Origin of the sequence: Corynebacterium sp. HMSC14B06, assembly GCF_001807075.1 — a bacterium.
Taxonomy (GTDB): Bacteria; Actinomycetota; Actinomycetes; order Mycobacteriales; family Mycobacteriaceae; genus Corynebacterium; species Corynebacterium jeikeium_D.
In genome coordinates this window covers 57,672-103,297 of sequence record NZ_KV787370.1, presented here as the reverse complement: position 1 = coordinate 103,297, position 45,626 = coordinate 57,672, and the positions used below count along the sequence as shown (strand labels likewise).

General features: G+C 57.0%; 39 protein-coding genes and 3 tRNA genes (2 of these 42 cut by a window edge). 25 read left to right on the top strand and 17 right to left on the bottom strand.

From position 1 onward, the window contains the following. The 3 genes from HMPREF3130_RS05075 to HMPREF3130_RS05065 form a co-directional block, all read left to right on the top strand. Positions 1-29 (top strand) — tRNA-Val (locus HMPREF3130_RS05075) (it extends 66 nt beyond the left edge of the window). A gap of 66 nt (positions 30-95) precedes the next feature. Next, positions 96-170 (top strand) — tRNA-Val (locus HMPREF3130_RS05070). A gap of 27 nt (positions 171-197) precedes the next feature. Beyond that, a tRNA-Gly gene (locus HMPREF3130_RS05065) sits at positions 198-270 on the top strand. Positions 271-604: 334 nt separating this feature from the next. Here HMPREF3130_RS05065 and HMPREF3130_RS05060 read toward each other — a convergent pair. Continuing rightward, positions 605-1,102, bottom strand: a complete 498-nt coding sequence (locus HMPREF3130_RS05060; protein ID WP_005509579.1) for a ferritin — start codon at positions 1,100-1,102, stop codon at positions 605-607. A 103-nt stretch (positions 1,103-1,205) separates the two neighbouring features. On the opposite strand from HMPREF3130_RS05060, the gene HMPREF3130_RS05055 reads away from it, so the two are divergent. The 3 genes from HMPREF3130_RS05055 to msrB are packed head-to-tail and all read left to right on the top strand — an operon-like array spanning position 1,206 to position 3,836. Further along, on the top strand, positions 1,206-2,018 hold the full coding sequence (locus tag HMPREF3130_RS05055; RefSeq protein WP_070429452.1) for a dihydrofolate reductase family protein: 813 nt from the start codon (positions 1,206-1,208) through the stop codon (positions 2,016-2,018). An 11-nt stretch (positions 2,019-2,029) separates the two neighbouring features. Continuing rightward, positions 2,030-3,418: a glycosyltransferase family 87 protein gene (locus HMPREF3130_RS05050; protein ID WP_246815112.1), complete on the top strand. Its 1,389-nt coding sequence runs from the start codon at positions 2,030-2,032 to the stop codon at positions 3,416-3,418. Continuing rightward, positions 3,411-3,836 (top strand): peptide-methionine (R)-S-oxide reductase MsrB, encoded by a 426-nt coding sequence (gene msrB / locus HMPREF3130_RS05045; RefSeq protein WP_070429450.1) that lies wholly within the window; start codon positions 3,411-3,413, stop codon positions 3,834-3,836. The genes HMPREF3130_RS05050 and msrB overlap by 8 nt, the downstream gene beginning before the upstream one ends. A 91-nt stretch (positions 3,837-3,927) precedes the next feature. Here the strand turns inward: msrB and hemQ are convergent, their stop codons facing one another. The 3 genes from hemQ to hemE form a co-directional block, all read right to left on the bottom strand. After that, complete coding sequence (gene hemQ, locus HMPREF3130_RS05040) at positions 3,928-4,626, bottom strand: hydrogen peroxide-dependent heme synthase (RefSeq protein WP_070429449.1); 699 nt, start codon at positions 4,624-4,626, stop codon at positions 3,928-3,930. A gap of 84 nt (positions 4,627-4,710) precedes the next feature. Continuing rightward, the gene (gene hemG / locus HMPREF3130_RS05035) at positions 4,711-6,189 is read right to left on the bottom strand and encodes a protoporphyrinogen oxidase (RefSeq protein ID WP_083276338.1); all 1,479 of its coding nucleotides are present in this window, start codon (positions 6,187-6,189) and stop codon (positions 4,711-4,713) included. 105 nt (positions 6,190-6,294) lie between these two features. After that, positions 6,295-7,404, bottom strand: a complete 1,110-nt coding sequence (hemE, locus tag HMPREF3130_RS05030; RefSeq protein WP_016422662.1) for a uroporphyrinogen decarboxylase — start codon at positions 7,402-7,404, stop codon at positions 6,295-6,297. A gap of 134 nt (positions 7,405-7,538) precedes the next feature. Between hemE and HMPREF3130_RS05025 the strand changes: the two genes are divergently transcribed. After that, the gene (locus HMPREF3130_RS05025; RefSeq protein WP_042388665.1) at positions 7,539-8,129 is read left to right on the top strand and encodes a DUF3000 domain-containing protein; all 591 of its coding nucleotides are present in this window, start codon (positions 7,539-7,541) and stop codon (positions 8,127-8,129) included. A 40-nt stretch (positions 8,130-8,169) separates the two neighbouring features. After that, positions 8,170-9,471, top strand: coding sequence for an HRDC domain-containing protein (locus HMPREF3130_RS05020; protein ID WP_070429448.1), 1,302 nt, complete (start codon positions 8,170-8,172; stop codon positions 9,469-9,471). On the opposite strand, the gene HMPREF3130_RS05015 is transcribed toward HMPREF3130_RS05020, so the two are convergent. The 3 genes from HMPREF3130_RS05015 to dut form a co-directional block, all read right to left on the bottom strand. Beyond that, complete coding sequence (locus HMPREF3130_RS05015) at positions 9,472-10,737, bottom strand: class I SAM-dependent RNA methyltransferase (protein WP_016422659.1); 1,266 nt, start codon at positions 10,735-10,737, stop codon at positions 9,472-9,474. A 134-nt stretch (positions 10,738-10,871) separates the two neighbouring features. Next, positions 10,872-11,651 (bottom strand): DUF3710 domain-containing protein, encoded by a 780-nt coding sequence (locus tag HMPREF3130_RS05010; RefSeq protein WP_049173039.1) that lies wholly within the window; start codon positions 11,649-11,651, stop codon positions 10,872-10,874. Between the two features lie 118 nt (positions 11,652-11,769). Further along, the gene (gene dut, locus HMPREF3130_RS05005; protein WP_016422657.1) at positions 11,770-12,222 is read right to left on the bottom strand and encodes a dUTP diphosphatase; all 453 of its coding nucleotides are present in this window, start codon (positions 12,220-12,222) and stop codon (positions 11,770-11,772) included. 166 nt (positions 12,223-12,388) lie between these two features. Between dut and HMPREF3130_RS05000 the strand changes: the two genes are divergently transcribed. Beyond that, positions 12,389-12,865, top strand: coding sequence for a DUF3093 domain-containing protein (locus HMPREF3130_RS05000; RefSeq protein WP_049173043.1), 477 nt, complete (start codon positions 12,389-12,391; stop codon positions 12,863-12,865). Positions 12,866-12,974: 109 nt separating this feature from the next. On the opposite strand, the gene HMPREF3130_RS04995 is transcribed toward HMPREF3130_RS05000, so the two are convergent. After that, positions 12,975-13,271: a DUF4193 family protein gene (locus HMPREF3130_RS04995; protein WP_016422655.1), complete on the bottom strand. Its 297-nt coding sequence runs from the start codon at positions 13,269-13,271 to the stop codon at positions 12,975-12,977. A 203-nt stretch (positions 13,272-13,474) separates the two neighbouring features. On the opposite strand from HMPREF3130_RS04995, the gene HMPREF3130_RS11080 reads away from it, so the two are divergent. Next, positions 13,475-14,083: a LytR C-terminal domain-containing protein gene (locus HMPREF3130_RS11080; protein WP_160310003.1), complete on the top strand. Its 609-nt coding sequence runs from the start codon at positions 13,475-13,477 to the stop codon at positions 14,081-14,083. 9 nt (positions 14,084-14,092) lie between these two features. On the opposite strand, the gene HMPREF3130_RS04985 is transcribed toward HMPREF3130_RS11080, so the two are convergent. Beyond that, positions 14,093-14,986, bottom strand: a complete 894-nt coding sequence (locus tag HMPREF3130_RS04985; protein WP_246815111.1) for an inositol monophosphatase family protein — start codon at positions 14,984-14,986, stop codon at positions 14,093-14,095. A gap of 118 nt (positions 14,987-15,104) precedes the next feature. Between HMPREF3130_RS04985 and ppgK the strand changes: the two genes are divergently transcribed. Further along, complete coding sequence (gene ppgK / locus HMPREF3130_RS04980; protein WP_069358722.1) at positions 15,105-15,860, top strand: polyphosphate--glucose phosphotransferase; 756 nt, start codon at positions 15,105-15,107, stop codon at positions 15,858-15,860. A gap of 395 nt (positions 15,861-16,255) precedes the next feature. Next, positions 16,256-17,812 carry an RNA polymerase sigma factor gene (locus tag HMPREF3130_RS04975; protein WP_049193023.1) on the top strand — a complete coding sequence of 519 codons (1,557 nt, stop codon included), beginning with the start codon at positions 16,256-16,258 and terminating at the stop codon, positions 17,810-17,812. Between the two features lie 318 nt (positions 17,813-18,130). Here HMPREF3130_RS04975 and HMPREF3130_RS04970 read toward each other — a convergent pair whose 3' ends face one another. From HMPREF3130_RS04970 to HMPREF3130_RS04955, 4 genes are all read right to left on the bottom strand, one after another. Next, complete coding sequence (locus HMPREF3130_RS04970; RefSeq protein WP_049170921.1) at positions 18,131-19,738, bottom strand: SLC13 family permease; 1,608 nt, start codon at positions 19,736-19,738, stop codon at positions 18,131-18,133. A gap of 282 nt (positions 19,739-20,020) precedes the next feature. Then, positions 20,021-20,461: a hypothetical protein gene (locus HMPREF3130_RS04965; protein ID WP_070429445.1), complete on the bottom strand. Its 441-nt coding sequence runs from the start codon at positions 20,459-20,461 to the stop codon at positions 20,021-20,023. Between the two features lie 39 nt (positions 20,462-20,500). Further along, a complete protein-coding gene (locus HMPREF3130_RS04960; protein WP_048733265.1) occupies positions 20,501-22,246 on the bottom strand; it encodes a DEAD/DEAH box helicase in 1,746 nt (581 codons plus the stop codon). Further along, the gene (locus tag HMPREF3130_RS04955; RefSeq protein ID WP_005509477.1) at positions 22,243-22,491 is read right to left on the bottom strand and encodes a DUF3039 domain-containing protein; all 249 of its coding nucleotides are present in this window, start codon (positions 22,489-22,491) and stop codon (positions 22,243-22,245) included. The genes HMPREF3130_RS04960 and HMPREF3130_RS04955 overlap by 4 nt, the downstream gene beginning before the upstream one ends. 174 nt (positions 22,492-22,665) lie before the next feature. On the opposite strand from HMPREF3130_RS04955, the gene HMPREF3130_RS04950 reads away from it, so the two are divergent. The 6 genes from HMPREF3130_RS04950 (at position 22,666) to galE (ending at position 28,335) form a co-directional block, all read left to right on the top strand. Then, complete coding sequence (locus HMPREF3130_RS04950) at positions 22,666-23,205, top strand: DUF3099 domain-containing protein (protein ID WP_070429444.1); 540 nt, start codon at positions 22,666-22,668, stop codon at positions 23,203-23,205. 39 nt (positions 23,206-23,244) lie between these two features. Then, on the top strand, positions 23,245-24,810 hold the full coding sequence (locus HMPREF3130_RS04945) for a DUF7782 domain-containing protein (RefSeq protein ID WP_070429443.1): 1,566 nt from the start codon (positions 23,245-23,247) through the stop codon (positions 24,808-24,810). Next, positions 24,811-25,245, top strand: a complete 435-nt coding sequence (gene dtd, locus HMPREF3130_RS04940) for a D-aminoacyl-tRNA deacylase (protein WP_070429442.1) — start codon at positions 24,811-24,813, stop codon at positions 25,243-25,245. Between the two features lie 136 nt (positions 25,246-25,381). Then, a complete protein-coding gene (locus HMPREF3130_RS04935) occupies positions 25,382-26,371 on the top strand; it encodes a sigma-70 family RNA polymerase sigma factor (protein WP_016422644.1) in 990 nt (329 codons plus the stop codon). Between the two features lie 303 nt (positions 26,372-26,674). Then, positions 26,675-27,355 (top strand): iron-dependent transcriptional repressor DtxR, encoded by a 681-nt coding sequence (locus tag HMPREF3130_RS04930; RefSeq protein ID WP_016422643.1) that lies wholly within the window; start codon positions 26,675-26,677, stop codon positions 27,353-27,355. Next, positions 27,352-28,335, top strand: coding sequence for a UDP-glucose 4-epimerase GalE (gene galE, locus HMPREF3130_RS04925; protein WP_069358725.1), 984 nt, complete (start codon positions 27,352-27,354; stop codon positions 28,333-28,335). Before HMPREF3130_RS04930 ends, galE begins: the two co-directional genes overlap by 4 nt. A gap of 26 nt (positions 28,336-28,361) precedes the next feature. On the opposite strand, the gene HMPREF3130_RS04920 is transcribed toward galE, so the two are convergent. Further along, on the bottom strand, positions 28,362-29,474 hold the full coding sequence (locus HMPREF3130_RS04920) for a DUF4192 domain-containing protein (RefSeq protein WP_246815110.1): 1,113 nt from the start codon (positions 29,472-29,474) through the stop codon (positions 28,362-28,364). Between the two features lie 229 nt (positions 29,475-29,703). Between HMPREF3130_RS04920 and HMPREF3130_RS04915 the strand changes: the two genes are divergently transcribed. Continuing rightward, positions 29,704-30,906, top strand: coding sequence for a PAC2 family protein (locus tag HMPREF3130_RS04915; RefSeq protein ID WP_070429440.1), 1,203 nt, complete (start codon positions 29,704-29,706; stop codon positions 30,904-30,906). Positions 30,907-30,948: 42 nt separating this feature from the next. Next, positions 30,949-33,468: a DEAD/DEAH box helicase gene (locus tag HMPREF3130_RS04910; RefSeq protein WP_105563753.1), complete on the top strand. Its 2,520-nt coding sequence runs from the start codon at positions 30,949-30,951 to the stop codon at positions 33,466-33,468. Between the two features lie 78 nt (positions 33,469-33,546). On the opposite strand, the gene HMPREF3130_RS04905 is transcribed toward HMPREF3130_RS04910, so the two are convergent. Continuing rightward, positions 33,547-34,479 carry a hydrogen peroxide-inducible genes activator gene (locus HMPREF3130_RS04905; RefSeq protein WP_016422638.1) on the bottom strand — a complete coding sequence of 311 codons (933 nt, stop codon included), beginning with the start codon at positions 34,477-34,479 and terminating at the stop codon, positions 33,547-33,549. Between the two features lie 105 nt (positions 34,480-34,584). Here HMPREF3130_RS04905 and HMPREF3130_RS04900 point away from each other — a divergent pair, with 105 nt between their 5' ends. Next, positions 34,585-35,181, top strand: coding sequence for a peroxiredoxin (locus tag HMPREF3130_RS04900; protein ID WP_016422637.1), 597 nt, complete (start codon positions 34,585-34,587; stop codon positions 35,179-35,181). A gap of 5 nt (positions 35,182-35,186) precedes the next feature. Then, positions 35,187-35,711 carry an alkylhydroperoxidase, AhpD family gene (locus HMPREF3130_RS04895; protein WP_016422636.1) on the top strand — a complete coding sequence of 175 codons (525 nt, stop codon included), beginning with the start codon at positions 35,187-35,189 and terminating at the stop codon, positions 35,709-35,711. Positions 35,712-35,838: 127 nt separating this feature from the next. Here the strand turns inward: HMPREF3130_RS04895 and HMPREF3130_RS04890 are convergent, their stop codons facing one another. Both HMPREF3130_RS04890 and HMPREF3130_RS04885 read right to left on the bottom strand, forming a co-directional pair. Continuing rightward, entirely contained in the window at positions 35,839-37,056 is a 1,218-nt protein-coding gene (locus HMPREF3130_RS04890) for a hypothetical protein (RefSeq protein ID WP_016422635.1), read from the bottom strand. 142 nt (positions 37,057-37,198) lie between these two features. Next, on the bottom strand, positions 37,199-39,286 hold the full coding sequence (locus tag HMPREF3130_RS04885) for a neutral/alkaline non-lysosomal ceramidase N-terminal domain-containing protein (RefSeq protein ID WP_256364866.1): 2,088 nt from the start codon (positions 39,284-39,286) through the stop codon (positions 37,199-37,201). Between the two features lie 232 nt (positions 39,287-39,518). Between HMPREF3130_RS04885 and HMPREF3130_RS04875 the strand changes: the two genes are divergently transcribed. From HMPREF3130_RS04875 to hrpA, 3 genes are all read left to right on the top strand, one after another. Beyond that, positions 39,519-41,021 (top strand): DUF1846 domain-containing protein, encoded by a 1,503-nt coding sequence (locus HMPREF3130_RS04875; protein WP_070429437.1) that lies wholly within the window; start codon positions 39,519-39,521, stop codon positions 41,019-41,021. Positions 41,022-41,082: 61 nt separating this feature from the next. Beyond that, on the top strand, positions 41,083-42,015 hold the full coding sequence (locus HMPREF3130_RS04870; RefSeq protein ID WP_016422632.1) for an oxygen-dependent tRNA uridine(34) hydroxylase TrhO: 933 nt from the start codon (positions 41,083-41,085) through the stop codon (positions 42,013-42,015). A gap of 94 nt (positions 42,016-42,109) precedes the next feature. Beyond that, positions 42,110-45,626, top strand: partial view of an ATP-dependent RNA helicase HrpA gene (gene hrpA, locus HMPREF3130_RS04865; RefSeq protein WP_016422631.1) — the 5' portion only. 503 nt of this gene lie beyond the right edge of the window; 3,517 of the gene's 4,020 nt are visible here — the first part of the coding sequence; it begins with the start codon at positions 42,110-42,112; its stop codon lies beyond the right edge, outside the window.

Sequence of the window (45,626 nt, the reverse complement as noted above, 5' to 3'; positions counted from 1 at the left end):
GGTCGCGGGTTCGAGTCCCGTCATCCGCTCAGTGCAAAACCCCCTTCTCCTGGAAGGGGGTTGCGCTTGAAAGCTTCTATATAGCTTTTACCCCAGCGCGATTAGCTCAGTGGGAGAGCGCTTCCCTGACACGGAAGAGGTCACTGGTTCAATCCCAGTATCGCGCACCACGTAAGCCCTTATGGGCGAGCGTATTTGCGGATGTAGCGCAGCTGGTAGCGCATAACCTTGCCAAGGTTAGGGTCGCGGGTTCGAGTCCCGTCATCCGCTCAGACTAACCCCCTCCCCGGGTATCCGGGAGGGGGTTTTCGTTTAACCTTTGCTAGGCAACCAGTTTCATTGAGTCCTACCGCTCCCCTGGGTTAAGCAGGAAAAATGTTGTCCGGCAGGCGTCTCGGCTGGCAGCTTTCCCAATTCGGCGAGCTCTGCTGAGCAGCTCGCTCGTCTAAAGGCTATGGATGGTCAACCCAGAACCGCTCCACAAATTTCGGTTTGCCTGGACGCCAAGCCCATCAATTGATATCCCAGCTGAATAGAAATGACCGCCCCAGGGCTAAGTGCCTGGGGCGGTCATTTCTATCGAAACTGTGAACCGAGCTCAATATTAAGCTGCGTCGCGAGCGCCAAGCTCCCGGTCGATACGTAGCAGGCCAGCACCGTTGTCGCCGACAATCTCCAGGCGGCCGATGATGCCACGCACGGTGTCCTCTTCCTCAATCTGCTCAACCACGAAGCTGTCCAGCAGCGGGCGGGAGTCGAGATCACCCTCGCTATCAGCAAGCTTGCGGAGGTTACGGATAGATGCCGAAACCTTTTCTTCATGCTCAAGAGCGATGCGGAATGCATCGATTGCGGAAGTGACCTTCACCTCCGGTGCGTCGACAGCACCAATCTGCGGGTGGTTGTCGCGAGCATCGAGGTGTGCGATGAACTGGTTCGCGTGATCAACTTCCTCATCCGCCTGTGCACGCATCCACTCTGCCATGCCGGAGAGATCCAGCAGATCCAGCTCGATTGCCAGCTGGCGGTAGACGTGGGAAGCGGTGAGCTCCATAGTGATCTGGTCGTTGAATGCCTTCTCAAGAGTATCTGTTAGTCGCATGCCCCTACTATAAGCCCAACCCTCATAAATGACAACGATTATAATACTTCCCTTATAAGCCAGGCCTTGCCTATTTTGCAATCGTCGGCTTAACCTCGGCGGTATGGCTACACTCACCTCCAGAAGCCCATCAACCGATGAAGTTTTGCAGTTTCTTTCTCGACCTGCGCAAACGGCACATGATTCAGCAGCGGTACCCCTCGCCACCTCCACCGTCACTGCCATCGCCGTCACCAGCTTGGACGGACGCGGCGCCGTCGAAGGCACCTCAGGCCAGCTTGGGAATGACACCGATGCCACGGTTTTCAACACGCTTCGCGCGCTTGCCGACGTCGTTTTCGTTGGTACAGGCACCATCGCGGCTGAGGGTTACGGGCCAGTTGAGATACCGGAGTACCTAGAGACCGTTCGACAGAAGCTAGGTCGCTCCAAGCACGTGGCGATGTCCACACTCTCGCGCTCGTTGGATTTAGATATAAAATCCGACTTTTTCGCGAATGCAGAAGTCAATCCTCCGATAATCTTCACCCAGACTGAAGATGCTTTTAATGATGAAGAGGCAAAGACCGCTCACAAGGACAAAGCTAGAAAGATGGAATCGGCCGGGGCTCGCGTCGTTAAGCTCCCTGATCCCTCGGTAAAAGCGGCGTTAGCGTGGCTGGCTGAACATGGGTATCGAGACATTGTCGTAGAGGGTGGGCCGACGATGTATCGAGAAGCATTCGAAAACGGGTGCGTCGACGAACTGTTCCTGACGTTGTCGCCGATGTGGGTGGGTAACGGTCCCCTGACTTTCGGAGAGAACGACCCTGATGAGGACTCGAACTCGACGAACCCGCAGGCTTTTGAAGTGCGGGATATCCTACATTCCGACTCACACATCTTCCTACGCTATTCCCGCAGCTTCACCCAGTAGGGTGGAGTATTGTGAGTAAACCAAAAATCGACGTGAGCGCAAGCGCAACGGCATTAACGCAAACGTCCAAGGACACGCCAGAGACAAATTCGGTGGCAACACGCCCTCTGTCTCGGCACGTGTCGCGAGGACTCAGCGCTTTCTTGTGGCCTATCGCAGCTGTGGTGGTTTTTCACCGCACCTGGGTTTTGCCGAAAGACGTTTCTGGCACAGATGATTTTACGACGGTCTGGTCGGCAATTAATCGATTCGTATCGCAGGTACCCGTTTATTCGGAAGACTACGTAACAGCCGATCCGCACTATCTGTATTCCCCAGGCGCTACCCTACTTTTAGCCCCGATTGATTTGTTCGGCTCGCTTGAATCGGGCCGAATCTGGTTTGCGGTGTTTCAGTCAGCTGCAATCATTGCGGCAATTGTATTGCTGCTGAGGTGGCTTGGTATTGCGCGCTCTGGCCCCATCATTCCAGCGTCGATAGCACTGCTCTACCTCACGGAACCCGTTACCAACACCCTTGATTTTACGAACGTCAACGGTTCACTGTTCCTTGCATTAGTGCTGTTTTTTATTGCTCTGACCGAGCGGCGCAATATCCTGGCCGGCCTGATCATCGGTATCGCAATCACCATTAAACCTGTTTTCTTGCCAATGCTGTTCCTACCGTTCATGCGCAGGCAGTTCTCTACGGTACTGACCAGTATCGGAGTGGTAATTGCAGCCAATGTCATTGCGTGGCCGCTCATGGTCCAACCACGTGACTACCTAGATATCACTGTCCCCTACCTGGGAGTTGTCCGTGACTTTGCAAATGCTTCACTGACTGGGCAGCTTGTTTGGCTGGGTGCCCACCCGACACTGATTTTGCTGTGGCAGATCTTTTTCGGCATTTTTGTCTTGGTATCCGTCGTGCTCCTTCTTCGCTGGCTCGAAAGGGATGAGAAATTCTGGATTGCTACGACTTCCGGAGTTCTCTTCACCGGCGCGTTCTTCCTTTCCAGCCTGGGACAGCAGTACTACTCGATGACACTCTTGCCAATGGTTCTCACCGTGCTTCGCCCATTGGTTTTGGCTCGCGACAATGAAGGAAATATTGGTTCGACAGTCATGTTGAATTGGGGCGCAGGACTCGGAGTCGTACTCTGTTTCTTCTACGCCAATTGGTGGATTGATGAAGATGACCTCTTTTTCCCGTGGTTCACAGTTGCAATCGGCGGTATTGGTTGGGCCGTTCTAATCCTCTCCATCACGGCAGCACTCATTCGAATGACGATTGTGGATGCCGTCAATGGCCGTAGCTTTGCATCCGGCTTCAGCTGGCTAAGCGACTGGAAGATAGCAGGCAGGAAGTCTAATCAGGAATCTAATCTCAAATCTGAGGAGGCTATTCAGAATGGTTGAATCACATAGCGAAGACTGGAATCTGAGCGAAGAAGAATGGCGCGAACGCCTCAGTGCCGCGGAGTACCAGGTTTTGCGTCAGGCAGGTACTGAACGCGCCTTCACCGGTGAGTACACCGATACCGAGACTCAAGGTGTCTACCGCTGCCGGGCCTGTGGTTACGAGCTGTTTCGGTCGAACGAGAAGTTCGACTCTCACTGCGGTTGGCCATCCTTCTTCTCTCCACTAGCTGGAGACCGGATTATTGAGCGCCGAGACACGAGCCTCGGTATGGTCCGTACCGAAGTGCTGTGCAGTCGTTGCAATTCTCACCTCGGCCACGTCTTTGAGGGTGAGGGATATAATACTCCGACCGACCTGCGTTATTGCATCAATTCAATTTCACTCACGCTGGAACCGGACAAGACGACTGAATAACTAGATAGAGAAGCAGCGCCGCTGGTCAAAATCCCGTCAGTTAACGGGGCTTGACCAGCGGCGCTGCTGATTCTCTCGTTGATTGCGTGAGCTACGGCAGAACGTTGATAATCTCTGCGATGTCATCGACGCGACGGCCCGTGTGGAACGGAATCTCTTCGCGGACGTGCAGACGAGCCTCGGTGTAACGCATCTTCCACATCAAGTCCACAATGCGGTCGAGCTCCGGCCCCTCGAATGCAAGGATCCACTCGTAGTCACCGAGTGCGAACGCCGGGACAGTATTGGCGCGCACATCCGGGTAGTCACGACCGGCCATACCGTGTTCAGCAAGGATACGTCGACGCTCGGTCGGCTCCAGCAGGTACCAGTCGTAGGAACGGACGAACGGGTAAACCGCAATCCATCGTCCCGGCTCTTCACCCATGATGAACGACGGCAGGTGCGACTTGTTGAACTCAGCTGGACGGTGCAGCGCAGCGTTCGACCAGTGCGGAGTGGATGCCTGGCCGAGCGGAGTCTCGCGCAGGAAGGCGTTGTAGAACGCCTGCAGGTCTTCCAGCTTCTCTGCGTGAATCCAGAACATGAAGTCAGCTTCAGCACGCATGGCCGAAACGTCGTAGAAACCACGGATGATCAGATCAGTGTCTTCGTAACGAGCCAGGAATTCCTTGGTCTTAGCCACTGCCTCTTCGCGGTTATCACCGAGTGCACCAGGGGTCACCTTGAAGGCAGACCACATGGTGTAGCGGATGGTGTCGTTGAGCTTCTTGAAATCGAGCTTGGTCATTAGTTGTCTCCTAGTTCGGTTGAAAGGTTTGTTTACAAACGATGGGTCAGCGCCAGTTGCGTACTCAGCACCAATCTCGCAGCTTTATCCCAGCTCCGCAGCAATCTTGCTGGCCGCAGCCTTGGCGTTGGAAATACATTCCGGAATGCCCGGGCCACTGAGCCACGCCCCTGTCGCTGCAAGCTTAGGCACCTCGTCCAACTCCTGGCGAGCAAAATCCATCAGGCCTTCATGCCCCATATCGAAGCGTGGAATCCCCGCCCACCAACGCTGGACGAAAACCGCTGTCGGTTCGGCATCAAAGCCAGTCGCCTTAGCCAAATCCGCCTTTGCCCTGGCGATGAGGTCCTCGTCGCTGCGATGCACGTGCGAGTCATCATCAAAACGTCCGAAACTTGCCCTCACAACGGCACCGTAGCGCTCACCAATATGTGGCCACTTCCGGGACGACACTGTGAAAGCTTTCGCGGACAGATCCGCACCAATCTCGCACAACACACCGTTGATCTCCGGCAGTCCCTCGGACGAGTCGAAACACATACCGACCACCGCCGAGTTAGACGTGTCTACCCCACCAATGAGCTCAGCCGCCTCTGGCGCAAGATTGCTCAACAGCTCCGATGTGGTTGCAGAAGGTGCCGCCACGACAACGCCGTCGACGTCGATAGTGCTAACGCTCGTGCCGCTTTCCGACGGCAGTTCCACAGTGACCTCAAAGCCATTGTCATGCTGCCGCAGACCAGTAGCCTTCGTCGACAAGAGGAGTTCGGCTCCCGATTCGTCGACAAGCGTGTTGTAGAGAACCTCGAAGCCATCGCGGAACGTTTGGAAGACCACCGGTCGATTCGTCTTCGTCGAGTCTGTCGCAGCCTCACTGCTCAGACGCGCCTGCTGCGCCTGCTTACGTGCTTCCAGAACGCGCTGGACAGCGCCGGTGAGGCTGACATGATCACCGACACTAGCCATTTCATCAAGCGCTGCCGCCAACTGTGGGATGGTCGCACGCAGGCCCAGGTCGTATGCGGTGGTTGAGTAGACGCCTCCGAGCAGCGGGGAGACGATGCGGTCAACGACTTCCTCACCGAGCCGCGCCGCGACCAGCTGGCCGACATTCATGTCGTCACCCAGTACCCAGTGCAAGGCTGGAGTGAGCTCGGGGTTCGACTCGGCATCAATCTTGGCGAGGGTGGCCTCGCTGAGGAGGTAGCCCAACCCTTCTGAACTTCCTGGAATACCGGTGACCGTGTTACGCGGAAGGTCCTTGAGTTCACCGCCAATGTAGAGCTTGGAAGGCAGCCCCGAAGGGGCGACTAGCTGATCTGCCAACCCGAGTTCCTTGAAAAAATCGGTGGCATCGTGACGGAACGCCAGGTACGCCTCAGCGCCCGCTTCGAGAGGGCCGTTAGTTCCTGTTCGAGTCTTCAGCTTGCCGCCGACCTGTGCACTGGACTCGATGACAATTATTCTTGCGGCGGGTCCGAGCTTTTTACGCAACTCATACGCTGCGCTCAGGCCGGAGATACCGCCACCTATGACGGCAATGGTAGAAGGTTGTGCAACCACGGTATTTCGTACGCTTTCTCTATGCCCGCGCCTCGAGCGGGCACGGTCGATAAGACTTGTAGGAAATTAGCTAGTGCGTGTTTTACACGCCTGTTGCGTCGGCTTTTACGTTGCGTGAATGATCTCAACGGCGCGCGTAATCGCGTCGGCATCGGTATTCGGTAGCACCCCGTGACCCAAGTTGAAGATATGTCCACGGGCGTCACCACGCTTAATTGCACGGTCCGTCTCAGAGCAGATGCGCTGAATCTCTTGGGTCATTGCATCTTCACCGGCAAAGAGAATCGCCGGGTCAAGGTTGCCCTGCAATGCAAGGCTGTTTTCCGCCGGGTCTGCGCCTCGGTGAACGTCGGAAAGCGTGGCACGAATGCGGTTGGCAGCAACGTCCAGTGGCACGCGCCAGTCGACGCCCATGACTTCTGGGCCGGCTTCAGCCATCGCACCGAGAAGCTCGCCGGTGCCCACACCGAAGTGGATGCGCGGAATGCCGGCGTCGGCGACAGCCTGGAAGATTTCCTTCGAGTACGGCAACACAAAGCGGCGGTAATCACGCTCGGTGAGATAGCCAGCCCAGGAGTCGAAGAGCTGAATAGCGTCCACACCAGCGCCAATCTGCGCGCGCAGGAAAGCAATCACCATCGGAGTGATTTTCTGCATCAGGTGATCCCACAATTCAGGGTCCGAGTGCATCAGCGCCTTAGTGCGCTCGTGATTGCGGGATGGACCGCCTTCAATCAGGTACGACGCCAAGGTGAACGGTGCACCGGCGAAACCAATGAGTGCCTGGGTATCAGTCAGCTCTTGCAGAATGAGGCCGATACCCTCGGCCACCGGAGCGAGTTGCTCTTCCGTGACTTCCGGTAGAGCCTTGATGTCTGCTTCCGAGCGCACCGGAGTATCCATTACTGGACCGCGGCCAGGAACAATATCCAGGTTGACACCCGCAGCCTTCAGCGGCACGACGATATCGGAAAAAAGAATCGCAGCATCAACGTCGTGCCTACGTACCGGCTGCATAGTAATCTCAGCGAGCAGTTCCGGACGGAAACAGGAGTCCAACATACCGATGTCCTTGCGCACCTCACGGTATTCAGGCAGTGAACGACCGGCTTGCCGCATAAACCACACCGGGCGGCGCGACGGAGTTCGACCGTAAGCTGCATCAAGAATCGGGGCATCAGTCAAAGTGCGACGATTGTTCATACGGACAATCATGCCCCACTTACCTTAGAAATTGATGTGTGGGGTACTAAGAACAGGGAAATCGCTCGCCCTGCTGTGCGTTTTCGACGAACCGCTTGGTCGCTTCCCACTCTTTTCGGCGCGCCTCCCACTAACGCAAGCGTCATATGGCTAAGTTCAGGCGCGTGAATGGAACCGATTCAATGCCACAGAACTTCCGCGCCGCGGTCCAGTCAATGCACTCTGCTGAACTGCGACCTGAGATTGCTCTGGGCACCGTTCGGCCACCGCAGAAGCTGGCACCGTTTAGCCACGCTGTCTCGCTTGAGGTCACGCAGCCCGAAGCTGATATCGTCCCCGAGTCCTCGGACGACGATGCCTTTGGTCGTTTAATTTTGCTCCATGACCCCCGCAGTGAGGAAACCTGGGACGGTGACATGCGCTTGGTTGCATACATCCAGGCGGATATGGACGCCTCCCTCGCGGAAGATCCGCTGCTTCCCCAGGTTGCCTGGCAATGGCTCACCGAGGCTCTGGCTGAGAACAACGCCGAACTGTCGAACTTGGGTGGCACGGTGACTACTACGAACTCTGTCCGCTATGGCGAGATCGGCGGCAAGCCACAGGCCTTTCAATTAGAAATGCGCGCATCGTGGACTGCTCGTGGCACCGACCTGCGCACCCACGTTGAATCCTTCGCTCAGGTACTAGCGAACGTCGCTGGTCTGCCACCCGTCGGCGTTTCCCTGCTGGGCTGATACCGGCGACTGCTGATACCGACGACCGAAGAGGCGTGCGATGAGCTCCGACGTGGAAACTAGTCCCGACGTAGAAGTAAGACTTGCCCCAGCCGAGGGAACTCCACGCGTGCTTTCTGCCATCGACGACATTATTGACGCCGGTGAGCAGCTGGCCAAAGGACACGGTTGGCTCGCAGTCGATACTGAACGAGCTTCGGCATATCGCTACGACGACCGCGCCTTCTTGCTTCAATTTCGCCGCCGTGGAGCGGGCACCTTTCTCATCGATCCCGAAGATGGTCGCAAGGCGATGGCCGTTTTCGGTTCCTCAGTCAACGACCTGACCTGGATTATTCACGCCGCTCATTCTGACCTTCCCTGCCTCGCAGCTCTGGGTCTCTACCCCACCAAAGTCATTGACACTGAGCTGGCCGGCCGCCTTCTCGGCCTGGAGCGAGTCAACTTAGCAGCTCTGACAGAGCGACTCCTCGGAGTTGGACTTGCCAAGGGGCACGGTCGAGAGGATTGGTCTACTCGTCCACTGCCAGCAGATTGGCTGGACTACGCAGCCTTGGATGTCGAGCTGCTCATCGAACTCGCCGAGGTTCTTTGTCAGGCGCTGACTGAGCTCGACCGTTTGGAATGGCTGGAACAGGAATGCGAACGCGAACTCGCTCTAAACCGTAAATACCTCGATGGTCTGCACGTCGGACACTCGTGGCAGGGGCTCAAAGGGATTGGGAAGCTGCGCACTCCCGAACAACTTCACGTCGCCCGTGCACTGTGGACTGAGCGTGACGAAATCGCGCAGCGCCGTGATGTCTCCCCAACACACGTCATGGGTCACAGCGTTCTACGTACAATCGCAGAACAACTCCCCGGTACGCAGCGTGAACTAACTGCAATCCGTGGATTTCCACGTCGCCGTCGCGGTGCCGCGGACGCTTGGTTGAAGGTCGTTAATGAAGCCCGTCAGGAACCCAGGTCGTCATGGCCGAAGCCCCAGAAGCAGGCTCCCAACCAGATGCCCCACTTTCGCCGTTGGGCTGAACATGCCCCACAAGCCGCCGAGATTTTCGAAACCACGCGAGACTGCATCGACAACGTCTGTGCCCAAATACACCTGCGCAAAGACACACTCATCACTTCCGCGCAGACACGTGAACTGGTGTGGTGGATTCACAGTCGCGCAGTCGGCTCATTCGTATTCCGCCACCACGACAACTCCGCTGGCGGCCTGCCAGCCGTTACAGAAATCTCCGCTCACCTCAGGGAACAGGGTTTCCGCCCATGGCAGGCACATTTGCTTGCCGACGTGATCGGCGCCAACGTTCTTGCGCCCATGCGGCAGCCACTCTAGCTACAGCTGCTCCAGCACCGCGATGGTTTCAAAGTGATGCGTTAGACCAAATGCGTCCACGACCTCGAGGTGTTTGAACGCGTAGCCATAGTCAGCCCAGTACCGGGCATCGCGGGCAAAAGTCGCCGGATCGCAACCGAAATGTACGACCGTGCGTGGCTTGGCTTCTGCAATAGCGGCAATGGCATCCTTACCAGCACCGGAGCGCGGAGGGTCGAGAACGACGATATCCGGGTTTGGTGTTTCCGCATTAGCAACTTCGCGGCGCACTACCTTGGTGACATCCCCGGTTACGAACCGGACTGGTGCCGCAGGCGACGCATTTCCACTGTGGTCAGCTGCAGTGAAAGCCTTGCGCCCCGCCGTCGCGGCCGCGGCAAAACCCTCGACAGAGAGAATTGAACCCTCTGCGTCAACTAGCTTGCGCAGTGCCGCCGACAGAACGCCTGCGCCACCGTAAAGATCCCAACCGCAGGAGAAAGACTGACCAACCAACAGGTCGATGATGCGCGATCCATAGAACTCAGGGGCATGGCAATGGGCTTGCCAAAAACCGGTCGTCGGCACATCGAAAGTAATTCCGTGAACGGTGTGCTGTGTAGTTGGCTCGCCTTCAATCAACGTTTGCGTGCGGTTCCTGCCGCTGCCGGAAACGTATACAGCACTTCGGTTACCCTCCGTGTCCATGGCCACATGGAGTTCTCCTGGCTTCGGCTTCTTGCTCCCTCGACCGCGAGCAGGCTTAGCAACAGGGATGGTTCCGGCCGTCGAAAAGCCAGCGATGAGATTGGGAACTGTTTGGACGCACTCGGAGCCGATGACGAGCTCGTGGGAACGGGAACGACGTAATCCCGCTCGTCCCTGGGAATCCACACCCAGCCGCACGCGCGTGCGCCAACGGGAGGTCGGAGCCAGTGGAAGAACATCGATAGCTGGCAGCTCGTCGGCGGTGAAACGTCCAAGACGGCGCAGGCAATCGGTCAAGACATCAGCCTTGAGACGCGCCGCGTGCTCAGGATCAATAAAACCCCAGTCGCAACAGCCCGCGCCCTGCTGAGCTGCTTCGCAACGCTGCGAAATTCGATGCTCTGAGGCATCCAGAACCTCAACGACATTGCCGCGCCAAAGCTTGGCATCAGGTTTGGCAATTTCGACAACAACGCGTTCGCCGGGGATACCGCCGGTGACGAAACCGATACGTCCGTCATAGCTGGCAATGAATTCTCCGCCGGCAGCGGGACGGTCAATAGTCACTTCGATGTTCACGCAGTGTGATACTACCCGCTGACAAGAGAAAAGCCGCCGTCGGGTGACGGCGGCGGGCAGTGCACAGTGGCACCTGCAGATCCTCTTCTACCTTGTCAAGCAGCTAGCCTCTCTATGCTGTAGGGTTAACCAAACTAATTGGTGGAACCATCCGGGTTGATACCAGTAGCGCCTGGCACCTGTCCAGGTTCACCTTCAGCTTGAGCAGCCTGGGTCTGCTGCTGGTATGCCTGACGAATCTGCTCGGCCATCTGGGACGGCAGCGTAACCGGAAGCGGCTGACCTGCTGGCATCGGGTTCTCACCGCGAGAGACGAAGCTACGGGCAAGGAGACCGCGGGCGAGATTCGCAAGTTCCTCCGCCCGATCAGCCGGACCGGAGGCCGTCATGCGAAGCATCCAACGCGGGCCGTCGGCGCCGATGATTCGCATTTCCATATCGGAGGTGCGACCTACGACCTCAGAACCCCACGGCCCCTGCTCGACATGGACATCGAGGCCATCGGACTCAAGACCGTCCTTGATTTCCTGAGCGGACTCCTCCCAGAGGCCACCCGACGTCGGAGCAGCGAATGCTACAGGAGTTACGCGGCCATGCTCAGTGGCGACGTGCAGCATGGTTGGACCTGTCGGCCCCATCTCCACCTGAATATCACCAACGTGAGGAATAGGCAGCAGCATCGAACCGAGGTTCAGGCTGGCCTTCGCGAAGTCCGAAAAATCAAACTGCGTCGGGCTAGCGCTGTTGATATCGAAGGGGCCGTTTGCTGGTGCGTTCTCCGCGGCGGTTTCCGACGCGTCGTCATGCACGGTTGCGGTAGCCTCCTCAGAAGCTGGCGCCGCAGAGTCGGTGGCAACGGTCTCTGCCTCAGCAGCTGGTTCTTCTGGCTGGTTCTTCTTTCCAAATGGCCACATGGTGGTTTATTGACACCTCGCTAAAAAGAAATCTTTGTATACGCTTTTGTAAACGCTTTATTGAGCTCTTCACGCATTGAACCACACTTGGTAGGGGCCCCGCGCTGTCAGAGGCGTTTTAAAGCGTCGTGGACACTCCGGTTGACCCGTGACCTCCCACGCCGCGTTCAGTTTCATCGAGCTCATCGACTTCCACCAGCGGGCTGAGCTCGACCTTCTGCACAACCAATTGGGCAATTCGATCGCCCTTGGCGATCTCCACCGCATTGGTCGGGTCCAAGTTGATCAGGCAGACTTTAAGCTCACCACGGTAACCGGCATCAATCGTGCCGGGAGCGTTGACGATGGACAGCCCCTTTTTGAAAGCCAATCCGGAGCGAGGATGAACCAATCCCACTGTGCCCGCCGGCAAAGCAATGGCAATACCGGTTCCCACGAGCGCCCGCTGCCCTGGTGCTAGGATGACATCCTCCACTGAGCTCAAATCCACACCGGCATCATCGGCATGCGCACGCTGGGGAATCACAGCGTCTTTAGCGAGCTTTTTCACTTGCACCGGGGCATAAGTCATCTCTTTGTATATCCTTCGCTGTCGCGTCTTTTAAGAACCGCACTTCGGCCTTGTCAGTACCGAGCATAGCCGTGCCCTAGAATGGATAACCGTGAGTGGAAAAGATAACCTGCAGCCTCGTCGCGACGACAGCTCAGCATCCGTCTCTGAAGGTGCGGCAATAGCAATGAGCTCGAGCGGAGATTCATCGATTGTCTATTCCGAAAAGCTCTGGGTTCCCTGGTGGTTCTGGGTACTCGGCGCTGCTGCCGTTTTTGTATGCACGGCCCAGATTGGCTTTAACCGTTCACCGATTTGGCTTGTCATCGGCGGCATTATTTGTCTGGCCGTGGGCGTGTGGGTGCTGTTGACTATGTCGAAGACCACGGTGTCCGTGGAAGTGGACAGCACTGGTGAACGCTGGCTTCACGCTGGCACGGCAGTTTTGCCAGCATCGGTTGTTGCCAAATCCCTGGTGGTCCCGAAGTCCGCGCAGCGCAATGCGTTGGGCCGTCAGCTCGATCCAGCAGCGTTCCTGGTTACACACACGTGGATTCCCACGATGGTGCTGCTAGTCCTCGACGATCCGGACGACCCCACCCCCTATTGGCTGGTCTCCACCCGCCACCCCGAGGCACTGCTTGACAGTCTCTTCGACCGCTAGGTCAAATCTCTCACCGCCGCTACACGCTTGCCGACGGCCCCAGCGCCGCCAGAACCGTGGTAGTGGCGGTTTTCCTTTTTCCTAGGAAGCTATCCCGGCTGTGCGGGGATTAGGCACAGTCCTGACAGATGGGGAATCCATCGCCGTTATCGATTGCGATCATTGAGCGGTGCATCACCATGAAGCAGGAGCCACAGGTGAATTCATCCTCCCCCTTCGGGGCAACATCCATATCGAATTCTTCACCCGCGATGTCGGCAACCGGCAACTCGAACGGCTCAACAATTTCGCCGTCGTCAGTGTCGTCGATTTCCTTCTCAGCAGATGCAGCCTGAAGGCCCTCGAGGGAATCGGTCTCCAGCTCTTCGGTTTCACGAGTACGCGGGGCATCGTAGTTTACAGCCATGTCCCAAACCTTCTTTCTGGACCTTTGCTAGACATTGTGAACTGACTTTTTCTCGGAGAATACAACGCGTTGAGACGATTGACACCCTGTACTCTCCAGCGCCTTTCTCAGCGGATATTAAGGCAATTCACGCAATCTGTCATCTCTGCAGGTCAGAATAGGTTTCTATGCCCATAAGCCGAGGAGAGGATAACATGATGGCTATGAGTTCAGGCCCCGCGAGCATTACGAGCGCATCACATCGACGAAAAATTGTTCCCTACGTGGTGGTTTCCGTCGTTGCTGTAGTGATTGCCGCTACGTTGTGGGTATTGGCATTCCGCAGCCAACCGGCAAGTTATCCGGTGTCCTGTTCCCTCCCCGCGGCTGGGGCCCCTGTTTCCTCCACCACGCTAATCGGAGAGCACGTCGTTCCACCGTCGGATGTTCATGTGCGCGTTTATAATGCCAACGGCAAAGTCGGCCAGGCTACAACCGTCGCCGAGCAATTGCGGCAGCTCGATTTTGTCCTCGATGAGCAGGTTCCCTACGGCAACGACCCTATTGTGGAAAACCAAGACCTCGGTTGCTTCGGCCAGCTGCGTTATGGCGAGGACTTCAATGGCCACGCCGCGGCGCTTCACGCTCTTTTCCCCTGCTTTGAGCTCATCCACGATGGTCGGCCGGATGCAACCGTCGATGTGTCCTTGGGTAAGGGGTTTAAGGATCTCGAAGTAGCCAGCCAGGTTGAGGAAACGATGTCCGCATTGAACCGTGGCGAACAAGCCGACCTAGAGGGGTTGAGCTCGTTAGGCTCGAGCACCTGCTCCTAGACCGACGCACTAATTCCTAGCCTTCGCGATAGCACCATCCAATGCCTCGAAGAACGCATCGGCAACTTCAGAGTTCGCCGCACCGACACCAAAGTCGAGCGGGTCTCCCTCCGGCCGGCCAGTAACGTTGGCACACTGAGTGAATTCCGGGACCCTAATCCTTGCGCCTGCTTCAGCCGCAATCAGAGCACCAGCTGCATAATCCCAAATCTTGATGTCGTGTTCGTAATACGCATCAACACGGCCGTGCGCCACCATGCACAAATCCAGCGCCGCCGATCCCATGCGCCGAATATCTCGACACTCCCCCAGCAACTGCGACGCTATCCGGCCCTGCACCTGCCGGAGACTAGCGGAATAGCTGAATCCCGTTGCCACAAGTGTCTTTTCCAGCTCGGCCGTTGGGGAACAACTAAGCGTCTGCACAGTGCCGTCCCGTCGAGAAACCTGAGCGCCCTCTCCCTTAGCTGCACTGTAAATCTCTCCCGAGGACGCATTTGCCACTGCACCCGCCACTACCTCATCGCCTACGGCGCAAGCGATACTCACAGCAAAATTGGGCATGCCGTAGAGGAAATTCACCGTACCGTCGATGGGGTCTACAATCCAGGTCACCGCTTCGCCCTCGTTGGCAGCCTGCGCTGGGGAACTCGCGCCGTCGTCAAGCCCGCCTTCTTCGCCCAAAATGCGGTCAGAGCTGCTAAACGTCTTGATAAGCGAACGAATGAGCTCCTCAGATTCACGGTCGACAACGGTGACGGGGTCTACAGCTGAGGACTTCGTTTCGGAACTTGCTAAAACGCCATCGGAGCCGAGTTCGACCCGACGACTGGCGATGTGCGCCGCGGCTGCGCGGGCGATAAGTACCGCGCGGTCACGCAGATCCCTGACGCTGGGTCGCACGGAACCGGGGCTATTCGACGCACTAAACCCCCTATTATCTGCCCTGCTAGCGAGTTGTTCGGTGCCACGCGAGTTCATGCTCATGCCCCCATTGTGTCTGTTTCGTACAATTTGAGCTATGGGACAACGAATTGGATTTGGCATCGACGTCGGAGGCTCTGGAATCAAAGGGGGCCGCGTGGATCTTGATACTGGGCAGCTTATTGGCAACCGCATTAAGATTTTCACGCCACAGCCGGCAACTCCGGAAGCGGTTGCGGAGACCATTGCAGAAATTGTGGACATTGCGAAGTGGGATTCCGATGTCGGCATCACGATTCCGTCCGTCGTACAGAATCAGATTGCCTTGCTGGCCGCCAATATTGACGGTTCTTGGGTTAATACGAACTGCCAAGAGCTCTTCGCTAAATACCTGCCCAACAACAAGGCGCACGTGCTTAACGACGCTGACGCTGCCGGCCTCGCTGAAGTCCAGTTTGGCGATCCGGGCAATAAGACAGGCGCCGTGTTGTTGCTAACTTTTGGTACAGGCATCGGCTCCGCGCTTATTCATGACGGACTGCTCTACCCCAATTCGGAGTTAGGCCACCTCATCATTGATGGCATGGAGGCCGAACACTTTGCATCCGCGAGAGTTAAGGATGTGGAGGGGCTCGGCTTCGAAGAGTGGGCTGAGCGCGTGAGCAAGGTGCTTAAGACCTACGAGGCACTGTTTTGGCCGTCACGGATCATCGTCGGCGGCGGAATCAGTCGCGAACACGAAAAGTGGATTCCGCTGTTGACATGTAAGACTCCAGTTGTCCCCGCAAGTCTGGATAATAATGCGGGTATTGCTGGCGCCGCCTTTGCAGCTGACCAGGGACTTTACCCTTAACCACTTTCATTTCTTATATGGGGATTGGTAGCTACGTGTCGGGCGTGACACGTGCTTGAAGCCATGCCCCGTGGCGGCGGTTTTAAGAATTGGTTTACAATAAGAAGTTGACTCACGGCAAGGTTGAATAATCAACAGGCTCGAGGAGGATTGGGAAAATCGAATTCCAGCGCACTGCTTCGATGAGGATTTTCACCGATTACTTCTTCGCTAGGAGCCAGAAAGCAACACTGATGACCGTGGCACGAAAAGGTCAGCTCTGAATGTTTTCCATTCGGCTAGTTGGCTATAGACGAAGTAAAGGCGCACCACTGGCGCGTTGAGCTTCTCTTCGACCGAGAGAAGCTGGCGGCGGCTTTGGCGGCGCACACAACGTACATCGTGAAAGGGCGTTCGTGGCAGGCAACGAACTGGGGCAAGCTCAGGACCAATCCACCGGGAGTGGCACCGGTTCAGCTACTCCTGCAAAGAAGGCTGTAAAGAAGGCCATCAAGAAGGCAGTGAAGAAGACCGTGGCAAAGAAGACTGCCGCGAAGAAGACTGCTGCCAAAAAGACGGCTGCTACCAAAACTGCGGCGAAGAAGACGACCGCTAAGAAGGCAGCGGCCAAGAAGACCGTGAAGAAGGCGGCCAAGAAGTCCGTCGCTAAGAAAACCACGCGTAAGGCCGCCGCCAAGAAGGCAACTAAGCGGACAACGGCTGCGAAGGCCACCGCGGCCAAGGCTGCTGCAGCGAAGGCGAAGGACGCGCAAGCTCTCGACGCAACTGAGAACGAAGAGCTCGAGGACGAGGAACTCGACCACGACTTGGAGCAGGAGCAGGACTACGACCCGGATCTGGATGATGATCTCGAAGACGATGATCTTCACGACGATCTGGATGATGACGACCTCGAAGACGACGACCTCGACGATGATGAAGAAGAGGACGACGAGGACGAAGACGAGGATGAAGAGGACGAGGGCGACGAGGTCTGGAACGAGGACGAGTCCGCTCGTCTGCGTCAGGCCCGCAAAGATGCTGCCCTCACCGCCTCCGCCGACTCTGTCCGCGCCTACCTCAAGCAGATTGGTAAGGTCGCGCTGCTGACTGCCGAGGAAGAAGTCAGTCTGGCAAAGCGCATCGAGGCCGGTCTGTATGCGCAGTACAAGATTGACGAGGCCAAGGAAGCCGGCGAGCGCATCGCTTACGCTCAAAAGCGCGACTTGCGCGAGATTTCTCGTGACGGTCAGCGCGCCAAGAATCACCTGCTCGAAGCCAACCTCCGTCTTGTGGTGTCCCTGGCAAAGCGCTACACCGGCCGTGGCATGGCTTTCCTCGACTTGATTCAGGAGGGCAACCTCGGCCTGATTCGCGCCGTCGAGAAGTTCGACTACACCAAGGGCTACAAGTTCTCCACCTACGCAACGTGGTGGATTCGCCAGGCCATTACTCGTGCAATGGCCGACCAGGCTCGAACCATTCGTATTCCGGTTCACATGGTCGAGGTCATTAATAAGCTCGGTCGTATCCAGCGTGAACTGCTTCAGGATCTGGGCCGCGAGCCCACCCCGGAAGAGCTCGCCAAGGAAATGGACATCACCGAGGAAAAGGTTCTCGAGATTCAACAGTACGCTCGTGAACCGATTTCCCTGGACCAGACCATCGGCGACGAGGGTGACTCTCAGCTCGGTGACTTCATCGAGGACTCCGAGGCAGTTATCGCCGTGGACGCCGTCAGCTTCACGCTCCTCCAGGATCAGCTTGGCGACGTCCTGGAAACTCTCTCCGAACGTGAAGCCGGTGTCGTCCGCTTGCGCTTCGGCCTTACCGACGGCATGCCACGTACCCTGGACGAGATTGGTCAGGTCTACGGTGTGACACGCGAGCGCATCCGTCAGATTGAGTCCAAGACGATGTCCAAGCTGCGTCACCCGTCGCGCTCGCAGGTGCTGCGCGACTACTTGGAGTAAAGCTTTAACCTGGAGTTGTTCAGGGGCTAACTGCTTGACTAGAAAAATCGGGCTTGAATGAGGTTTCACACCTTATTCAAGCCCGATTCTTCTTTTGGTGTCAGCGCTAGTGAGTTACTGACTGCGTTTATGTCAAAAATAGCCTAAAAAATGGCCTGAAAGTGTCATAAACTCACACAGTTTCACATTTGCAGCCAAAAGCCCCGGACCACCGAAGTGGAACGGGGCGAAGGAGTATCTGAGCAACGCTAGGCGAAGCAGTCCGGTGGCGGTTCAGCGCGCTGCCCCACCATCCACTACGGGCTACTACATACCCAGCTAGTACACGACGCCGAATACCCACTGCAGCAGCGTCAGCGATGCCACAGAAATCACGATCAGTGCGACGACGTTCAGCCAAACACCGGCCTTGACCATGTTGTCCATGCTGACGTAGCCGGAGCCGTAGGCGATGGCGTTCGGCGGTGTTGCAACCGGCATCATGAAGGCCGAAGTAGCTGCCAGTGCAACTGGAACGGCGAAAATCATCTGGTCGTGGCCCAGACCGATTGCCATCGCACCAACCAGCGGCAGGAAGGTCGCGGCCGTCGCGGTGTTAGAGGTGAACTCGGTCAGGAACAGCACAACGGCGCCGACGACAACCACGAGTGCAGCCACTGGCATCCAGCCGAGAGTAGACAGCTGCTCGCCAATCCAGTCCGACAGCCCAGAGGCACCGAACTGCGAGGACAGTGCGAGGCCACCACCGAACAGCAGCAGCACGCCCCACGGCAGCTCTAACGCATTTTCCCAACGCATAAGCTTAACGCCATCAGGACCGCCCGGAATAATGAACAGCGCAATACCCACGGTCATTGCGATAACCGCATCGGCAATCTTGGTGTCGGGCAGCAGCACCGGAACAAAGACCCACGCCAGTGCCGCCGCGATAAACACCAGGAGCACTCGGCGCTCTCCAGTCGACATACGGCCAAGGCGCTTCAACTCGTCACGCATGAGTTCGCGCCCACCTGGAATATGCGTAATCTCCGGCTTAAACAGAACATTTGTCAGCAGGAACCATGCACAGAGCATGAGCACAACCGCCACCGGGACACCGAGCAGCATCCACTGGCCAAACCCAATATTGACTCCCTGCTCCGCCATGTAGGCCGCCAGCATAGCGTTCGGAGGAGTACCAATAATGGTGCCCAGCGAACCAATCGATGCCGCGTAAGCGATACCCAGCATCAGCGCGATACCGAAGTTTGACTTTGGCATCGGGTCATAGCTTGACGACGACTCCTCGGCCTCCTCCAGCGCATCCCCACCGGGGGTTTCAGCGACGGATTCACTCGCAGAGCCCGTATCCTCTGCAGCAACCTTTTCATCGTGCAGCATTCGGACAATGAGGCTCAGGACGGACACACCGATTGGCAGCATCATCACGGCCGTGGCCGTGTTGGAGACCCACATCGACAGGAAGCCAGTAGCCACCATGAAGCCGAGAATCAGCATTTTTGGTGACGACCCCATGAGCACCAGAACCCACAATGCGACGCGCTTGTGGAGGTTCCAACGCTGCATCGCCAGCGCCAACAGGAAGCCGCCCATAAAGAGGAAGATGGTCGGGTCTGTGTACTTGCCCGAGAAATCCTTAATCTCAGCGAGGTTGAGAATCGGGAATAGAGCCAGCGGCAGCAGAGCCGTAACGGCAATCGGGATAGCCTCGGACATCCACCACACGGCCATAAGCACTGCTACACCTGCGGTTGCACGCAGGTTGTGATCGAGCTCAGCCGGCATAAAGAAGTACACGAGCAGGGCCAGGATGATACCGAGTCCTAGACCGGTGCGCTTACGGAAAAGCTCCCGGCTGAGGTATCCACGGTCTTGTTGGCCCGGTGACAGTTCCGGGGAGTTGTCGCGCGTAGATGTCGCTGCCACGATTCACGCTCCTATTTAATAATCAGCAGACATCCTGTATTGCACGCGTGTTCAAACGTTTACCGCATGTAGGGGATGCCAAATGTGGGTACTTTCTGACACCAATATCATTACCAACACTCGGCCAAATATGAGATTTCACTAAGAAACCCCCGGCCGAAACTGCAGGCAGTTGGGCTTCGGGGGTGGATTACGGGGTTAGCTCATTTCCTGATTGCGTATTTGGCGTTGACCGAAAACTCCGGGCACAAAGTAAGACCGCCATTGATGTCGCTTCCGAACTCACTCCGATTGCTTCATTGGCTGATCAGTACCCATCTGCTTAGAGATGCACTCGGCATACTCTCCAGAGGTGCGCTCGAACTTCTCGCACTTCGACATCGCATCTGATGTCGACGAATACAGCATCAGCGACACCACGGCGGCCGCAATACCCGTCACAATGCCGACCACGCCCAATCCGAACGAACCGCTGATGACCGCGTCTCCCCCAGCTGCCTGCACGCGCTTCTTCGCACTCATTGCCTTCGCCATCGCGATGATGCCTAGAACAATGCCAAAGACACCGAGGATGCCACCAACAATCATCCAGGACATCAAGAGTCCGCCGACGCCAAAGATCAGCGCCAGCACGCCAATAGTCCGACCGTCATTGCCTGGTACAGCCGACAAACCACCGCCGGTCAATTCCGACGGCCTCGACTTATCACTGCTTGCCGACATTCTTCTCTCCACCATAGATTGCTCAGTTCGTTTGAAACCCTACCAATTACGCAGGTAGCTGATGCGATCACGCAACTGTTCCTCGGTACATAGCGCAGTCGGCGGGCCACCACAGGCGCGCCGAACCTCGTTATGCACTTGACCATGTGGCTTACCGGTTCGCGCCGCTGTCATCGACACCAGCGTATTGAGCTCCTTCCGTAACTTCGGCAACACCTCACTGGCCACCTTCTGCGGCCTTGGGTACGCTGATCCCTCAATCCGGTGCACCGCGCCCCCTTCGCCCCCGCTTGACGACGATTCCCTCGCCTCCTCGCGGGCTTCCTTCTCTCGGGCACTGGCGGCTTTAAGCTGTTCATCCTGCCGCTGACGCAGCAAGAGTCGCATCTGATCGGCGTCGAGAAGCCCTGGCAAACCCAGATAATCGGCCTCTTCGGCGGAACCGGCAACGGTTGCGGTGCCGTAGGAGGAGCCGTCGTAGATGAGGTAGTCAAGTTCAGCATCCGCGCCAATGGATTCGTAGGCCGGCAGCAATTCGTCGGGCTCATCCTTGCGGCGATTGGCCTCAGCGACCAAGTCATCTTCCCAGCCTTCCGAAGGCCGATCCGGCTTGCCGAGCACGTGGTTGCGCTGCACCTCCATCTGCGAGGCCAAGTCGAGCAGCACCGGGATCGACGGCAAGAAGACCGAAGCAGTCTCCCCTGGCATGCGGCTTCGCACGAATCGTCCGATAGCCTGCGCGAAGAATAGTGGAGTCGAGGAACTGGTCGCGTACACGCCGACCGCCAGCCTCGGCACGTCCACGCCTTCGGAGACCATGCGCACGGCCACCATCCACTCATCGGTGGACTCGGAGAAAGTCTTGATTCGTTCCGACGAGCCCGGTTCATCCGAGAGCACCAACGCCACCGGCGTAGAGGCAATCTGCTCGAGAATGCGTTTGTACGCACGAGCAGTTGCCGCATCGGAGGCGATGACCAGACCACCCGCGTCCGGGATATGCTGCCTCATCTGCGAGAGACGGGTGTGCGCTGCCCGCAGCACAGATGGCATCCACTCGCCCTTTGGGTCAAGCGCGGTGCGCCAAGCACGCGTGGTCTCCTCTGGGCTCATCACGGTGCCCAGTCGCGCAGCGAACTCATCACCCGCGCTATCACGCCAGCGAGCTTCACCGGAATAAGCCAAAAAGACCACTGGGCGCACGACGCCGTCGGCAAGCGCATTGGAATAGCCGTACGTGTAATCGGCGACGGAACGCGAGTAACCATCGCCGTCCGGCGAGTAGCGAACAAACGGAATCGCCGCGTCATCGGAGCGGAACGGCGTACCAGTTAGGCACAGGCGGCGTTCGACATCGCCGTAAGCTTCGGAAATACCGTCGCCCCAGCTCTTGGCATCGCCGCCGTGGTGCACCTCGTCCAGAATCACCAATGTCGGCCGAGCGGTGGCTACGGCATGGTGCTTAAACGGATGCACTGCGACTTGGGCGTAGGTCACAACAATTCCCTGGTAGGAGGGGTTTACCACACCCTTGGCGTTGGTGAATTTGGGATCCAACGCAATCCCCGAACGAGCAGCGGAAGCAGCCCACTGCACTTTCAGGTGCTCAGTGGGAACCACGACGATGATGCGCTCGACGATCCGGCGCGACAGCAACTCACTGGCGATACGCAGGGCGAAGGTCGTCTTACCTGCGCCCGGTGTCGCCACTGCAAGGAAGTCCTTGGGGTTAGTCGCCAGGTATTTGTCGAGAGCCTCCTGCTGCCATTTACGAAGCCCGCTCACTTGCGACGCAGGGACTTGTAAATCCGCTCACAGTCAGGGCATACCGGTGAACCCGGCTTCGCCGACTTCTTCACAGGGAAGGTTTCACCGCACAGAGCAACGACGTAGGAGCCGTTGACCGCGGAGTTCACGATCTGGTCCTTCTTGACGTAATGGAAGAACTTCGGGGTATCGTCCCTCGTCGACTCATCGACGCGGGTATCGGTGCGTTCAATCGTCTTTGTCGTCTTCAATGGAGTGCTCACAGATTCCAATTGTGCCCCATCGGTCAAATTATGCCCAGTGACCCAGGTGCTGGCCGCTGCTGACTGCTGCCTTCCACAGCCATCCACAACATCGCTACGACTACGCGAGCATGCGGCTGCAACGGACATAGCTAGTTGAGACGACCCCACGCCACAGGCGTATGCTAGACAACCATGGCGCGAATCAATGACCGTCGCGACTCCGCGCTGCCGAAACGCGGAAGTTCCCGGCGACGCAAGAAAGACGCGGCGTTGATTACCGACGCCCGCGGCTCTCGGATTCGCAACTATGACCACCGCCGCCACGTCTACGCGGCCCTGCAATGGTCTCGCATTCCGCTGCTGCTTCTTTCCGGCGCTTTTTATCTGTGGTGGGATGTGCCGTGGATTGCAGCGATTCTCATGGTCGTCTCCGTACCCATGCCGTGGATCGCGGTTGTCATCGCCAATGGCGTTGGAGAACCCGCTGACAAGCGTAAGCCGCGCGTCTACAAGCCTGGAGTTGTACGCGAGCAAAACCGCAAATGGGAGGAGCAGCAACGCCAGCGCGCCCTCAAGGAAGCAGAGATGCGCGCGCTCGGTTCTGCCGCCAGTACCGAAGACACCGACGCACGGCCGCAGTCCGGTAACGAGACCATCTCACCCCCCTTCGATGATGCAAATGTCATCGATATGCCGGAAGACGACGATCCGTCGTCAAGCTCCCCTAACTAGCCCCCTCCGCCCCGCTTTACGACGAAGGTAGTGCCTACAATGACCTTTTCCCCCTCCACCTTCACCCCACCGACTGATCAGCAGCTTCGTGATTTTGTCGACTGTGCGGAGGAATTTGCCACCGCGCTCAGGCGCCTTGAGTTTTCCAGTGAGTCACTGCGTCGAGTCCTAGGCGCCGAGGGACTGGCAGCGCTGGACCGCGGTGAGCCCGGCGTTGTCGATGTTCTGCTTACCGAAACTGAGGGCGTTTCTGCGGACACTGTGACCGCGTTGCGTCTTTTCATCCTGGGCGATTTCGCCGACGCACAGCAGCTATTTGGGGCTGAGCTGACAGCCAAGTTACTGGGCAGCGGCATACTTGCCGGCACCGCCACCAACGCACAGGTGTGTATAGATGTGCGCCCGGTCGAGATTGCGGGAGTCGACCGTATTGTCTTTTCCGACCGCGATGCCTCTATGAGCGATCACGTTCCTGGACCCGATCATGTCTTGGGCGTGGGGCGGGCTTCCCGCTCCCTCCTCGATATTTCGCCGACCTCGGCGGTGGAATCCGTACTCGACCTCGGTGCCGGTTGTGGCGTCCAGAGTCTTGCCCAGCCGGATGCAAAGTCGATTGTCGCGACGGACATTCACCCCCGGGCGCTGTTTTTTGCCCGCGCTACTTTCGCAGCTAATGGCTTCGACCAGGCGCAGGCCCTCGAAGGATCCTGGTTTGAACCGGTTGCAGCCAAGAAGTTTGACCGCATTGTGGCAAACCCGCCGTTCGTCGTAGGGCTGCCAAGTGTGGAACATGTTTACCGTGACTCAGGATTGAATCTGGACGGTGCCACCGAGCTTATGATCCGCGGTCTGGCCGACCATCTCACCGACGGCGGCACGGCGCATCTGCTCGGCGCTTGGGCCCATATCGAGGGCGAAAGTTGGCAACAGCGCATCGCCTCTTGGCTCCCTGCTGAAGGCCTCGAAGTGTGGGTAACACAACGAGATGTCGCCACGCCGGCGGAATACATTGGCACCTGGCTTCGAGACGAGTCCATCGACCCCCGCAGCCCGGAGGGCTGCGAGCGCTCCCGTGCCTGGCTGGAGCACTTCCGCAACAGCGGCGTGACAGGCATCGGGTTCGGCTACATCACAGTCCAACGCATTGCCGGCCCGACTTCCGCTGTGTGCGAAGAAATGCCGCAGCCTTTGGCCGCTCCCTTCGCCGCCGAAGCCGAGGAGTATCTCGGCCGCGCCGAATGGCTTCGGGCACAAACTGCCGACACCATCCTCGAAGCTGCCTTTACTCTGCGCCCTGGCGTCGCCTTAGAACGCGTTTCGCTTGCCGACGTCGACAGCGGCCAGGGCTTCACTGAGTTCGATACGCGCATCTCACGCACCGACGGCCCCGCCTGGACACACTCAATCGATGAGTCCGTCGCAACCATTCTGGGTGCACTGCATCCCGAAGCTGCTCTGGGCACCGTCATCGACATCATGGCGATGTTTGGAGCCTTTGATGAGTCCGAAGTCCCTGCAATCAAGGACGCCCTAGTTCCCATCGTCGTTGACTTGGTTCGCCATGGTCTGATTCTCCCCACCGAGCTCTTGGAGGATAAACAGTAAATGAAAGCCGTTCTCACCCGAGTTAAATCCGCGTCAGTCACTGTCGACGGCTCCGTTGTTGGCCACGTTGACGGAGGCGATACCGGCGCCATTTTGGCGCTCGTAGGTGTTGGCCGCGAGGACACTGCCGATGCTTGGGAAACGATGGCCCGCAAGATCGCGGAGCTGCGCATTCTGGATGGCGAGCTCAGCGCTGTCGACGCTGGCGCCCCGGTGCTCGTTGTTAGCCAATTCACGTTGATGGGGGCGACAAAGAAGGGACGGCGGCCGTCGTGGGTAGACGCGGCTCCGGGCCCAGAGGCCGAACCCATCATTGAGAAAATTGTCGAGACCTTGCGCAATCGTGGCTTGACGGTCGAAACGGGACAATTTGGAGCGATGATGGAGGTCACATCCGTCAATGATGGACCCTTTACAGTTCTCGTAGAATGCTAGTCGCGGCAGTTTTTCTTAACATTATATTTGCATGGCAAAATTACCCTATTGACATTCATCAACTTTCACGGGAACATTTCCGTAACTCCGTGCGTTGTAGTTATTGAGTCCACTTAAAAATCCAGGAGGCAGATTCATGAAGAGTGCCGATATTCAAAATGACGAACTGGAAGGTCAGCCACGGGACAAGGGGCGCCGCACTGGCAATAACTCCAATCCGTCCGCCGATTTGGTTCGTGTGTATTTGAACGGCATCGGAAAGACTGCTCTTCTCAGCGCTGAAGAAGAGGTGGAACTTTCTAAGCGCATTGAAGCCGGTGTATACGCCGAGCATTTGCTGCAGACCGGCGCGAAAATGACCCGCGCAAAGAAGCGTGATGTCAAGATTTTGGCAAAGGAAGGTAAGGCTGCACGCGCCCACCTACTCGAAGCCAATCTCCGTCTTGTGGTCTCGCTGGCGAAGCGCTACACCAACCGCGGCATGCCACTGCTGGATCTAATCCAGGAGGGCAACTTGGGCCTCATCCGCGCCATGGAAAAGTTCGACTACACCAAGGGCTTCAAGTTTTCCACTTACGCAACGTGGTGGATTCGCCAAGCTATTACCCGCGGTATGGCTGATCAGTCGCGCACTATTCGCCTCCCCGTCCATTTGGTTGAGCAGGTCAACAAGATTTCTCGTATCAAGCGTGAGCTCTACCAGCAGCTCGGCCGTGAGGCTACGAATGAGGAATTGGCAGAGGAATCCGGCATTCCAGAGGCCAAGATCGAAATGCTGCTGCGTCAGTCCCGCGACCCGGTGAGCTTGGACATGCCGGTGGGCACTGATGAGGAAGCTCCTCTGGGAGACTTCATCGAGGACTCAGAGGCAACTGATGCCGAGGAAGCAGTTGTCGCTTCCCTGCGTCACCACGATGTCCGCAAGGTTCTGTCCACTCTAGAGATTCGAGAGCAGGAAGTTATTAAGCTCCGCTACGGTCTCGACGATGGCCTGCCCCGCACGCTGGATCAGATTGGCCGCCACTTTGGCCTGTCTCGCGAGCGCGTCCGCCAGATTGAGCGGGAAGTTATGTCCAAGCTCCGCGAGGGTGACCGTGCTGACAAGCTGCGTGAGTACGCAAACTAACGCCACATGGCGGTGACATCGATAGGGTTCCCACTTTCAGCCCTGAGATAGTGCTAGACTTCAATACCGACCCCGTGCGGGAGTTTCATCCACACTGGCGGTCGGCGTTTTCGTCTGCACGTCGAGCTTTCGACATCGCGTACGCTCCCTTCCGTCTCAGCAGCGCCCACCGAACCAAGCTTTTCGCTGCCTAATCAGCACCAAAGCCGCTGGATTTGCGAGCCCTAACATCTTTCTTGCGCAAGTGTGGTTATCCTAATACTTGAGTGAAAACTTTTAAGACTGTGTTATCGGAGGAAAACCGTGAGGGATTTGGTTGACACCACGGAAATGTACTTACGTACGATTTTCGAACTCGAAGAAGAGGGCATCATTCCTTTGCGTGCTCGCATTGCCGAACGCCTTGAGCAGTCGGGGCCGACCGTTAGCCAAACCGTTGCGCGCATGGAGCGCGATGGCCTTCTCGTAGTTGCCCCAGATCGCAGCTTGCAGCTTTCCGACGAGGGCCGCAGGCTGGCCACGGCTGTCATGCGTAAGCACCGCCTAGCTGAGCGCCTACTTACGGATGTCATTGGCCTCGAATGGGACAAGGTTCACGACGAAGCCTGCCGCTGGGAGCACGTAATGAGTGACGAGGTCGAGCGCAAACTTCTCGACGTGCTTGACTCTTACACACGCTCCCCATTCGGCAATCCGATTCCCGGTTTGGGAGACCTCGGTGGGACTCAGTCACCAGAGTCGTTAGAGAACGTTCGCCGACTGTCCGATCTAAACCCCGGCGAGTACACCGTTGAGATCGTCCAGATTAACGAAATCCTGCAGGTCGAGCAGAGCTACATGAAGCGTCTCCACAAGGCTGGAATTATGCCGGGTACTGAGGCACTTGCCGAGGTTGCCGCCGGCCGCGTGACTCTCGCCCGTGGTGATCATTCTCTTGACATTCCGGATACTCTGTCTCACGCAATCATGGTGATTATCAAATGAAACTCCTCGTCACTGGTGGTGCCGGCTACGTCGGTAGCGTGTGCTCGGCAGTATTGATTTCTCTTGGCCACGACGTCACCATTCTGGACAACTTCTCTGTTGGCAACCGTGATGCGGTGCCAGAGGGCGCGACCCTAGTCGAAGGCGATGTGGCGGACAAGGCCTACGAGGTTCTGTCCTCCGACAGCTTCGACGGCGTCGTTCATTTCGCTGCGAAATCGCTTGTTGGCGAGTCTGTCGAAGTTCCTTCCGACTACTGGCACAACAATGTGGGCCAAACCCTGAAGCTACTCGACGCGATGCGTGATACCGGTACGAATAACCTGGTGTTCTCTTCGACAGCTGCAACCTACGGCGAGCCAGAGAAGACACCAATTACCGAAGACATGCCAACCGCGCCGACCAACCCTTACGGTGCCACCAAGCTGGCCATGGACTACGCCATCGCCTCTTACGCCAAGGCATACAACATCGGCGCTACGAGCTTGCGTTATTTCAATGTGGCGGGTGCCTGGGGCGGTTTTGGAGAAAACCGTGAGGTGGAAACTCACCTCATCCCACTGGTACTGCAGGTTGCGCTCGGTCACCGCGACAAGATTATGGTCTTTGGCAATGACTGGCCGACTCCGGACGGCACCGCGGTGCGTGACTACATCCACATCAAAGACCTCGCCGATGCGCATGTCTTGGCACTAGAGTCCAACACGCCGGGAACCCACCGTATCTTTAACCTCGGTTCCGGCGACGGCTTTTCAGTTCGCCAGGTCATTGAAACCTGCCGTAAGGTCACCGGTCACCCGATTCCCGCTGAGGATGCACCGCGTAGAGCCGGTGATCCGGCAACCCTTATTGCCTCTTCTCAGCGTGCCATGGACGAGCTCGGATGGAAGCCCAACCAGACGGAGCTTGAAACCATCGTCGCCGATGCATGGGAGTACACCAAGAACCTCGGCGACCGAGCCCACTCGGCGCACCGCTAGGTACTGCAGTACAGCTTGCAGGGTCGCTAATCAATACGCGGCATTTTCACCTTGTATACCCTGCGCAGTACCTCTTGTGCTGCTCCAAGAATTGTGCCGACGCACCTCGGCACAATTTGATTGGCGACCGCAATTTCCAGCAACTGAGTCAGTGAATGATTCGGTTGCTCCCCCGCTGCCTCATCGAGAGCTGTTTGCGCAAAGTTCTCCAGCCCAGCCGCGAACTTTGCGATGGCAAAACACGCTAAAGCGTTAGCACGCAGGCTGCCGCGGTGGACGATTGCGGCCTCGCGCCAGATTTCTCCCATTGATTGCGCCAACTGCGTAGTAATGAAAATCATGGACATATCGCGCAAGGTGACGTTGGTCAGTGCTGCTGCAATGGCATATCCTGCGTTTTCATCGCGCACCGCCTCATGTGCATCCATCACACCATCGGCCACGTTTTCCACGGCGGTTTTGAGCATGTCGAAGTGCTCAATGAGCGCGGGATTGTCCGAACCAATTTTGAGCTTCCTCGGCTGCTCAACGGCTGTCGCTCGTTCCCGGAGGCGTTCAATCAGAGCCCTGTCTTTACTGTCGTGGAATTGGCCACCTCGAAAATAGCTGCGGTACTCCTCATAGTTTTTGAAAATCTGCTCTCCCTGCCGGGAGATTAGATTTGCATTGTCGGTCATCAGACTGTCACCGACAATGCCGACGATCTCTCCCTGCTCGTCCGTGACAACTTCCCCCGCAGCAATAGTGGCAACGCCCGCCAAACGCACCTCATGCAGGCCGCCTTCTCGCAGCCAGCCTGTAATAGGTGTGGAGTCCTTTTCAATCCCCCAGGATTCGTCGATGATAAACACATCTGCGTGAGTGCATCCTTCATCGAGCAGGAAGTCCGCGGCTGCCCGCACCAAGTCAGGATTGTTCTCCATCGAGGCCACATCCTTAATCAGCATCGGGCCAGCATGCGCTGTCGGATCAAACTCGACCTTGCCATCGATGAGATCTTCGACCTGCTGACGATACAACGCCGCAATCACTACCTGCCCCCGCGGATAGAATCCAACGATTCCCGGCAGGTTCGTCAGAAAAACACTCGGCTCAATTTCAGGCTTTTGTCCTGCACCGAAGTTCTTTTTGTTTCCCATTAATTCCTTACCCCTTTTCCCCCATTGGAATAGCTCGACAGCGGACAATCCTCTCGCCATCTGGTGGCTCTCATTGTTATCGAATCCGCAACAGCCTTGCTTGTGCGCGACCGGAAAAATCGGCCCATCTGTGGACTACTTTCAACTTGTGGATAACTGGAATAATTTCTGCGGTATCGTGGTTGTTTACTTCAAATGACGAAAAATGTGATGCAGGAGGTAGTCGTACGTGAGTGATCCGACCGACAAGCCTCAGGGCAATATGTACGAGGTAGTTTTTCCGGTTCCTGACGTAACGGGAAACGAGGGCCATCTGACCCTGGTCATTGCACTTAGCGGTTATGCGGATGCCGGTAATGCCGTCTCGGAATCAGCTAGTTTCCTCTTGGATGCTCTCGAGCACCGTCCATTGGTGAACTTTTCTATCGACGAGCTGATTGATTATCGTTCTCGCCGTCCCTCTGTGACGATGAACCACGACCAGATTGTGGATGTATCCGATTTGAACCTGTCACTCAATGTGGTTCGCGACAACGTCGGTAAGCCGTTCTTGCTGCTTTCTGGCCCTGAGCCAGACATGCGGTGGGAGGCTTTCTCGACTGCCGTGGCAGATTTGGCGGAGCGCTACGATGTCGGTCGGACTGTGTCGCTGTACTCGGCGCCGATGACGGTTCCGCACACCCGACCGCTGGGCATCATCGCCCATGGCACAGATAAGCGGAAACTCGGTGATATGCATACCTGGGGAAACCGCGTCACAGTTCCGGGTGCTGCGAGCCTGAACATTGAGTACGAGCTCGCAAGCCGCGGTTGTGATGCCTTTGGTTTCACCGCACAGGTGCCACACTATGTCGCGGCCTCTGAGTATCCGCTGGCGTCACTGCGGCTGTTGCAGGAGGTAGCAAAACTAGCCAAGCTCGAGCTCCCGCTTGAGGCGTTGGAGAAGGAATCCGCGCGGGTGGCGGAGCTGCTCAATACGCAGACGAATGATTCCGGCGAGGTCTCTCAGCTGGTCAATCTTCTCGAGGAACAGTACGACCAGGAAGTTCAACGTCGTCAAGAGCTGGAGACTTCTCCCCTGCTTGGACCTAACGGCGAGATGCCTTCGGCCGACGAGATTGGCGCTGAGTTCGAAAGGTTCCTCGCTTCTCAACCGCTGCGCCCAGTAGAGGATTCTTCCTCGCTTGACGACGAGGCGGAGACCCCGGCCAGCTCGGATTCCTCGGCAACTACATCAGAGGACACTGACGCACACTCGGAAGAATCCGAGTCGGCCTCGGCGGATGATAGGTCTGCGGAGTTTTCTGCAGACGGCACTGCCGAACAGCCTGAGTCAGAACAGCCTCGGGAAGAGCAGGCGGAAAGCGAAGAATCCGGTGAACCGGAACAACCTCGCCGTCGGCGCGGCTGGAAGCCCTGGTTCCGCTTCTAATCCGGGGTTACCGCTAGGGTGGGAAGCGTGTCACTATCTGAAATGCTTCCCGACCTAGCTGAGGTTCCAGAGTCCCTTTTCGACGATGCGATTATGGACTCGTTCATTGCCTGGACCAGGGATCAGGGCATCACGCTCTACCCGGCCCAGGAGGAGGCCGCTATTGGTCTCGCTGGTGGCGACCACGTCATCCTTGCCACTCCGACAGGTTCGGGCAAGTCCATGGTGGCTATTGCTGCCCACTTCTGCGCCCTCGCTCGTGGCCAGCGCAGCTTTTACACAGCGCCTATTAAGGCCTTGGTCAGCGAGAAGTTCTTTGCCCTCTGCGAGGTCTTTGGCGCTGAGAACGTCGGTATGATGACCGGCGATGCCACCGTCAACGGTGGTGCACCCATCATCTGCGCAACTGCGGAAATTGTCGCCAATATCGCCCTGCGCGACGGGGCCGACGCCGATATTGACCAGGTGGTAATGGATGAATTCCACTTCTATGCGGATCCCGATCGCGGGTGGGCATGGCAAGTGCCCTTGCTCGAGCTTTCCCGTTGCCAATTCCTGTTGATGTCCGCCACTCTCGGCGATACTCAAAAGTTTGAGACGGATTTGAAGGAACGCACGGGACTCGACGTCAACCTCGTTACAGGTACGACGCGCCCGGTACCGCTGGATTTCCACTATGTCTACACACCAGTTCATGACACGCTGGCGGAGTTGCTGGAATCCGGCAAAGCCCCAATCTACATCGTCTTTTTCTCCCAGCGCCAAGCAGCTGAACAGGCTCAGGCACTGACCGGTCTGAAGCTGCTGACGAAGGAGGAGAAGGAGCGGATTCGCGAAGAGATTGGCGATTTCCGGTTTACCACGGCCTTTGGTCGAGTTCTTTCCAAGTTGGTGCGCCAGGGCATTGGCGTCCACCATGCGGGAATGCTGCCGAAGTACCGTCGTTTGGTTGAGCGTCTCTCTCAGACTGGTCTGCTGAAGGTCATCTGTGGCACGGATACCCTCGGCGTCGGCATTAACGTGCCTATTCGCACGGTGCTGATTACCGGTTTGGCCAAGTTCGATGGCCGTCGTAGCCGTATTCTCAAGTCACGCGAGTTCCACCAGATCGCTGGACGCGCCGGCCGTGCTGGCTACGACACCGAGGGCACCGTAGTTGTCGAAGCACCTGAACACGAAATCGAAAACGCCAAGCTGCGGCGCCGTGCCGGCCAGGATGAGGCCAAACTGAAGAAGTTGCGGCTGAAGTCCGTTCCCAAGGGCGAAGTGACATGGTCGGAGAAGACCTTCGACAAAATCGTTTCTCAGCCACCGGAGCCGCTGACCAGCCGCTTTGCAGTTACCAACGGTATGTTGCTCAACGTCATTGCACGTGGTGGCGATACCTACGAACACATGCGTCATCTGCTGCGCACCAATCACGACACCCGCCACCAGCAAAATGAGGCTATTCTGACCGCAATTGAGCTCTACCGCGGTTTGGTCAACGCGGGAATCGTCGTCATGCATGGCGAGGGCGATGACTGCCGCCCCGAGCTGACAATGGAGCTGCAGCGTGACTTCGCGCTCAATCAGCCGCTGTCGCCTTTCGCCATCGCCGCGCTCGAACTGTTGGATAAGGACAGCCCGAACTACGCACTCGATGTCATCAGTGTGTTTGAATCAATTCTGGAAGACCCTCGCCCACTGCTCATCGCGCAGCAGAAAAAGGCACGCGGTGAAGAGATCGCCGCGCTCAAGGCCGAAGGCGTTGATTACACCGAACGTATGAACATCGTCGAAGACATCACATGGCCGATGCCGCTTGCCGACGAGCTGGAGGGTGCATTCGACACCTATGCTCAAGGCCACCCGTGGGTGCGTGAGTTTTCGCTGTCGCCCAAGTCTGTGGTGCGCGAGATGGTGGAAAAGGCCATGACTTTCTCGGACGTGGTATCTGAGTATGGAATTGCCCGCTCCGAAGGTATTTTCTTGCGCTACCTCACCGATGCCTGGCGCACTTTGCGACATACTCTCCCACCGGAAGCCGCTAACGAGGAGCTCCGGGACATTGTGGAATGGCTCGGCGAGCTCGTTGTACAGGTGGATAACTCCTTGGTGGATGAATGGGCGCAGATGGCCGATCCGGACAAGCCATTGGACGAGGAAACTCTCAAGGAAGCGGCTTTTGGCACCGACGAGTCGCGGCCCCTTACGGGCAACGAACGCGCATTCACCCGTATGGTGCGCAATCTCATGTTCCGCCACGTGCAGCTCTTTGCCTTTGAAAAGGAGGAGGAGCTGGCCGACCTGGACAACTACCTCGACGACGCACCGGATTGGCCTGCCGCGATGGATGACTACTTCGATGAATACGATGACCTAGGCATCGATGCAAAGGCTCGCGGTGGCGATATGATTTCGATTGACCGCCAGGCTGGTGAGGGCTTGTGGCACGTGATTCAGATACTCGATGATCCCGAGGGCGACCACGGTTGGCGCTTTGAAGCGGATATTGACTTGGCTGCATCTGATGAATACGGCGAGGTCAGGTTGGCATCGCTGCGAATTATTCAGGGATAGACGCGAAAAACCGGGCTGGAACTGCCAGCCCGGTTTTTGCTTATTTCGTACGCTACTGCGGCATGCGCCAAGAGAGCTTTAGGCAACAGCGTCTATGTATGCTTGCCGTACCAGTTCGGCAATTCGATTGAACTCGCCGCCGCGTACCGATGATGCGCGGTGAACCAGCCCAATGGTGCGTCCCGGCCGTGCCGGACCTTCGAATCGCGCAACAGCCAGGCCGGGTCGGTCGGCCTCAATCTTGACAGCCGATTCCGGTACAAGCGACTGCCCCAACCCACCGGCAACACACTGCACGACGGTCGATAGAGAAGCCGCCCGTGTTTCCAAGCCGGAGGTCTCGCCGTGAACAGCATCGACCTTGCGACAAATATCCAACACCTGGTCACGCAGGCAATGACCGTCGTCAAGCAGGAGCAAGTCCAAGTCCCTGATCGCCTCAAGCTTTACGTCTTCTTTACCGGCCAGCGGATGATCCTCTGGCACGACGATGTAGAACTCCTCGTCGTAGAGGTAAATCTCTTCAAAGGAAGGCACATCAGACGGCAGTGCCATGATCGCTGCATCAATGGTGCCGGAGCGAAGTGATTCGATGAGACGCTCGGTCGGCTCTTCGACGATCCTAGGCTTTAGATCTGGCAGCTCGTCACGAACCAACTGGAGGAAGTTGGGCAGCACGTATGGAGCAACCGTAGGGATAACACCAATGGATAGTGGTCCGGACAAATCATCTGTACGGCCAGAGGCGCGAGCAACGATCTCGTCAACAATTTCAGATGCTTGGCGGGCATATGGAATCAGACCGCGACCGAGTGGCGTCACCAGCACTCGGCGAGTCGAACGCTCTACAAGCTGCACCCCCAGTCCCTGCTCAAGGGTAGAAAGCGCTTGTGACAGGCTGGGCTGTGAAATGCCGAGGCGGGCAGCGGCTTGACCGAAGTGACCGGTATCGGCAATCGCGACAAAGGCACGTAACTGAGGCAAAGTAGGCCGATAATCTCTATTACGCATACCTATAAGCCTACACGAGCTTATTAACTTTTTCCTCTTGACGGTTCGGGGATCCATAGGCATAATGGTGTGTGACCCCAAAAGGAATACATTCAGGAGGATTCCATGGCAATTTTGACTGTTGGCGACAAGTTCCCCGAGTTTTCTCTGACCGCTCTGAAGGGCGGCAACCTGCGTGATGCAAACGCTTCTTCTCCGGATGACTACTTCGAGCAGGTAACCAATGAGTCCTACGAGGGTAAGTGGAAGGTCGTCTTCTTCTACCCGAAGGACTTCACCTTTGTCTGCCCGACTGAGATTGCTGCATTCGGCAAGCTGAACGAGGAATTCGAGGACCGCGACACCGTTATTCTCGGTGGCTCTGGCGACAACGAGTTCTCCCACTTCAACTGGCGTGCAACTCACGAGGAACTGCTGGACATCCCGTTCCCGATGTTCTCCGACATCCGTCATGACCTGATGCGTGCACTCGGCGTCGAGAACGCTGACGGTGTTGCAGACCGCGCAACCTTCATCATTGACCCGGACGGCATCATTCAGTTCGTCTCCGTTACCCCGGACGCTGTCGGTCGTAACGTTGACGAGGTTCTGCGTGTTCTCGACGCTCTTCAGTCTGAAGAGGTCTGCGCATGTAACTGGCAGAAGAATGACCCGACCAAGAACATCGACAAGATGGACGTTCTGAAGCAGGAGCTGAAGTAACTCATATGAGCATCGATAACCTTCGTTCCGGTCTACCGGAGTACGCCAAGGACATGAAGCTGAACCTTGGCACTCTCACCCGTTCTACGGAACTTTCCGAGCAGCAGCTGTGGGGTACCCTGCTTGCATCCGCTGCTGCCACCCGCAACGAGACCGTTTTCTCCGAGATCGCCGAGGAAGCCAAGGAGCACCTGTCTGACGAGGCTTTCGAGTCTGCACTTGGTGCGGCCACCGTTATGGGCATGAACAACGTTGCTTACCGCACTCGCCACATGCTCGGTGATGACTACGCACAGGTCAAGTTCGGCCTGCGCATGAACATCATCTCCAATCCGGGTGTCGAGAAGGAAGACTTCGAGCTGTGGTCTCTGGCAGTTTCTGCCATCAACGGCTGTGAAGCTTGCGTGACTTCTCACGCAAAGGTCGTCCGCGATGCTGGTCTGACCAAGGAGCAGGTCTGGGAAGCTGTGAAGATTGCAGGCACCGTCTCTGGTGTTGCACAGGCTGTCTTCGCTGAGGCTACCCGCTAAATATTCAGAGCTTAGGTTCGGCTTTTGATAGCCGAACGCTCCCCCGCAGGATTACCTGCTGACGAAATAGCGCCCGAGGAACCAATTTTTATCGGTTCCTTGGGCGCTTTTTCTTGTACGTTTTTGGCTACTGCTGTGGCGGGTAATAACCCGGATTCTCCTGGGCTTCATTAACTACTCGACGGCCACCGATGAGCTGACGGTAGATATGTACTTGCACGAGGAGAGCAAGCGGGACTGTGTACAACATACCGATATAGAAGAGCATTGCACCTGCGGAAGAAACAATTGACGTCAGAATGAATGCAACGAGCATCGTCCAATACTGAGGCTTCACCAAGCGCCATGCGACGACCGGAGCCTCAAGTGCTGTTGCTCGACCATCAAAAACAAGAAGCGGCATAGTCGCTGTGATTGGCATGATGAAGATGGACAGCACAAGTACCAACAGGTAGCCGATGGGAATCATCGCAGCTGCAGCTTCACTGCCGTTGGCAGACAGCGATACTCCAGCGATGAAGAGCACCATCCCCGGAAGCATGGCGAGCAGCCCCACCAGGAACGTGACAATGTAGGCACCGATAAGAGATCCCCACCGGTTTACACGGAAGAAAGTACCGTAGCTCGGCACTCGGCCGTCGACAGCTTCGAATGCACCGCGCAGCATAAATGCCTGCATCGCGAACATGCCCACGGCAAATAGGAGTGCCATCGCGCCGAGAGTCGCGAACATTGACCCTAGATCCTCAAACGGAACATCGCCTGGATAGTTCGGCTCAAAGTCCGGATCGAAGTCACCAGTCGCAAAGAGAATTGCCGCTGCGCCAACAATCAGTGCGACTAGTACGGCGAAGAACGTCAGCATGATGCCAAGCCAGGAAGCAAAATTGCTGTTTAGACTACGAAACGCCGCGGAAAAGGCACTTCCAATGTCGACCTTCGTCGGCCCCTGTGCCACAGGCTTCACCGGCGGCTCATCGCCACCTGGCATGTTGACTCCGGGAGCAAGTGCACCGGCTGCAGAAGCCCCGCTGGACTGGTGCTGCCAGTAGCTCGAGTCCGCACCATAGGGTTGCCCGCCGTAACTATCGCGCGACTCGCCAGTTCCATAAGAAGGAATTTCGCCATAAGCCTGTTCACGGCCGTAAGTCTGATTCCACTGTGGCGAATCCTCTGGTCCACGCGGGCCATGTTGTGCGTCCGAATCGAACCCGTAAGGGTTGTAGTCCTGCGAACCATTGTTGGGAAAACCGTGACTCTGGGAGTCATAGTTATTGGACTCATTGTCCCGGCTGCCGTCACCGTAAGAATCGTTGTTGCTATATGGATCGTTTGAGGTATTCATGAAGCAAATTGCTCCTGCCAAATTGACGGATACATACAAATAACGCGCACAACGGACTATACGTGAGACAAGCCCTTGATGAGTTTTTAAAGGCCGAAGTATAAGTCACATTGTGCGCATGGACGTATTTAATTGGACGTTCTTACACGAGCTCCACCGCGGCGACTCCCTCGAACTCGTTCAGCGAATCACCGGCACCCAACGCGCTACCACGCACGATGATGTCATACTTGCCCGGCGCGACTCCTCCGGTCTCCCAAGTGACCTTGGCGGTGGTGTAATTACCGTCCTTGGCAAATTCAATGACAGTTGCCTGGTCCCAGTCGTCAGAAACGATCTCACCGCGGTCATTCTTGATGAGTAGGTAGCCGTCTTCCAGTCGCAAGTCGTTATTCGGATTTGCCGCGACGAATTGGGCAACGGCCTGCTGCCCTACCGTGACGCTTGCAGTCGATTCGAGCACGTCACCAAAATTCTTGCCCATTGGTACGGAATCGATAGTCTTTCCTCCTGCTGGCGACGGCGGGATGATGCCAGTGAGATCACCTGCAGCACTGCCCGGGTCGACAGCCATGCCGTCGGCAAGCGCGTGGGCGAGATCGTGATAGATGGAGATCATCGCACTGAGCGTGTACTTGCCGAAAGCCGTTGCGCCGCCCTCGTAATCCTGCTGATCGTATTCCTCTGGGGTAGTGACGTAGTGCCCATAGCTGTTGGTGTAGCCCTGGCAGATGACAGTGTCGATTGGAACGCCGAGGACTTCAGCGACGTGCTGACGCATGCGGTAACCCGACATCGTGGTGGGTTCAAGGCCGTTGGTAATCAAGGTGAAGCCACCGATGCGGGTGATGGAGAACATGTGGGTCTGCTGGAGAAGACCATCGATGTAGCCCACTGGCAGCAGGCATTCTTTCTCGCCCTGAATCTCCCCGATATTCTTCGGGAGTACGACGTTATTGAGCTGACGTACCCACGGTGTGCCTCCACGCTGGCCCTCGTTGAAACCTAGGGCTGGTTCGCCGCCGCCGTCCTCCTGGCTACTGGCTGCGAAGGCCGCACCGAGGATTGCAGGTCCAGTGCGGTGTGGCTGGCCGTCGGGCGTGAATTGGCCGTTGATGTCGACATCGCCGAGGTTGACCCACTTGTGGACGGTGGAGATTCCGCCTCCTGGCAGTGCAATGGTCTGGCCTTGGGTAGCGTCAATCTGACGCTGACCGAGAATGCGGGCGGACTCTGCTTCGTCTCCGTTGCCTGGGCCCGAATTTGGCACGAGCCCCATGTTCGGGCTGATGTCACCCGGGCACGACATGGTGAATGCGGCAACAAAGGGGGCATCGGCCGGCTCACGGTGGGTAACTCCGCGGTCGACCTCAACCTTCCATGCCGCATAGCCTTTGTTGTCGCCGTCGATGATGGTGTGCTCGGGGCCGAAGGTGGTCGGATGAATTCCGTACCAGTTAATGAATCCGACTTCGCGACCACCGCGACTCACGTGCAGTGTATGGCTTTCCGGGTTGACTCCGTCGGGGAAAAGACGCTGTTCTTCCTCGGGGTTACGCCTGAATGCCTCCAGGGAGCGGTTAACACCCGCATCCTTGGCAATCCCCTTGGTCAGGTGGATAGTCGACGGCTGGTAATCAGCGTGTGCACGTTCAATAGCCTTGACCACACCGACGACCACAGCTTCGAAAGTGACGGGACGGAAACCGAGAGTAGTCAGGTCGACCATGAGATGGCCCGATGTACCACCCGGCGCAACATGCGTGTGAGATGCACAGATAAGCACATTGCCCTCGTGGTAGAGGTCTCCGAAGAGAGCTCGCAGTCGCCGCAAAACTTCCATCTGGATGGACTGGAACATGAGCCCCATATCTGCGGTGACGTGGACGACACGGTTGTCGTTGTCATCACCGAAGATGAATGCACGCGCCATCTGGCGAAGACGCAGACCCGAGGTGGTCTGGTCCATGACCGCATACCCGTTCATGCCAGCGCCGAGTGGCTCGCCTGTCATGTCAGCCATTCCTCGACCGACATTCAAATTCGTGGTCGAATTCCCCGCGGCGGCAGAAGCCCCGTTTGCAGGAGCGGCGTTTGCCTTTGATGCACCATTTACGGCAGGCATCATACTCGCAGCTGACACGGCAGTTGCTCCGACGAGGAAGCCTCGCCTGCCCACTTGGTACGGGGCGCGTGCGGTTGGTTCTGCCGAATTCGACGATGATGCCATCTGGGGATCGAGCATGTCACATCCTCTTCATATTTCTTTTTGGATATCAATATGTTGGACTTTAATCAGACAATCCCCTACGCGTGGCCTAATAAGCCAAAGTTCCCAAAATTCCCCCCGCGACAGCAGTAACCGATACGACATTCGCAAGGCGGTATCACTACCATGGACACAGTAGAATTTCGCAAGCTTTAGCGCGCTCCCCCGCAGACACAACTTCAGAAAGGGCACCATGGCTCAGGCTGTCGGTTTTAACCGCGAAAAGTACATCGAAATGCAATCCGCTCATATTAAGAAGCGGCGCGCAGACATCGCAGGTGAAGGCGGCAAACTCTATCTCGAAATGGGCGGCAAGCTATTTGATGACATGCATGCCTCGCGCGTGCTCCCCGGCTTCACGCCTGACAATAAAATCGCTATGCTCGATCGCCTCAAAGACGATCTGGAAATCATGGTGTGCATCAATGCCAAGGATTTGGAGCGCCACAAGGTCCGCGCTGACCTCGACATCACTTACGAAGACGATGTGCTGCGCCTCGTCGATGTCTTTCGGGAACGCGGGTTTCTAGTCGACAGCGTCGTCGTCACGCAGCTTTCCGACGACAACACCCTGGCAAAGAACTTCATTGAGCGCCTGCAGCGACTCGGATTGAGCGTAATCCGCCATCGCAATATCGAGGGCTACCCAACAAACACCGAGAAAATCGTCAGTGAAGCCGGCTTCGGACTGAATGAATGGGCGCAAACGACGCGGGACTTGGTCGTTGTCACAGCGCCGGGCCCGGGCTCCGGAAAGCTGGCGACCTGTCTATCGCAGGTTTACCACGATCACAAACACGGAATTCGTTCCGGTTACGCAAAGTTTGAGACTTTCCCTATCTGGAACCTGGCACTCGAACACCCGGTAAATCTGGCCTACGAGGCGGCAACGGCTGATCTCGATGACATCAATCTCATCGACCCTTTTCATTTGGCCGCCTATGACACCAAGGTCACCAGCTATAACCGTGATGTCGAGGTCTTCCCACTGCTGCGCACTCTGTTGGAGAAGCTCGCGGGCGAGTCACCGTACAAGTCACCGACCGACATGGGCGTCAATATGGCCGGTTACTGTATCGACGATGACGAAGTGTGCCGAGAGGCATCCAACCAGGAAATCGTTCGCCGTTACTACAAGGCTCTTGTCGACGAACACAAGAACAGCGCAGACGACGAAGTCTCGCAGCGCATTGCCATGATTATGAGCAAGGCCAACGTGTCGACAGCCGCCCGCAGAGTCGTCGCACCAGCGCTTGAAGTTGAGAAATCTACCGGGGCGCCGGGCAGCGCAATCGAATTGCACGATGGCACAATCATCACGGGCAAGACTTCTGAACTACTCGGATGCTCAGCAGCAATGCTCCTCAACGCTCTCAAGAAGCTCGCCAATATCGACCCGGACTTGCACTTGCTCTCCCCAGCTGCCATTGAGCCAATTCAAACGCTTAAGACGCATCACCTGGGCAGCCGCAACCCCCGCTTGCATACCGACGAGGTTCTTATCGCCCTTTCCGTGTCTGCGGCCACCAGCGACGACGCCCGCGCAGCCCTCGCCGAGCTGAAGAACCTTCGAAACTGCGATGTCCACACCACCACCATTCTGGGCAGCGTGGACGAAACAATTTTCCGCAACCTCGGTGTGCTAGTGACTTCGGAGCCTAAGTACCAGAAGAAGGCTCTCTATCAGAAGCACTAAGCCATACCAGCAGCTCACGCCGAAAATAGGATAACTGAGAGAGCAGACTAGAATAGTCCCCGTGAGCATCAGCAAGATTCTTCTGTACTACCAGTTCGCCCCACTGTCCGATCCGCGTGCCATCATGCTATGGCAGCGCGACCTTTGCGAGTCGTTAGGGCTCAAGGGCCGCATTCTGGTGTCCGAGCACGGCATCAATGGCACCGTCGGCGGTGATCTCGATGCCTGCAAGAAGTACATCAAGAAAACCAAGCAGTACCCCGCTTTTCACTCCATGCAGTTCAAGTGGAGCGAAGGCGGCGCTGATGACTTTCCAAAACTCTCCGTCAGGGTTCGCGACGAAATCGTCGCTTTCGGTGCTCCGGGTGAGCTGAAAGTCGATGTCGATGGTGTCATTGGCGGCGGCACACATTTGAAGCCGGAAGAGGTCAATAAACTGGTCGAGGAACGCGGCGACGATGTCATCTTCTTCGATGGCCGCAACGCAATGGAAGCCGAGATTGGCAAGTTTAAAAACGCTGTCGTCCCGGACGTAAAGACCACGCACGACTTCATCGACGAACTGGAATCCGGTAAGTACGACTGGATGAAGGACAAGCCGGTTATCTCCTACTGCACCGGCGGCATCCGCTGCGAGATCCTCTCCGCACTTATGAAGAACCGCGGTTTCGAAGAGGTCTACCAAATCGACGGCGGTATTGTGCGCTACGGCGAAAAGTTTGGCAATAAGGGGCTATGGGAAGGCTCCCTATATGTCTTCGACAAGCGCATGCATATGGAGTTTGGCGATGGCATCGAAGACGAGGACTACGTACAGCTCGGGCACTGCGTCCACTGCGGCAAGCCCACAAACACCTTCCAGAACTGCATCAACGAAGATACCTGCCGTCGTCAGGTGCTTATTTGCGATGATTGCTGGGAGCACACCGAGACACAGCACTGTGGGCGCGAGGACTGCAAGGAAGTTGCCGAAGAGCTAGCAGCCGCAAAGTAGGACGCTCCCTGCTGCCATCGGACTATCTCGAGCACCTCTTAATCAGCACAGATGTGGGTTGTCTCCCCAGACGCGGCTAATCTAGTAGGCAACCATGAGTACTCCTAGCCGTTCTGATAAACCAGCTCCACGTGCCCAGTCGGGAAACCACCACTCCGGCCACCGCAATTCCGCCAGGCCACAGCGCTCTGGCAAACCTGCTAAGGACACGCGTAAAAAGGAGCTCTACCAGCTCGCTGATCAATTGCCGATTCGGGAGGCTCAGTCCTTCCGACGCCGGCTAAAGCGAGCATCCGCGCCGAAGGCGCTGTCTGCAATCTCTGCAGACCTCGACTTTGCGCTGGAGCGGTTAGAAGATCGTCGTAAAGCGATTCCTCGCATCACCTACCCTGCCCAGTTGCCGGTGTCCGCGCGCCGCGACGACATTGCAGAGGCAATTGAAAACAACCAGGTCGTCATTATTGCTGGTGAGACTGGCTCTGGTAAGACTACGCAGATCCCGAAGATATGCCTCGAACTGGGACGCGGCGTGCGGGGCAAGATTGGTCACACTCAGCCACGTCGTATTGCGGCGCGTTCCGTCGCGGAGCGCATCGCTCATGAGCTGGGCGAAAAGATTGGACAGCACGTCGGCTATGCAGTGCGTTTTGATGATCGCGTGAGCAAGGATACCTGCATCAAACTGATGACCGACGGTATCCTGCTGGCCGAAATTGGCCGCGACCGACTGCTACGCGAGTACGACACCATCATCATCGATGAGGCGCACGAGCGCAGCCTCAACATCGACTTCCTGCTGGGATATTTAAAGCATATTCTGCCGCAGCGTCCAGATCTGAAAATCATTATCACTTCCGCGACGATTGATCCGGAACGGTTCGCTCGTCATTTCGCGCCTGACGACGAGCACCCTGCGCCCATCATCGAGGTGTCGGGGCGCACCTACCCGGTGGAAATCCGCTATCGCCCGCTGGTGCGGACCGTTGTTGCGAAGAATGGGCAGGAAAAGGAAGTCGCCATCGAGCAGATCGATGGTGTAATCGCTGCGTGTGAAGAGCTGATGCGGCTTGGCGACGGCGATATCCTGGTGTTCTTTTCGGGTGAGCGAGAGATCCGAGAAGCTGCCGAAGCCATCGAGGGCAAACACTGGAAAGGTGTAGAAGCCGTTCCACTATTCGGTCGGCTATCTAATGCAGAGCAGCATCGGATCTTCACTCCGCATTCCGGGCGTCGCATTGTGCTGGCGACCAACATTGCGGAAACGTCGCTGACGGTCCCTGGTATCGAGTATGTCGTCGATACTGGTACCGCACGCATTTCCCGCTACTCCACCCGCACGAAGGTGCAGCGCCTGCCAGTTGAGGACATCAGCCAGGCATCCGCGAATCAGCGCTCTGGACGCTGTGGCCGTGTAGCTGATGGTGTGGCGATTCGTCTCTACAGCGAAGAGGATTTTCTCTCGCGCCCCGAGTTTACGGATCCGGAGATTCTGCGCACCAATCTCGCTTCGGTTGTACTGCAAATGATTTCACTGCGGCTTGGCGCGATTGAGGACTTCCCCTTTGTCCAGCCACCAGAGCACAAAGCAATCCGCGATGGCATTAACCTGCTCACAGAGCTTCAGGCTATTACCACCACGTCGGGGTCTGATGCCCCCGAGCTGACGGACATCGGCCGACAAATTGCCCGTATCCCAGTCGACCCGCGTCTTGCCCGCATGCTGGTCGAAGGGTACGAGAACACCACTCTTGGGGCGGTAACCGTCATTGTCGCCGCTTTGTCTCTGCAGGATGTTCGCGAACGTCCACTGGAGTTCCAAGCTCAGGCAGATCAGCTACATGCCCGTTTTAAGGACACCACCAGCGACTTCAACTCCCTACTGAAGCTCTGGGAGTACCTGGAGGAAAAGCGTCGCGAGCTTAGCGGTAACCAATTCCGCAAGATGTGCAAGCGCGAGTACCTCCACTATCTGCGCGTTCGCGAGTGGCAGGACTTGGTGCGTCAGCTCCACCAGGCAACGGCCGAGCTGGGCTGGCATCTTTCGGCCCGCAGCTCAACCAACGGTGTCGACAATCCCGACGAGGTGGCAAAGTCACTGTTACCGGGTCTGTTATCGATGATTGGTACGCGCGAGGGCGAGGGCAAGGAATTTACTGGCACCCGCAACACTAAGTTCCTCATTCACCCCTCGTCCGCGTTGGCAAAGAAGCCGCCTCGCTGGGTGATGGCTGCGGAAATCGTCGAGACCTCGCGCACTTTTGCGCGCAACGTCGGCACGATTCAGCCGCAGTGGCTAGAGAAGGTAGCCCCTCATCTGCTCAAGCACCAGTACTCAAAGCCTCACTGGTCTACTAAGCGCGGTGCAGCGATGGCTTACCAGAAGTCGACGCTCTACGGCGTGCCCGTGGTGGTTGACCGTTTGATGCCTTATCACCGAGTCAATGCCGACGCCGCCCGCTCGATCTTCATTCGCTCTGCGCTTGTCGACGGCGAATGGAACACACATCACGAGTTCTTTAAGAACAATCAAGACAAACTTGCCGAAGCCGAGAAGATCGAGGAAAAGCAGCGTTCCCGCGGCATTGTCGTCGATGACGACGTGCTCTACGCGTTCTACGACTCCAAGCTGCCCGCCTCTATCACCACGGCCACCAATTTTGACCGCTGGTGGAAGAAAACTAAGCCCAAGCAGCCAAATCTACTGGACTTTGATCCCAATAAGCTGCTCAACCCCGAAGCCGGCGACATCGACGACAACGCCTTCCCCGAAATGTGGCAGCAGGGCTCGGTCGATTTCTCTCTGTCCTATAAATTCGAACCGGGCGCCCCTGATGACGGTGTGACTCTCCGTGTCCCCGTGCCTCTTCTTGCAGGTCTGCGTGAAGATGGCTTCGACTGGCAGGTACCAGGTCTTCGCGCTGAGCTCGCGGAAGCCTACATTCGCACTCTGCCGAAGGCACTGCGGAAGTCCGTTGTCCCCGCCCCGGATTTCGCACGCCGCGCGCTGGAGACGATGACTCCGTACTCAGGCCGCTTCGTCGATGTTTTTGCCGATGCTTTACGACGACTCGGAGGCTCGGGCATCAATGGTGCAGACTTTGCCCCTTCGAAGCTGCCAGCACACTTGCGCTTTAACTACGCAGTGGTCGACCGCCATGGAAAGATCGTCGATCAGAGCCGAGATCTTGCTGCGCTTCGAGACAAGCATGCCTCGACGGTCTCAACTGCTGTGTCGAAACGTTCGAAGTCTGCAGCACGCGAAGCTGTGAAAAAGTGGACTTCAGAGAACTTGGGCGCCGTCTCATTAACGGTCAAAAGTAATGTCGACGGTCAGTCCGTCACGATGTATCCGACGCTGGTGACCACCAAGGATGGCGTGGCCATTGAGGTCAAACCAACTAAGGCTCAGGCTGAGGCGACGTTGGCGACCACAAACTTGACAATGCTATTGCGGGATTGCCCAGTAAATGGTGCACAAATGACTAAGGGGCTTCCACTCCAGCAACGTGTTGGCGTGGACGCATGGCCACATGGGGGCGCCGATGGGCTTGTCGAGGACTGCCGTGTCGCAGTGATTCGCGACCGTATGATGGCTGCCGGCGGCCCGGTCC

Excerpts from the sequence above, each read along its gene's own strand:
- HMPREF3130_RS04945 (WP_070429443.1), top strand. The coding sequence starts at position 23,245 with ATGACCTTTTCCCCCTCCACCTTCACCCCACCGACTGATCAGCAGCTT.
- HMPREF3130_RS04885 (WP_256364866.1), bottom strand. The coding sequence starts at position 39,286 with ATGGCATCATCGTCGAATTCGGCAGAACCAACCGCACGCGCCCCGTAC.
- HMPREF3130_RS04910 (WP_105563753.1), top strand. The coding sequence starts at position 30,949 with ATGCTTCCCGACCTAGCTGAGGTTCCAGAGTCCCTTTTCGACGATGCG.
- dut (WP_016422657.1), bottom strand. The coding sequence starts at position 12,222 with ATGACTTATGCCCCGGTGCAAGTGAAAAAGCTCGCTAAAGACGCTGTG.
- HMPREF3130_RS04965 (WP_070429445.1), bottom strand. The coding sequence starts at position 20,461 with ATGTCGGCAAGCAGTGATAAGTCGAGGCCGTCGGAATTGACCGGCGGT.
- ppgK (WP_069358722.1), top strand. The coding sequence starts at position 15,105 with ATGGGACAACGAATTGGATTTGGCATCGACGTCGGAGGCTCTGGAATC.
- HMPREF3130_RS05010 (WP_049173039.1), bottom strand. The coding sequence starts at position 11,651 with ATGTGGCCATTTGGAAAGAAGAACCAGCCAGAAGAACCAGCTGCTGAG.
- HMPREF3130_RS04995 (WP_016422655.1), bottom strand. The coding sequence starts at position 13,271 with ATGGCTGTAAACTACGATGCCCCGCGTACTCGTGAAACCGAAGAGCTG.
- HMPREF3130_RS04935 (WP_016422644.1), top strand. The coding sequence starts at position 25,382 with ATGAAGAGTGCCGATATTCAAAATGACGAACTGGAAGGTCAGCCACGG.
- hemQ (WP_070429449.1), bottom strand. The coding sequence starts at position 4,626 with ATGACCAAGCTCGATTTCAAGAAGCTCAACGACACCATCCGCTACACC.
- HMPREF3130_RS04900 (WP_016422637.1), top strand. The coding sequence starts at position 34,585 with ATGGCAATTTTGACTGTTGGCGACAAGTTCCCCGAGTTTTCTCTGACC.
- galE (WP_069358725.1), top strand. The coding sequence starts at position 27,352 with ATGAAACTCCTCGTCACTGGTGGTGCCGGCTACGTCGGTAGCGTGTGC.
- HMPREF3130_RS05020 (WP_070429448.1), top strand. The coding sequence starts at position 8,170 with ATGAGCTCCGACGTGGAAACTAGTCCCGACGTAGAAGTAAGACTTGCC.
- HMPREF3130_RS05055 (WP_070429452.1), top strand. The coding sequence starts at position 1,206 with ATGGCTACACTCACCTCCAGAAGCCCATCAACCGATGAAGTTTTGCAG.
- HMPREF3130_RS04890 (WP_016422635.1), bottom strand. The coding sequence starts at position 37,056 with ATGAATACCTCAAACGATCCATATAGCAACAACGATTCTTACGGTGAC.
- HMPREF3130_RS05025 (WP_042388665.1), top strand. The coding sequence starts at position 7,539 with ATGGCTAAGTTCAGGCGCGTGAATGGAACCGATTCAATGCCACAGAAC.
- dtd (WP_070429442.1), top strand. The coding sequence starts at position 24,811 with ATGAAAGCCGTTCTCACCCGAGTTAAATCCGCGTCAGTCACTGTCGAC.
- HMPREF3130_RS04875 (WP_070429437.1), top strand. The coding sequence starts at position 39,519 with ATGGCTCAGGCTGTCGGTTTTAACCGCGAAAAGTACATCGAAATGCAA.
- HMPREF3130_RS04920 (WP_246815110.1), bottom strand. The coding sequence starts at position 29,474 with ATGGGAAACAAAAAGAACTTCGGTGCAGGACAAAAGCCTGAAATTGAG.
- HMPREF3130_RS04905 (WP_016422638.1), bottom strand. The coding sequence starts at position 34,479 with ATGCGTAATAGAGATTATCGGCCTACTTTGCCTCAGTTACGTGCCTTT.
- hemE (WP_016422662.1), bottom strand. The coding sequence starts at position 7,404 with ATGATTGTCCGTATGAACAATCGTCGCACTTTGACTGATGCCCCGATT.
- HMPREF3130_RS04950 (WP_070429444.1), top strand. The coding sequence starts at position 22,666 with ATGGCGCGAATCAATGACCGTCGCGACTCCGCGCTGCCGAAACGCGGA.
- HMPREF3130_RS11080 (WP_160310003.1), top strand. The coding sequence starts at position 13,475 with ATGAGTTCAGGCCCCGCGAGCATTACGAGCGCATCACATCGACGAAAA.
- msrB (WP_070429450.1), top strand. The coding sequence starts at position 3,411 with ATGGTTGAATCACATAGCGAAGACTGGAATCTGAGCGAAGAAGAATGG.
- HMPREF3130_RS05060 (WP_005509579.1), bottom strand. The coding sequence starts at position 1,102 with ATGCGACTAACAGATACTCTTGAGAAGGCATTCAACGACCAGATCACT.
- HMPREF3130_RS04895 (WP_016422636.1), top strand. The coding sequence starts at position 35,187 with ATGAGCATCGATAACCTTCGTTCCGGTCTACCGGAGTACGCCAAGGAC.
- HMPREF3130_RS05000 (WP_049173043.1), top strand. The coding sequence starts at position 12,389 with ATGAGCTCGAGCGGAGATTCATCGATTGTCTATTCCGAAAAGCTCTGG.